30 protein-coding genes (2 of these 30 cut by a window edge) are annotated in these 57671 nt (G+C 34.4%); 17 read left to right on the top strand and 13 right to left on the bottom strand.

The window, feature by feature from the left end; genetic code table 11:
* The 5 genes from HGP29_RS14290 to HGP29_RS14270 form a co-directional block, all read left to right on the top strand.
* Positions 1-571: the 3' portion of a PorP/SprF family type IX secretion system membrane protein gene (locus HGP29_RS14290; RefSeq protein WP_168883098.1), read on the top strand. The gene continues 494 nt to the left of window position 1, outside the view; only the last 571 of its 1065 coding nucleotides appear in the window; the start codon falls outside the window, past its left edge; the stop codon is at positions 569-571.
* Between the two features lie 209 nt (positions 572-780).
* Positions 781-17433, top strand: coding sequence for a PKD domain-containing protein (locus tag HGP29_RS14285; RefSeq protein ID WP_168883097.1), 16653 nt, complete (start codon positions 781-783; stop codon positions 17431-17433).
* Between the two features lie 235 nt (positions 17434-17668).
* On the top strand, positions 17669-18943 hold the full coding sequence (locus tag HGP29_RS14280) for an MFS transporter (RefSeq protein ID WP_168883096.1): 1275 nt from the start codon (positions 17669-17671) through the stop codon (positions 18941-18943).
* 380 nt (positions 18944-19323) lie between these two features.
* Positions 19324-20550: a DUF445 domain-containing protein gene (locus HGP29_RS14275; protein ID WP_168883095.1), complete on the top strand. Its 1227-nt coding sequence runs from the start codon at positions 19324-19326 to the stop codon at positions 20548-20550.
* A gap of 129 nt (positions 20551-20679) precedes the next feature.
* A complete protein-coding gene (locus HGP29_RS14270) occupies positions 20680-21384 on the top strand; it encodes an MORN repeat-containing protein (protein WP_168883094.1) in 705 nt (234 codons plus the stop codon).
* On the opposite strand, the gene HGP29_RS14265 is transcribed toward HGP29_RS14270, so the two are convergent.
* Positions 21374-22369, bottom strand: coding sequence for a zinc-binding dehydrogenase (locus tag HGP29_RS14265; RefSeq protein ID WP_168883093.1), 996 nt, complete (start codon positions 22367-22369; stop codon positions 21374-21376). The two genes, HGP29_RS14270 and HGP29_RS14265, sit on opposite strands and share 11 nt — an antisense overlap.
* A gap of 753 nt (positions 22370-23122) precedes the next feature.
* Between HGP29_RS14265 and HGP29_RS14260 the strand changes: the two genes are divergently transcribed.
* A complete protein-coding gene (locus tag HGP29_RS14260) occupies positions 23123-26410 on the top strand; it encodes an amidohydrolase family protein (RefSeq protein WP_168883092.1) in 3288 nt (1095 codons plus the stop codon).
* Between the two features lie 51 nt (positions 26411-26461).
* Here HGP29_RS14260 and HGP29_RS14255 read toward each other — a convergent pair whose 3' ends face one another.
* From HGP29_RS14255 to HGP29_RS14230, 6 genes are all read right to left on the bottom strand, one after another.
* Positions 26462-27469, bottom strand: a complete 1008-nt coding sequence (locus HGP29_RS14255) for a pirin family protein (RefSeq protein ID WP_168883091.1) — start codon at positions 27467-27469, stop codon at positions 26462-26464.
* Positions 27470-27586: 117 nt separating this feature from the next.
* Entirely contained in the window at positions 27587-27892 is a 306-nt protein-coding gene (locus tag HGP29_RS14250) for a hypothetical protein (protein WP_168883090.1), read from the bottom strand.
* 385 nt (positions 27893-28277) lie between these two features.
* Complete coding sequence (locus HGP29_RS14245) at positions 28278-28880, bottom strand: YdeI/OmpD-associated family protein (RefSeq protein WP_168883089.1); 603 nt, start codon at positions 28878-28880, stop codon at positions 28278-28280.
* A 265-nt stretch (positions 28881-29145) separates the two neighbouring features.
* Positions 29146-29673: a hypothetical protein gene (locus HGP29_RS14240; protein ID WP_168883088.1), complete on the bottom strand. Its 528-nt coding sequence runs from the start codon at positions 29671-29673 to the stop codon at positions 29146-29148.
* 135 nt (positions 29674-29808) lie between these two features.
* A complete protein-coding gene (gene purL / locus HGP29_RS14235; protein WP_168883087.1) occupies positions 29809-33489 on the bottom strand; it encodes a phosphoribosylformylglycinamidine synthase in 3681 nt (1226 codons plus the stop codon).
* Between the two features lie 204 nt (positions 33490-33693).
* On the bottom strand, positions 33694-34599 hold the full coding sequence (locus tag HGP29_RS14230) for a hypothetical protein (protein ID WP_168883086.1): 906 nt from the start codon (positions 34597-34599) through the stop codon (positions 33694-33696).
* Between the two features lie 212 nt (positions 34600-34811).
* Between HGP29_RS14230 and HGP29_RS14225 the strand changes: the two genes are divergently transcribed.
* Positions 34812-35447 (top strand): hypothetical protein, encoded by a 636-nt coding sequence (locus HGP29_RS14225; RefSeq protein ID WP_168883085.1) that lies wholly within the window; start codon positions 34812-34814, stop codon positions 35445-35447.
* A gap of 59 nt (positions 35448-35506) precedes the next feature.
* Here HGP29_RS14225 and sppA read toward each other — a convergent pair whose 3' ends face one another.
* The gene (gene sppA, locus HGP29_RS14220; protein WP_168883084.1) at positions 35507-37309 is read right to left on the bottom strand and encodes a signal peptide peptidase SppA; all 1803 of its coding nucleotides are present in this window, start codon (positions 37307-37309) and stop codon (positions 35507-35509) included.
* 183 nt (positions 37310-37492) lie between these two features.
* Between sppA and HGP29_RS14215 the strand changes: the two genes are divergently transcribed.
* The 4 genes from HGP29_RS14215 (at position 37493) to HGP29_RS14200 (ending at position 41036) form a co-directional block, all read left to right on the top strand.
* A complete protein-coding gene (locus tag HGP29_RS14215; RefSeq protein WP_168883083.1) occupies positions 37493-38431 on the top strand; it encodes a helix-turn-helix domain-containing protein in 939 nt (312 codons plus the stop codon).
* Positions 38432-38574: 143 nt separating this feature from the next.
* Positions 38575-39408, top strand: coding sequence for an XRE family transcriptional regulator (locus HGP29_RS14210; protein WP_168883082.1), 834 nt, complete (start codon positions 38575-38577; stop codon positions 39406-39408).
* A gap of 111 nt (positions 39409-39519) precedes the next feature.
* Positions 39520-40047, top strand: a complete 528-nt coding sequence (locus tag HGP29_RS14205) for a DUF4924 family protein (protein WP_168883081.1) — start codon at positions 39520-39522, stop codon at positions 40045-40047.
* A gap of 86 nt (positions 40048-40133) precedes the next feature.
* Entirely contained in the window at positions 40134-41036 is a 903-nt protein-coding gene (locus tag HGP29_RS14200) for an NUMOD4 motif-containing HNH endonuclease (RefSeq protein ID WP_168883080.1), read from the top strand.
* A gap of 42 nt (positions 41037-41078) precedes the next feature.
* Here the strand turns inward: HGP29_RS14200 and HGP29_RS14195 are convergent, their stop codons facing one another.
* Complete coding sequence (locus tag HGP29_RS14195; protein WP_168883079.1) at positions 41079-42251, bottom strand: homogentisate 1,2-dioxygenase; 1173 nt, start codon at positions 42249-42251, stop codon at positions 41079-41081.
* Positions 42252-42323: 72 nt separating this feature from the next.
* Entirely contained in the window at positions 42324-44555 is a 2232-nt protein-coding gene (locus HGP29_RS14190) for an amino acid permease (RefSeq protein ID WP_168883078.1), read from the bottom strand.
* A gap of 265 nt (positions 44556-44820) precedes the next feature.
* Between HGP29_RS14190 and HGP29_RS14185 the strand changes: the two genes are divergently transcribed.
* The 6 genes from HGP29_RS14185 (at position 44821) to HGP29_RS14160 (ending at position 55098) form a co-directional block, all read left to right on the top strand.
* A complete protein-coding gene (locus HGP29_RS14185) occupies positions 44821-46362 on the top strand; it encodes an AbgT family transporter (protein ID WP_168883077.1) in 1542 nt (513 codons plus the stop codon).
* A gap of 296 nt (positions 46363-46658) precedes the next feature.
* On the top strand, positions 46659-47573 hold the full coding sequence (locus HGP29_RS14180; RefSeq protein ID WP_168883076.1) for a DUF2911 domain-containing protein: 915 nt from the start codon (positions 46659-46661) through the stop codon (positions 47571-47573).
* Positions 47574-47691: 118 nt separating this feature from the next.
* Positions 47692-50193, top strand: a complete 2502-nt coding sequence (locus HGP29_RS14175) for a PIG-L family deacetylase (protein WP_168883075.1) — start codon at positions 47692-47694, stop codon at positions 50191-50193.
* 132 nt (positions 50194-50325) lie between these two features.
* Entirely contained in the window at positions 50326-52020 is a 1695-nt protein-coding gene (locus tag HGP29_RS14170; RefSeq protein ID WP_168883074.1) for a sodium:solute symporter, read from the top strand.
* Between the two features lie 130 nt (positions 52021-52150).
* Positions 52151-52633, top strand: coding sequence for a 6,7-dimethyl-8-ribityllumazine synthase (gene ribH, locus HGP29_RS14165; RefSeq protein WP_168883073.1), 483 nt, complete (start codon positions 52151-52153; stop codon positions 52631-52633).
* Positions 52634-52686: 53 nt separating this feature from the next.
* Positions 52687-55098 (top strand): efflux RND transporter permease subunit, encoded by a 2412-nt coding sequence (locus tag HGP29_RS14160; protein WP_168883072.1) that lies wholly within the window; start codon positions 52687-52689, stop codon positions 55096-55098.
* A gap of 77 nt (positions 55099-55175) precedes the next feature.
* On the opposite strand, the gene HGP29_RS14155 is transcribed toward HGP29_RS14160, so the two are convergent.
* The 3 genes in view from HGP29_RS14155 to mgtE are tightly spaced (at most 12 nt apart) and all read right to left on the bottom strand, a layout consistent with a single transcriptional unit that may run on beyond the window.
* Entirely contained in the window at positions 55176-55925 is a 750-nt protein-coding gene (locus tag HGP29_RS14155) for a YebC/PmpR family DNA-binding transcriptional regulator (RefSeq protein ID WP_168883071.1), read from the bottom strand.
* Between the two features lie 2 nt (positions 55926-55927).
* A complete protein-coding gene (thiL, locus tag HGP29_RS14150; RefSeq protein ID WP_168883070.1) occupies positions 55928-56959 on the bottom strand; it encodes a thiamine-phosphate kinase in 1032 nt (343 codons plus the stop codon).
* A gap of 12 nt (positions 56960-56971) precedes the next feature.
* On the bottom strand, positions 56972-57671 hold the 3' portion of the coding sequence (gene mgtE, locus HGP29_RS14145) for a magnesium transporter (RefSeq protein ID WP_168883069.1). It continues 647 nt past the right edge of the window; the window shows 700 of its 1347 coding nt (coding positions 648-1347); its start codon lies off the right edge, out of view; the stop codon is at positions 56972-56974.

Genomic DNA, 57671 nt, shown 5'->3' with positions numbered 1-57671 from the left:
TACCCAAGTAGGTTATGCAGATGTAAATACTGGAGCCATGTTGTATGGAGAAAAATATTGGGTTGGTTTGGGACTATATCATGTAAATACTCCTAATATTTCATTCATTGGAGAGCAAGCTTACCTGCCAGTAAGAGTATCTATTGAAGCTGGGTATATGATACCATTAGAATTTAAAGGGCATCATACACATATCCCCGATTACCATCGAAAATCATTTACATTCGCAATGCATTATCAATCTCAAGGTAAAAATGATCAACTGAGTTTAGGTATGTATTTCCATTACCAACCCCTATTAGTTGGTGTATGGTACAGAGGTTTACCATTAATAAAAGGAGCTGAAAAAGACAATGCAGTAAACCATGATGCTGTTGTTATTTTGACAGGTATAAAAGTCGGAAACCTTAATTTTGGATATAGTTATGATGTAACACTATCTGACTTACCTCAACAACATGCTAATTCTCACGAAATTAGTCTTCAATATACTTTTAATCTATACAAGGACTATAAAAAGAAACCAAAAAGAAAACCAATGGATTTACCTTGTCCATCTCCTTTATTATAAGAATAGTACAATTTTTTTATTCTCTTTCAAGATATTACTTACATCACTACAATGATCCTATTTGATTTTCATTAAATTAAATATGGATCATTATTGTATGAATACGTATAATTAAAATACACCCAAAGCGAATTATCTATAACCCAAGTTGCTTATAAGGAAAGACCTAACTTTCTTTTGATTACTGCTACTAGAACTACTTAACCCATATGACGAAAGCGTTATTACGATCATTACTGCTGATTCTAACTTTGACACTAACTCTTTTAGCCAATGCTCTTTTAGGGCAAACTATACATAGAGTCTATCAAGGTTCTACTGAGACAGATCCTAATACTGTTATCAGTGGATGTGGAGGTGTTGCTTTGCAATTTATTATTTCTCCTCAGCTCAATCATACATATTCGAATTATAATTGGGAGATTTATGATGGTGTTACTTACACTCCATTTTCAAATCTCGCTGAACCCTATCATCAATTCAATTCTACAGGTATTTATGGGGTTCGAGTCACATATGATGATACTTTTGGAGGGTCTACAAGTTCTGTAACAGCCACAATTCCAAATAATGCTATTGAGGTTTATAGTAGGCCGGACGGACAATTTTATGCAGATAAACGAAATATTTGTGTAGGTGAAGAAATTACTTTAGTAAATATTACTCCAGGAACCTTTTCATCATTAAATTTTTTAGTAGATAATCAATTATACCCTGTTGTTAATGATTCCGCAAAAGTTACAATCAATAATTCCGGTTCTTTTGATGTTGCACTAAGTGGTACAACTACTGATGGTTGTCAATTTATTGCAAATGAAGCTGGTTATATAACTGTTCAAGCTCCTTTTACATCTACTTTTACAACTTCTCAAACGATTAGCTGTGCTTCTACACAAACTATTACATTTACCGCTTCATCAATAGACACTGATGGTTTAAATGTGACCCCTACATATTTTTGGGATTGGGGTGATGGGACGTTTGATACTACGAATGTTGCTGCCATTCAACATACATTTGATAGCTCTGATGGGACTGATTTTACAGTTTCATTGAGTAGTGAAGCCAATAATTGTCCAGGTACTTCCACACAAACAGAAAATATCTACTTTAGAGATATCTCATCATTATATGGTACAGCATCTATTTCTGGTACCTGTAATACTCATGTAGTTAGTTACACTCCTGGAACAATAGATCCATTATTTTCTGGTCTTCAAGTATTATGGGACTGGGGAGATGGGAACACAGAGACAATTGCTATTGGAGATGTAGCAACGCATACTTACAGTAACCCAAACCCTAACCCAATTAATGTCAATATTTCGGCAACTATTCAGGGATTAACCGACAATAGTTGTCAATTTACAGATGTTCAAACCGTACCTATTTTACCACAAGCAGGGATCAGTATTGCTGCCAATAACACTGATTATTGTAGTGAAAATTTCAATGTAATCGTTAATGCCATCAATCTACAGAATGTAGCAAATTACTATTGGGTTATTGATGGTACCACAATTACGGGATTTAATCAATCTACTGATACACTTGCTGTTGCTGGTTATGGTTCTCACACCATTGAACTGTATTTTGACGCACAAACAGGAGACATCAATGATAATTGTGCTTTGAACAGTATTGATGTTTATTCCGCTCCATTAGATGTAAGAGTATCAGGTGCAAATTTTGCTTGCGAACCTTCAAGTGACTCGTTTGCCTCTTCGGTTACATGGGAAGATCGAAATACAAATACAGTAACGAACCCATTTAGTGTTGATACTGAAGAATGGATGGTGATTAATAAAACCTATGATGACACTACGTATTACAGTGTGAATCCACTCACTTTTACCAATTTATCTCATGGTGATTATGACATTTACCATAACATTACATTAGATCCAATTGGGGATAATAGTGCATGTACTTTTTCTTCACCGGCTTTTAATTACTTAGTGGGTGAAGTTTTTGATAATCCTACATTAAATTTTAGTCCATCTACAATTTGTATTGGTACAACTGTCAATTTTTCAACAACAACCCATGCAGATACTCTAGGATTGGGGCTGTCTGGAGAATTCCCTATTGTCTACCAATATCGTTATGCTAGTAATTTAAATTGGGTAACTGTTGGTAACACTGGTCTAGGTCAATTCTATTATGGCGATATTGTGGATAGTGCAAGAACAGCACTACCAGGTACTTTTACAGTAGAAATTAGAGCAGTAATCAATGGCTGTGCAGGTGATCCTACTGCAGAAACTATTACGATAAACCCTTCTGAAGCTGAACATGAAATCACTTTGGATGATTGTGCACCTACAACTTTGTCATTCATCAATAACTCATTAGGAACAGTAGATACAGACTATCAATGGACATTAACCATTGATCCACCGGGTAACGGAAATAGTGATGAAGTTACATGGACTTCTCAATCTACGAAAGATGAGAATTATAACTTCTTATCAGAAGCCACCTTCCCTACTTTTACTGGTTACCCTCAAGGTGAAATACCTGAAAGTTCTGTTGTAGATATTAGAATCACAGCAACAGAACCTGGCGTAGGTTGTTCAGATTTTGAAGACACTACCATTGTTATGCCGGGTCCATTACCCGTTTTATCACCTTCTCCATCTACCTCTTCAGGCACTTGTGTAAATAGCATTTTACAATTTGATGCCGGAGACGGGAATCTTGGCCAAGTGTACAATTGGACTTTCACAAATACAGCTGACAATAGTATTCAATTTAGCTTTAGCTCAAATAATAGCATCGTGAATACTACTTTTCCAACACCTGGTTCTTATATCGGTGTTGTTACTGTAACTACAGTTGGAGGTTGTACATTTAGTGAGAACTTAGGGCCAATACAAATTACAGGTGGTTCGGTAAATGTAACAGGACTTGCCGCAGCTTGTGTTGGGGACAACCTTACTTTTCAAGGGCAAAATTTAATGTACAGTCCCACTCAACCAGATTATGAATGGTTCGTAGATGGTGTCTCTCAAACATCAGGTACTGTACCTATTTCTGGAAACGTTCCTGATTTAACTGGTATCGTATTTTCATCTCCAAATAGTCCTCAAAATTTAGCACACACCATAACATTAGAATTATCAATAAATGGATGTTCTGCTTCATATACTCATGATATCACTGTAACTAAACCAGATTTCACATTCCCCCTTCCTCATGACAACTTTGTTGCTTTCGATTATGTCTGTGATGAAGTAATTACTGAGTTAACACTTGATCTTGATGATAATGAAGTCTATAATTTGAGCACAAGTACCATCAACCTATTTACAGGTGGCGTTGGTGTCGGTGCCGTAACTCCCAATTCGATTAATAATGACACTGTGAGGGTTTCTTTGCCTGCAGGTCCTTATAATTTAACCATTCAAGTGGTGGATGAAAATGGTTGTTCTGATGACCAAATTCTGTCATTTACGGTTCCTACTATGAGGGATTTAGCGGCAGACTTCACTCCCAACACATATAATTTGGTATGTCCTGGTTTTGTGAGTTTTACAGATTTAGCGGATGAAACTGCCGGAAATACTTCTAGAAGAGATGATTTAGATTTATCAGATAATCTCTATGATGTTGATATAGCTTTATGGGAATGGGACTTCGATAATGATGGTACCATAGATGCTACTACCAACTCTGGTAGTGTAACTCATTATTATAGTTCTCCTGGTTCTTATGATGCTGTACTAACTGTTACTGATAATCATGGTTGTCAAGATGTATCAAATACTGTAACTATTGTTGTTGGTGGTACTTCTGGTACATATGAAATATTAAAGAAAATTGGTTTCGAACCTGCTTCGACAACAATGGTGGCATTTCCTGTGGATGACCCTAACACAGATATCACCAATACCATATATAACTGGGCTTCTGGTGATGGACAACTAGGTACAGACAGTTCTCAAGTGTTTGTATATCCTTCAACAATTAGTAATGCTAATATGAGTACAATTACTCCTAGCCTTACTTTTGTAGATGAAAATGGGTGTTCCTATCCAGCTGATTATTCCGGTGATATGACCATTTTAAATTGTCCTGATATTTCTTCACCTGATGTAACTTTATGTACAGATGCTGGGGCATATACTTTAAATGTTGAAGACCTTTCTTGGAATGGATCTTTTAATGCTTCTGATACTATTGAAACATCAGAGTATATGTATTATTGGGAACTTCAGTATCGATGGTTTGTGGATGGTAATCCTATTACCCAAGCTAATGGAGGTCATGATTCTGAAGTCATTTTTAATCATGGTCCTATAGATACTGCTCCATTTACTATTGATCCTGATGATAGTGATGGAAAATTATATACCATTCAAGCAACTATAATTGCTAATTACATTGATAAAAATGATGCGTCTAACAATCAGCTGAATGTTAGTGAATGTGTGATGACCGATGACATCAGAGTCATTTATAATGCCACTCCTGTTGCAGCTTTTGTTAATGATGAAGTTTGTAATGGGTCAGCAACTACTTTGGATGCTAGAAATACTGACTTTGGAATATACAATGATGAGCAAATTGCCCAGTTTGAATGGGATATTGATAATGATGGAACATACGATATCACTACAACTGATAGTGTGACTACTTATACTTTTCCAAATCAAGGAGTTTACCCTGTTGCATTGAGAGTGACTTCAAATGATGGTTGCTTTAGTACAACAGCTAAAGACTCAGTGATAGTTAATGCAAACCCAACAGCTAACTTTACATACCAAAATAACTGTTTAAGTTATGGTGTATCATTTGATGATTTATCCACTATCACCCCTGTTACTGATGACGAAATAGTACGCTGGGATTGGGATTTTAATTCTAATGGTACCATTGACTTTGGCGGTACTGATACTTTGTTACATAGATTCCCAACAATTGATTTTACAACACAGTTGGATGGAAATGGCTCGCTGATTGGTTTTGATCAAGTCTTAACCACCACACTAACGGTTACTACAAACAAAGGGTGTACTCACACCTTCACTCCTACCGCAGATAGTACATTAGTGTATATATTCCAGGAACCTGATGCAGGCTTGTCTGCCCAACGATTAAATAACCCTGTTGCAAACGAGGTATGTCTTGGTCAGACTATGCAGTTTACAGATCAGTCCACAATTGATAATTCTAACTTAAATCCATTTATCACTGCAGGAGATTTACCTGCCAATGTCAATGATATTACGACTTGGCTTTGGGAGTTTGGTGATGGAAATATTTCAACGGTAGCAGATCCTCAACATGATTATGCCTCAACGGGAACATATACTGTCAAGTTAAGGGTAACTTCTGCAAGAGGTTGTACAGACATAGACAGCATCACAGTTTATGTTAGAGAAAATCCTGACCCTGAAATTGGACAAGATAGTATTATCGTAAATGATACAACTACAGTTCAACTGAGACCATTGGCAAATGACAGTACTAATTTTGCATATCTATGGACCAAATTATCTGGGCCTACTAATGGTAATATCACAGAATCAGCATTAAACATTCATAATGCAACGGTAGATGTTGATGAACCTGATTTCAATACTGGAGAATCAATTATTGATGTACGTTATCAACTGCAAGTTACAGATAACAACCACCCTACTGCATGTTCAACATTAGATACTGTAGATGTTCAAATACATAGAATGCCAGTGATTAACTTGGATACAACATTAGTAGATTGTGGAGTTACTGCAAGCTATCTTGCTAAACCTTTTGGTTCAGAAACTATTGCTGGGTTCACTTATACATGGAGCAATGCTTTTACAAATGGTGGTACCATAAATATTACAAACACATCATTACAAGACTTTACTGTTACACCAAATACCTTTGATAACGGAAGTTCAAGAATCCATACAAAGTTTTATATTGATGTTGTAAATACTATTGGTGGCGCTGATAGAGACAGTATTGAATTTTATTTCTACAGATCTCCAGATTTTTCTAGTTTAAGCTATAATTATCAAGAATGTAATACTCCTGCAAGAAATCTTTACGAGGTTAACTTCTCACCTTTTGGAAGCGAAGTCCTCCCTCATAATGAAGATTATGATTACACTTGGAGTATGTCTAACAATGCCATTGACCACAATATTGATCCAACATTTTTAACGGTTTTAGTGAACCAAGTGACTGCAAGTGATACTTCCCAAAACTTATCATTAGATATATTTGAAGATTACTTTGTTGATGATTCAGTCAATTTATGGTTTGATATTAATTTACATGTTGAGAACACACACAGTAATACATGTTTAAACGATACTACTTTTAGAGTTGAGATTGAAAGAAGACCAAGAGATTTTACATTAGTAGATACTAGGTTAGATTCATGTGGTTTATCGGTAACATTAAATCACCATACAGAGACACTTAACTTTAATTACAGATGGCAGTTAAGAAACCCTAGCCCGGGTTTTGGAGGTACGTTACCAACAGATACTAATGCTCAAATCAGAACAATCACTTTTACCGATGCTGACTTCGCTACGGGTGCACATGTATTTGAGGTAACCGCCAATAATCGAGTAAGAAAAATGGCTCTCGGTGGCGCTGATGCTATTCCTCATTGTGGGATCAATAGAGATTTACTTTTACGTTTTTATAGAACTCCAGATATTGTATTTACCGAAACAAAAGCTGGTGGTAATCCTTGTGCAAAAGATGCCGAGATTTCTTCAGGAAGTGAAATTATTCCTGGTTTTGATTACTCATGGACCCAAACATCAATAACTGGTGGAGTTTTAAATGAAGATGCATTAACTAATAAAGATATTAATGTTTCCGTTTCTTCATGGGATTTAAATTCTACTGTAATCACAGCAACTTATGAATTAAGGGTTGAAAATTCTGCGTCACCTACATGTTTCGATGTTGAATCTTATACCATTAATTTCTTTAGAACACCTGAAATCACATATAATCCAACGCCTCTAGCTTGTGAATTAAATGATACGATTACTGCTAACAGTGAAGCATTAAATGGAGCTACTTTTTATTGGAACGTCAACTCACTTACAGGGGGTAGTATAGATACTGTCAATATTGGAAATCAATACTTAATTGAAGTAGATACCTTCGCTACAGGATCACATCGATTAGACGCTCAATATCAACTTATCATAGACAACACCACATTAAGTTCATGTGATGATGATACTACATTTAATATCGCTTTCTTCCGTACACCAGAGATTACCTTCTCACAAACTCGTACTGACTCATGTGCAAGTACCAATACACTAAAACCATTTGGTAATGAAACTATATCCGGTTACAATTATCAATGGAGAGAACTATATGTTAATGGAGGTACTATCAATGCCAGTTCACTTACTGGCCAAGATTTAACTGTAGATGTAACATCATTTAATCAAGATACAGCTTTTGTTGTAGTAGCTTATGAACTTACTGTTCAAAATACTGATGCTACAGGTTGTTCGGACATTGATACAGTAGAATTCCAATTCTACAGAACTCCAAGCTTGAGTAATTATAGTCAATTGATGCCATTAAATTCTTGTGGATTAATGGGTGAAGTGTATCCGCTAGGAACTACAGAAGTGATAAATCATGGAGATGGTTTTGATTATTCTTGGACCTTTGATAGTGTTACTGGTGCAGGTGCAGATGGAGTTACTCTATCTAATGCTACATTAGATTCTATCTTAAGTAAGGCCAATGAGCAGAATTTCATGCTAGATATGCCGATTACAGAGTTTGCTTCTGGAAGTAACGAAATACAACTATCACTTGATTTACATATCGAACACTCTGATGCCAATGTTACTTGTCAAACAGATACGACAATTGTAATTTCTTACAAACGTCCTCCTGTAATTGCAATGCAGACCATTAAGTCTGATAGCTGTGCATATACCACAACATTACAGCCATTTGGTTTAGAGACGATAAATGGTTTTGATTACCAATGGTCAATCGCTAGTATTAGTGGGTATGATGGTAATGATGGCGATGTTTCAAACGATTTATCTGTTGGAAATTTATCTACAAACCAAGACCTAACCATTACAATAACAGATGATGACTTTATTGATAATGAGTCAAAAATTGTAATTGCTCTCGAACTCGATGTAGCTAATAACTTAGACCCTTCTAATACATCTTGTCAAGATATGGCGGTGGATACTTTGGTATTTTATAGAACTCCAATTATTGATGCTGGTTTTAGTTTTATCAAAGCTGCAAATTGTGATCATATTGGAACATCTGAACCATTTGCTACAAATATTAATGGCTTCTCTTATGTTTGGATGCCTGTAACTGTATCAGGAGGTAACGTTAACCATACATCATTATCAGATCGTCAGATTACAATTGATGTCGACTCTTTCAGTACTAATAGTTTACAAATCGATGGTCTTTACCGACTAAGAGTCTTTAATACTGAAGTGCCAAGCTGCTATGATGAAGAAGATATCAATTTTGAATTTTATCGAACACCTGAAATCACTTTCTCACAGCAAGTAGTGAATTGTGCCAGTATAGATTCTTCAATCACATTCTCTACCATGAATGAAGCATTTATAAATGCTGGAGAGTCATTCTCATGGCACCTTGATAACATAACAGGTGGTACCATTGACTCCACCAATAACAATAGTTCATTTATCGTTGATGTGAAAACATTCGATACAGATGCTGCTCAAATAGACCTTCAATATTCTGTATCAATTAGTAATTCTTCATCGCATACATGTGATGATGATACCACTTTCAATGTCACTTTCTATAGAGCTCCAGAAATTGAATTTTTATCTGCTAGAACAGATTCATGTTCACAAACAGAAATTATGGAAGCTTTCAATGGTGAAGCCATTCCATTATTTGATAGAACATGGAGACAAATTTCAGTATCAGGTGGTACTGTTATACAAAACAGTGCAAATAATGACGATATATTAAATGTCTCAGTTGATGCATTTGATCTTAATGCTGCAACGATAACTGTTCAGTACGAATTAACAGCTACGAATAGCTTGTCACCAACATGTTCTGATATAGATACTGTAGAATTTAACTTATATCGTTCACCTAATTTCACAGCTTATACCCAAACAGATCCATTAGGCCTATGCGGTGGAACATTCCATTCCTTCCCTTTGGGTAATACTGAAATTATTAATCATGGAGATGGTTTTGATTACACTTGGACACTAGATGCTTCATCTGTTTCCGGTGCCATTGATGGAACACTCATTTCATCTGTTTTGGACAGTATTACAGCACAAGAAAATATTCAAAACTTCGAGTTGACAATTCCTGATTCTGCTTATGCATTAGGTTCTAATATGATCTCATTTAATATGGATCTCAATGTACAGCATAGTAATTCAAACCTTATTTGTTCTTCAACAGATACAACTATATTATTCCAATTTTATAGATACCCAGATATTAGTATTGTAGAAGACAAATTAGATTCATGTGCTCTAACTTCAACACTCCAACCATTTGGCAGTGAAAGTATTGCTGGTTTTAATTATGCTTGGAACATCACGTCTATTAATGGGTATGACGGTAGTGATTATAGTGTAGGTGATACCTATAATACACAGAACACTACTTTTACGGTTACAGATGATGATTTTGTGAATAATGAATCACACATAGAAATCACTTTGCAGTTAACCGCTGTAAATACTTTGGCTACAGCAGACCCTACCTGTTCGAATACGGTAAATTATACCTTGAATTTCTATAGAACACCAGATATTGACACACCGTTCTTAAGCTCAAAACTAAATAATTGTGATTATAACGGAACAGCTGCTCCATTCCCGAATGATGTAAATGGCTATGTATATATTTGGACTTTAGATTCTATTAGAAATGGTGCTTTAAATGATAATGCATCTAGTATGCAAAGAGAACTGACCGTTTCTGTGGATAGTTTCAATACCTTAGAATCCATTATTCATGCATATTATAAATTAAGAGTGATAAATACTTTATCGAATCAGTGTTTTGATGAAGATACTATCAGTTTTAAATTCTATAGAACACCTGAAATGATGCTAACTAATATGACTGGTGCTTGTCAAAGTTCGATATTAGTAGAATCGCATAACGCAATGCTAAATGATGTTGATTTTGATTGGACTCAACTTTCACTTACAGGTGGTACAATTACTTCCACTCCAGCGGTATTGGATGGAAATAGATCCGTCACATTTAGTGTCAGTAGTTTTAACTCCGGTCAATCTCAAATTGATGCTTCATACAACATTACAATGCTCAATTCTGGTGAGTCGATGTGTGATGATGATACAACATTTATGTTCTCATTATTTAGAGAACCAGAAATCAATATCACCTACTCTAGAGCGAGTTCAGATAGTTGTGATGCTGCATTAACGTTATATCCATTTGCTAATGAAAATATTACTGGTTTTGCTAATACTTGGTCGCAAGTATCAATTAATGGTGGTAATGTAAACCATTCTTCATTAACAGATGAAAACCTAACAGTGACCGTTGATACTTTTGCACTGCATTCGACACGCATCGATACAAGGTATTTAATTGAAACTTTTAATGTTAATTCTCCAGCATGTGAAGATTCTATGAGTTTAGCCACTACATTTTACCGTCAGGCTAATTTCACTGCTTTTGTTGAAGAACGAACTGAAGATTGTGGATTAACTGTTGACTTCTATCCTTTAGGAAAACAAGAAAATATCCAACACAATGATGGTTTTGATTATAATTGGACATTAAATACCAGTGGTATTTCAGGTGCTGGTTCAGATGGCAATACTTTACCTCAGGCAGTGTTAGATAGTATTACAGCTCAAATAAATAGTCAAAATTTATCTATTACATTACCTATGGATGCATTTGCTCCAGGTAGTAATACCATTGAAATTCCATTTAATATTGAGATAAGCAATACGTACCAAAATTCATGTGTCAGTGATTTAGATACTACGATGATTTTCTATCGTCCTGCAACTATAAATATCGCTCAAAGCTTAGCGGGTTGTGGAATCGAAAATATCATTACTTCATATGGAAATGAAAATGTTGCTTCTTCATTTGATTTCACATGGACTATTAACCCTGTTGGTGGTACTATTTCCAATTCCTCATTAAACGGACAAGACTTAACATTAAATAATCCGGTATTTAACTCTGGAAGTGATACAATATTAGTTGATGTTACATTACAGGTAGAAAACAATGCACTGTCATTTACTCCTGGGGTGACATCTTGTGAAGCAGATACTGCATTCCGATTCTATTTCTATAGACAGCCTGTATTAAATCTAGCTCAAACAATTACGTCATGTGATACCCTTAATCTTCTTACTACATTCGGTAGTGAAGTAATTGCAGGTTACAACTACAATTGGGATAGTGTAAACGTTTTAGGCGGACAACTAAATATTGGTAGTGGATATTCTAAAACAACTCAGAACATCGAATTACTGAAATCATTATATGATTCGGGTAGTCACAGAATTGATGTTAGCTACACTGTTTCTGCATCAAATAGTGATACATTGGGTAATACGTTATGTACTGATACTGAAAATGTCTCTTTCTCTATTTTTAGAGTTCCTGATATTAACGTTGTTCAATCTCTTACTGCAGGAGATTGTGGCAATCAAAATGACATATCACTATTCGGAAATGAATTAATTTCAGGATATAATGTTATTTGGAGTGAAGTTTCTGTAAATGGAGGTAGTATTAATTTATCTTCAAATAGTAATCAGAATGTAACTTTTGATACTCCACAATTTGATCCTACCTCAAACCAAATTGATGTTACTTATACTGTTTCAGTAACAAACTCTGATTCCCCTACTTGTACAGATTCTGAGACCGTATCCTTTACGTTCTACAGAACCCCTGATCCTACAATCAGTACTATATCATCTGTATGTTCATCAAATAGTATCACTTTACAGACGGTAGAGAACTATGTTCCTCAATTTAATTATACATGGAACTTATTAAATATCACACCAGATCATAATCCAAATGCTGAGGGATTATCTGCTCCTATGGTAAGTCAAGTAAATAATACTTATGTATTAAATACCCCTATTGATCAGGAAGGATTTTTCCCAACTGGGGCTGCTATGATGACTTACCAATATGAAGTAATGGTAGAAAACTCGATTTCAACTTTATGTCAAGAAAGAGATACTATTGATGCTGTTTTCTATAGAAACCCAATTATCAGTGCTACTCAATCATTAGATAGTACTTTATGTCAACAAGTAAATGTTATTCGACCATTCAACACTGAAGTAATTCCAAATTTTGATTACACTTGGAACCAAGTAAGTGTAAGTGGTGGTACAATTGATACTACTCATATCAATAATGGACAAGACGTTTCTTTCTCTGTTGTATCATTTGATTCATTAAGTCATAGAATCGATGTTTCATATAGTGTTGATGTAAGTAATACGCTTAGTGGATGTTCGGATTCTGAAACATTTACGTTCACATTCTTCAGAACTCCATTAACTGATTTATCAATGCTTAACCTCTCTCCTGTTTGTAGAGGAACTTCCGTTTCTCTATTCCCTATGGAAGCAGAGAATACAGGTTACAATTATACTTGGAATAGAATTAGCATTTTATCAGATGATGGAACAGATTTATTATCTGCAGGTATTTATCCTTTAGAAAGTGGCTTAAATACCCATACTATCACTCTAGACCATAACCCAGCTTTCCCGAACTCTACAGTGAGGGTTACAGCAATATATGAGCTTCAAGTGATGAACATGGATAATGGCTGTACAACAACAGACCAAGTAACGGTTGTATTTGATAGAGAAGCAATGTTATCATTAACGGCTAATAATTTCAATGTCTGTGACGACATCAATTTGACACTACAAACTATTGAACCAAGAACAGATAATTATGATTTCAATTGGTCTATTGATACCATATTCACAGATAATAATGCTTCAATCACAACATTAAATAATATAGATACCTCAACTGCGGGTGCACTAACTATAGATGCTGATCCTTCAGATTTCCCTGATGGTGCTTCTTTAATTACTGCTACATTTAATGTTCAGACAGATAATCATTTAAATACAAATTGTACAGCTGACACTGCATACACATTAGAGTTTGCTCGTAAACCAATGATATCTTTTACAGATAATCATGCGGAATGTGCATTAGATACTGTGACTGTTAAACCATTTGGTAATGAAGTCATCAATGGCTACGATTATACTTGGAGTATTAGTTCTATAGATGGATTCAATGGCTCAAATGCTGATATTATCAATGGTCAAACCAATAATCAGAATTTCTCTTTACATTTTGAAGATGATGATTTTACAGTTGGGCGTTCTCAAATTGAAATCACACTTGATCTAAATGTCAATAATCCAAATGGTTCATCATGTGGAGATAATGCACAACATACATTGGTTTTCTTTAGAGTTCCACATATCAACTTTACTGCAACAAAAGCTAGTAATGATAGTTGTGCTAATCAGATTACGATTTCTCCTTTCTCAGAAACGATTTCAGATTATACATACCAATGGACGAAGATTTCAGAAACGAATGGTACTGTTGCCGAAGTTAATAGTACTGTAAGAGATCTTGTAGTCAATACACCAAACTTTAATCAAGGCGAAACTCAAATTGATGTATTGTATGAACTACAAGTCATTAATACCAACCCGAATGCAAGTTCACCTTGTATTACCACTGAACAAGTGGGTATTAGTTTCTTTAAAACACCTGTGGTTCCTACTCATTTATTAACATCTGCAATCGGTTGTGGAGTAAACGGAAGTCTGAAAGCACTCACTTTCCCTATTACAGATAGTCAAGTCAATAATTATGTATTTGATTGGACGATAAATAGTACTTCGGGTGGTACAATAGATACATTATCAACATATGATAGCTTACATATTGATCGTTTAACTTTCGATCATGGATCTGGTACTGTTTCAGTTGATGTAGATGTTATGGCAGGAAATGCCTATCAACCTTCAAGCTGTTTTACTACGAGAAATGAAACTTTAGAATTCTATAGAACTCCTGAAATCACTCTTAGCCCTGATCAAGCTGATCAATGTGAAACAGGTAATATTGTCATTACAACCGGAGAAGAATTAGTAAGCGATTTTGATTACAATTGGAGTTATTCGATTTCTGATGATTTAAGTTTAAACACTGGAACTGTTGATACAACTTCTAGTGGAAGTGGTGGGCATATGTTGACATTTAGTAACCCTACCTTCCCAACAGGGGCTTCATACATTGAAATTAGTGCGACTCTAAATACCTCACATAGAGTTGGTAGTTGTTCAGATACAGAAACTGTAACTATTCGTTTCCATAAACAGCCTACAGTTTCACTTATATCATCTCCGATTGTTTCTTGTGAGACCGGTTTTATTACTATTAACCCAACTCAAGCAGAAGTGAATAACTTTACTTATACATGGGAAAGAACACTTATTACAAGTGATGTAAGTGATAATACTGGGGCAAGTATTGTAGAAACTCCAAGTGGTTCAGGCTATCAAATGAGATTAATTGACCCTGAGTTCCCTAATGGTGCAGCACAAGTTACAGCGAGATATAAATTAACTATATCTAACCCAAGTAATCCATATTGTTTAACAGTTAGAGATTCAATTGATGTTACTTTCTTCAGAAGTCCTGATACTTCTTTAGGAGATGATGTTCAAGCTTCTTGTAATGCATCTCAAATTACAGTTAGTCCTACAAATGAAGAAAGTATAGACAACTTTAATTACACATGGAGAATTGATCAAGTAGATACAGATATTCAGACCTATGACTCTAGAGCAAATGTTAGTCTATCATCTATGTCTATCTATAATCCACAATTAATAGTTAATACTATACCTGCTGATGCATCATATGTTAGAGCATTTATTACGCTGGAAACAGAAAATTCATTTAATAACTGTGGTACTTCAACAGATCAAATGGGTGTTACTTTCTTAAGAACACCTACGGTAACTTTACCTCAAACAGGGCTACAAGGATGTGATACTCATGTGTACTCATTAGCTCCAAGTGAAGTACAATGGAGTGGTATGGATTATTCATGGTCACTGATAAATATTTCAGGAGGTAGTATTGCTACACAAAGTAATTTGGATACATACAATGCCACTTTTGCTAACCCTACTTTTAATTCTGGTAGTTATATGGTCACTGCTGATGTAGTTTTAACGGTCAATAATAAATTAGATGCTAGTTGTCGAAGTAGTGATACAACTACCATTCAGTTCTATAGAACACCTGTGGCCAATATTAATGTTCAAAACGGTTTTGGGTGTGAAGGTGAAACAGTGTATTTCTTAACAGATAATTCTATTGCACTTGAACCCGGAAGTATTTTTGAATGGGACTTTGACAATAATGGTAGTTATGAAATCCAGTCTTACGGAGACACAACACATATCTTTGGAAGTATAGGAACGCATACTGTTAATTTAAGAATTACTTCTCCTAGTGGTTGTGTTTCTAATATCGATTCACAAAATGTTGAGGTCTACGAAGTGCCTACACCTTCATTTACAACAAGTGACATCTGTATTGGAGATATAGCAGCATTTAATAATACAACTCCTCAATTATCATCATCAGGAGATAACCGTATTACTTCAATCAAATGGGATTTTGATTATGATGAAAATAGTGCCCCTGATTTCACCAATTCATCAACACATCCAACCTACCAATACCCGACCTCAGGAACATTTGCGGTATTAGTAGAAGTAACAAATGCAGGTGGTTGTTCTGCAACATTTATGGATAGTATCACAGTACATGCACTTCCTGTTATTACCATGGATGACGACATCTGGATTTGTCAAGATGCAGCTGCGACAATTACTCCACAAGTAGATGTACCTGTTACGTACAGTTGGAGTACGGGGCAAACAACTCAATCGATTGACATTGCTCCCTCTGAAGAAACAACATATACCTTAACTGTCACAAATGAATATGGTTGTGTTAATTCAAAAGCTGTGACTGTCCACATCGTACCTGATGTTGTTCAAGATTTTGTTCAAGAATCTTGTGAGACCGATCCTATTACATTTGACGGTCGAATTCCTGAATACCCAGGTGTAGTACAAACCTTCGAATGGAGTACGGGAGAAACTAGTGCAACAATTGATGTACTTGAAACAGGAACATATTCTCTAAGAACAATTGTAGAACATGAATCTGGTACAATCTGTGAATTTAATCATGAATATCAGGCAACATTCCACCCTAACCCAGGAAAAGTATTGGAAGATACTACCTTCTGTTTTGAGTTTGGTGATGTTCTTGATGTTGCTGCAATTGAAGGTGATAACTTCTCATATGAATGGAATACAGGTGAAACTTCAAGGGTTATTACAAAAGATAGATCTGGAGTCTTTACTGTTCTAGTTATTGATGAAACACATGCTACAAGATGTTCTACAATGGATACGATTCATGTCAATCAAATTTGTCCAGCTCGTATGAATGCACCTAACGCATTTACACCAAATGGAGATGGAAACAATGATGAATTTTTATTGGAGCCTGCTTATGCTGTAGATATTGATCTTCATATCTATAATAACTGGGGTGAATCTATTTTCCATAAAGAATATACGAATTCATTCGAAGCTGGTACTAGAGGTAATGGATGGAATGGTACGTATAAAGGCGCTCAAATGATGTCTGGTTCGTATACTTATACTATACGATATGTATCACAAAAAGATGGATCCGTCAACGAGAAGACAGGCCAAATCCTATTGATACGATAAATAAAAACACTTATGATATAAGAGAAAGAGTCCCTTAAAACGGACTCTTTTCTTTTCAAGTCATTTCCTACTTTATAAAAAATAAACCTATGTAGTTATTCAATTATTTTTTGTGTTAGTCTCAAACTAATAATTAGTTAATATCCATCTATAAATGGTTAAACAAGTATTACAATACAGATAATGAATTAATCATATTTGATTATCACATTTTTTTAATTGGCCATTTACAATTATGACAACACTTACTCAAACAGAAACGAAAAGTTCAATTCGAGCAATTCTATCTGTATTTTCTGCAGGAGCTTTCTTTTTCTACAGCTTCATTCAAATGACATTATTCAGTACAGAAGCAATGAAAGCCTATTTTATAGATAAGCTTTCTTTAGCATCAATTGCTGAATTCGGAAGTTTTGCAGGTGCATTTTTATATGGAACAGTACTCATGCTTATACCCATTGGGATCTTATTAGATAAAGTCTCCGTAAAGAAAGTAATTATGAGTACGGCATTATTAGCTGTGGTTTGTGTTATTGGTACTAGCTTATCTAATAATCAGACCTTATCCATGATTTTTCGTTTTCTATTAGGTATTGCACATTGTGCCGCATTTATGGCCCCATTCCGATTAGCCCCAAGATGGTTTCCATCATCTAAACTGGCCCTAGTTTCTGGATTACTAGTTACGTTTGCTGTTTTTGGTGGTTGGGTATCTGGCTCACCTGTTTTAATGATGTTAGAATATTACGGTGGAGACACTACTATGTATATTAATAGTGCCTTAGGCGTATTAGTATTACTATGTATTATATTTTTTGTACAAGACAGCCCTTCTGAGGAATCAAAAGATGTAAATACAGAAGACAGCTTATCTCTAATGAAAAGCCTTAAACTTGCTGCATCTAACTCTCAAAACTGGTTAGCTGGATTATATATTGGATTGCTAAATTTGTCAGTTCTACTCCTTGGTGCTGTTTGGGGAACTACCTATCTTAAATTTGTTAACCCTGAATTTTCAGAAGAAACTTACACAGGTATCATCGGGATGATATTTATAGGTACAATGGTAGGGTCTCCATTGTGTGGTTGGATTTCTGATCAATTAAAATCAAGAAAAATTGCTATGATTGGAGGAGCTTTTCTATCTCTATTGATCATGCTTTTAATAATGTTCCCTTTATCAAATGCTGCTGGATATTTCTATTTTACCTTCTTAGCTTTAGGAATCATAACTTCAGCACAGACCATTGGATACCCTGTTATAGGTGAATCTAATGATGATGAAGTATTAGGAACTGCGAATGGTTTATCTGCAGTAGTATTGATGGGTATTGGAGCAATAGGACAACCATTATTTGGCAGTTTAGTTGGGTATTTTGGAGGAAATGAAAATGCAAGTATGGATCAACTACAGACAGCATTCCAATCTGCAATTTGGGTGATGCCAATTGCATTCATTGGTGCAATTATATGTGGGGCCCTAATAAAAGAGACTTTCAGAAAAGTATAAGTTATAGATTTTTTATCATCTAAAAGCATAAGCCATTGTTGGTTTATGCTTTTTTTTATGGTTTCTATTTCTGCAGTAGTACTACACTTTATCGACTTTTATCTTAAAGTCGATATATATAACCAAATAACCAGATTATAAAAAGATGACGATCATCACCAGAGTATACTATAATGTAGTTCGATAAATAGTGATTAAAAATAACCCAAAAACGATTTTTTAATGTCGATAATTTTTTGCCCATATCGATAATGCTTTGTTGAGATGATGATAGTTTAAAGATGTAAAGATTTAGAAACAGCCCCAGCACATGCTAGGGCTGTTTTTTTTGGTTTTCATGTTTCAATAGTCATCTTCATAAAAATCATTATTTTTGTTTCATGAACTTTGATGTAACATTCAACGACATACTTCTTTATTTATCAATACCATTTATCAGTGGATTTGTGGGGTGGTTTACTAATGCAGCAGCCATCAAAATGATGTTCTATCCTATTGCATTTTGGGGGTTAAAACCTTTTGGTTGGCAGGGAATAATTCCTGCAAAATCAGAGTCCATTGCAAGTAGAGCTGTCGACCTGATCACTGAAAAATTATTAAAGATTGAAGAACAGTTTGCTTTGTTAGACCCAGATGTAGTCAATGAAGAAATGAAGGGGTCTATTACCAATGTATCAAGAAATACAGTTGATTTGGTAATGAGATCAGAAATACCTTCAATATGGGAAAATGTTCCTCAAACATTAAAAGTAACTATCTACGAAAGTATTGAAGAAAGAATCCCTGTAGTTACCGATAGAGTATTACATGATATAGGCCAGAATATCAGAGAAATGTTGGATTTAAAGAAACTAACAATTGATACTGTAAAACAACACCCCGATCTTTTAAATATCATCTTTATGAAATGTGGTAAAGATGAATTCAAGTTTATTGAAAGGTCCGGTTTATATTTCGGTTTTCTATTTGGTATGGTTCAAATGGTCATCGCTTACTTTTTTAACCCATGGTGGCTATTGCCTCTTTTTGGTATTCTTACAGGTTATTTAACAAATTGGTTAGCTTTAAAATTAATATTCGAACCCAAAGAACCTATATATTTTCTTGGTATGAAGTTTCAAGGCTTATTCCTTCAAAGACAAAAGACAGTTGCTGAAGAATATGCCTCCCTGATTACTAGTAGAATACTTACCATAGAACGAATTTTTAGATATACCCTCCAAAATACTGGTAAAGCAAAGCTTTCAGAAATTTTCAAATATAGAATCTCTGAATTAGTAGATGAGACCTATTCTGAAATCAATGATATCATTGGGAAAATAGTCGATGATAAAATCACTCAAAAGCACCTTAACATTATAAAGAATATTGCCCATTTTACATTTATGGCTGAATTTCATATTTGTATTAGAGATGCCTTCCCTTATGCTGAAAAAGTATTTAACCTAAAAAATAATATTCAGCAAAAAATTGAGGAATTGCCTTATGAAGATTTCGAAGGTTTACTTCGTCCTGCATTTCAAGAAGATGAATGGATACTAATTGTAGTTGGTGCAATACTAGGTGGCTGTGCTGGAATGTTTCAATTTATCATACTATTCCAATAACACCATTAAACTCTGATAATGAATTAGTTGCAATTGCAGAATAAATTCATATTATTTATTAAATAAATGCTAACAGAGTTAACTATTTCTGTCTTCTTATTGTATTTATGTTGAAGACAATCCAACAATATGAAATTAATATACACAACTTTCTTATTTCTAATCGTTTCACTTTCATTTAGCCAGGCACAATGTGTTTCTGGAGATTGTGAAAACGGGAAAGGCAAAATGGTTTATAAAAACAAAGATTTTTATGATGGAGAATGGGCCAATGGTTATCCAAATGGCCAAGGGATTTTTGTCTATGGAGAAAACGGTTCAAATAGCTATGAAGGCAATTTTTTAAACGGAAATTTCAACGGAAAAGGAAAACTCATCTGGGCCGATGGCTCTACATATTTAGGTCAGTTCAAGAACAATACTTTTAATGGTGAAGGCATTCTGTTATGGAAGAATGGTAACCGATATGAAGGTAATTTTGTAGATGACCAGATATACGGTAATGGTACACTCACTTATGCAAATGGTGATGAATATAGAGGTGAGTTTAAAGATGGCAAGCCCAACGGAAAAGGTACTTATTATTATAAAGACGGAAGAAAATATTCTGGAGAATTCAAAAAAGGAAAACAGAAAGGAATTGGTTCAATCAGTTACCCCAATGGTGATACCTTTAAAGGAGAATTTAAAAAAGGACTTAAAAATGGTAAAGGTGAGCTCATCACTCATAATAAAACCATTTATGGTTATTGGCTGAATGATGAGCTAAATAAAATATTTATTGAAAAGGCAGAAGGACACTCAAATGAGAATAAGGAAGTAATTATGCGTTAATCTTCAAAATTACTTTACCAACCACTTTCTTTTCTAATATCGCATTGAGCGTTTTCACCGCACCTTCAAAATTGACAATTTGAAGATGCGGTGTTTTTATTTGTCCATTTAGAATGGCTTTTGTTAGACCATTTGCTGCATCTATTATTGATTGCTCACCAATATTTCCAAATTCATGACCAGCACCTAAGGCTAATTGATGGAAAGTAAGGTTTTTCATAAATACATTATCATAGTTGATAGGTTTCACTGTATCCACAAGTTCTAACATCTGACCATTAAATCTTAAAGAATTGGCGGCTAAAATATCATTCCCAGCTCCAATGGTATCAAAAGCTTTTGATGCACCAATATCATTAGTGAGTTCTTGGACTCTACGAACAACATCTTCTGTTTTATAATCAATCACTTCGTCTGCTCCTAGACTTAATACATAATCATGATTTGCTGTAGATGCCACAGCAATCACTTTCTTTACATTAAATACATTTTTTGCAATCTGAATCGCATAAGACCCCACTCCTCCAGAACCGCCAATGATCAGTAATTCATCACGCTCATTAATTTGTAATTTTTCTACCAATGCCCTCCAAGCAGTCCAACCTGCGCATGGGGACGCTGCAGCATCTTCAATCAATAAACTCGTTGGCCTTTTGAATAATGTAGAAGGAGTATGAACAGCATATTCAGCTAAACCACCATGTGGTTTTATCATATTTCCATGATAAAATACTTCATCTCCAATATCAAAACCCATTACTTCACTCCCAACTTCATGTACTTTTCCTACCACATCAAGTCCAACGACCCATTCATCGTTCATTTGTTCACCTACCATACCTTTCCAAAATTGGACCTTAGCATCAACAGGATTGATTCCACAAGCTTCCACTTTAATTAAAATTTCATGTGGTTGAATGGTTGGAATATTAATCTCATTTATAGAGAATTGATTATTATCTGGATTGAACGTAACAGCTTTCATTGATAAAATAGGTTATGAATAAATTAACTAGAGACAATTTATATAAAGGTTTTAGAGAATAAAATGATACAGATTATTTTATAACACTATAAGTTTAATGAAAAAAACAGCCTTAATCTACTGACTAAGGCTGTTTCAATACTGTTTACATCTTTTAAACTATCATCATCTTAACAAAGCATTTTCGATACGGGCAAAAAATTATCGAAATAAAAAAAGTGTTTTTGGGTTATGTATAATCACTATTAAATTGAACTACACTATAGTATACTCTAGTGATCACCGTCATCTTTTTATAATCCGACTGTCTCATTTCACCAATCGATTATACTATAAAAATGTGATCGATTTTTTATCAAAAAAGAGTATTCTTAATCAAAGCACTGAATAAAGTAGGTATAAAAAAACAGCCTTAATCTACTGAACAAGGCTGTTTCAATACTGTTTACATCTTTAAACTATCATCATCATAACAAAGCATTTTCGATACGGGCAAAAAATTATCGAAATTAAAAAGTGTTTTTGGGTTATGTATAATCACTATTAATTGAACTACACTATTATATACTCTGATGACGGTCGTCATCTTTTTATGATCCGATCGCAAACTTTCATATTTCGTTTATTGAATGAATATTCATCTTTTTGTTATTATTTGATAATTATTTGAACCCTCTATTCTATTTTTTTTGAATCATATAGTAAAGTCAAGAAATTGCTTGATAACACATTCAATCATATAACTTCCAACAAATGATAAATAAACGTACCCTATTAATTGGTGTGTTTTTCCTATCGTCATTTTTAATTTCTTTCGGTCAAGAGGAAAAAGAAAATGATCAATGGGATGTAAACAAACCACCAAGAACAACATCGAAAGTTAATTTCAAGACAGATGAAGGCACATGGATGAACTTAGATGTTAGCCCTGATGGCCAAACTATTGTATTTGATTTACTAGGCGATATCTACACTATGCCTATTTCAGGTGGAAAAGCTCAAATTATAAGAAAAGGTTTAGCTTGGGAAGTGCAACCAAAATTTAGTCCTGATGGAAAGAAAATCGCCTTCACTTCAGATGCTGGTGGTGGTGATAATATTTGGGTGATGAATGTAGATGGTTCAGAGGCAAAGCAAATTACAAAAGAGTCTTTCCGATTATTAAATAACCCTACTTGGACAGAAGACAGCCAATATTTAGTTGCAAGAAAGCACTTTACATTTACGCGTTCATTAGGTGCTGGTGCCTTATATATGTATCATATTTCTGGTGGTGATGGTATAGAATTAGTTGCAAGAAAAAACGAACAACAAGATATTAACTCCCCTGAAATCTCTCCTGATGGTAAGAAACTTTACTATGTAGAGGATGTTTATCCTGGTGGTTTCTTCCAATACAATAAGGATCCAAACAATCAGATTTATATCATTAAATCATATGATAGAGTAACCGGAGAAACAGAAACTGTTGTAAGTGGTCCAGGTGGAGCGATTGGCCCTAAGGTATCTCACGACGGAAAGAAGATGTCGTTTATTCGTAGAGTTAGAACTAAATCTGTTTTATACATTCATGATTTTGAAACTAAAGCACAAAAACCACTTTTCGATCAATTAGAAAAAGATCAACAAGAAGCATGGGCTATTTTCGGTCCATCAACAAAATATGCATGGACTCCAGATGATAAATATATTGTTATATGGGGTAAAGGCGGTAAAATCTGGAAAGTGGATACTACGACTGGAGAAGGAGAAGTAATTCCTTTTGAAGTAGAGGTAGAACAAGAAATAACTCCTTCACTAAGATTTAAGCATGAAGTAGCTCCTGAGGAGTTCACAGCTAAAGCATTACGTAATGTAACCACCTCTACTGATGGTAAGACCATTTATTTCCATGCTGCCGGATATCTTTACTCTAAGAAGATGCCTAATGGTAAGCCAAAGCGTTTTACATCACAAGAAACTGCTTTTGAGTACGAGCCTAATATTTCTAAGGATGGATCTAAAATGGTTTACGTTACTTGGAATGATGAGGAAAAAGGCAAAATCCATGTTTACGATTTCAAATCAAAAGCAACAAATACTTTAGCCCTGCCAAAAGGTATTTATAGAAGACCTCAATTCTCTCCTGATAATAAAATGATCACTTTTGTAAAAGAAAGTGGTAACAATCAGCAAGGGTATGTTTATACCAATGAAGCTGGTGTTTATGTAGTTGCAATTAACGACTTGTCTACCATTAAAAGAGTTACTGAAAGTGGCGATTTCCCTCAGTTCAATGCAAAAGGGGATCGTATTTTCTACCAAACAGGTGGCTTCTTCTTCGGTGCTTTGAAAAAAGCATTTAAGAGTGTTGATCTAAATGGTCAAGATACGCGTACGCACTTCACTACAAAGTATACGAACCAATTTGTTCCGTCTCCTGATAACAAATGGATTGCGTTTACAGAATTGTTTAAAGTATATATCGCTCCTATGCCACTAGCAGGTAAACCAATTGATTTGTCTTCATCGACTAAAGCAGTTCCTGTAGCACAAGTAGCCAAAGATGCCGGATATAACATTCATTGGTCAGGTGATTCTAAAACTTTACACTGGTCATTAGGAAATGAGTACTTCTCTACTTCCCTACAAGAGTCTTTTGCTTTTGTAGATGGTGCTAAGAAAGAGTTGTCTGAGCCAAAAAGTGAAGGAATTAAGGTGGATTTAAAATTAGAATCGGCTAAGCCTAACACTACCATTGCTTTAACAAATGCAAGAATCATTACTGTTGATACTGATAATAAGGTAATCGAAAAAGGTACTGTTGTGATCAAAGAGAACAGAATCGTTGCAATTGGTGAAAACGTTACTGTTCCAAAAGAAGCCAAAGTGATTGATTGTAATGGTAAAACAATTATGCCTGGTATTGTTGATGCGCATGCCCATCTTGGTGCTTTCCGATTAGGAATGTCTGCTCAACAAAATTGGCCCTACTATGCAAACCTTGCTTATGGTGTAACTACCACTCATGACCCTTCTGCAAACTCTGAGATGGTGTTTAACCAATCGGAAATGGTAAGAACAGGTACCATGGTTGGTCCTCGTATTTATTCTACAGGTGTAATCCTTTATGGTGCCGATGGTGATTTCAAAGCCAATATCAATTCATTGGATGATGCCCGTTCTGCAATTAGAAGAACGAAAGCATGGGGTGCTATCTCCGTGAAATCATATAACCAACCAAGAAGAGAGCAACGTCAGCAAGTGATTAAAGCTGCTGAAGAAGAAGAGATCATGGTAGTTCCAGAAGGAGGCTCAACTTTCTATCATAACATGTCTATGATTTTAGATGGTCATACAGGTATCGAACATAACATTCCTGTCACTCCTGTATTTAATGATGTTCAGAAGTTATGGGCAGGAACGAAAGTTGGCTATACTCCTACGTTAATTGTAAACTATGGTGGTGTAAATGGTGAGTTTTACTGGTATCAGAATACAAAAGTTTGGGAGAAAGAACCTTTATTGACTTTCACTCCAAGAAGTATTATCGATAGCCGTTCTCGTCATAGAACAATGATTCCACAAGAGGAATATGAAATTGGATATATCGCAACTTCTAAGTCTGCTAAGGCTTTATCTGATAAAGGTGTAAAAGTAAACTTAGGTGCACATGGTCAAATTCAAGGTATCGGAGCTCATTGGGAATTATGGATGTTAGAGCAAGGTGGTATGTCTCCTATTGAAGCCATTAGATCAGCAACTTATAACGGTGCACATTATTTAGGACTAGATGGTGATGTAGGTTCATTAGAAGAAGGCAAGTTAGCCGACCTCATCATTCTTGATAAAAACCCATTGGAGAACATTAGAAACACAGAATCTATTGAGCATGTAATGATCAATGGTGTGTTATATGATTCTAAAACAATGAACGAAGTAATTGAAGGAAAGGAACGTAAAAAATTCTATTGGGAAATGGAAGGTTACAATCCTCAATTCGAGTGGCATGAACAAACACAGAACTTTACAGTTCCGAAATGTGGTTGTAGCTTGCATTAAAATACATTGTAAAAGAAAAAGCCTACTGTGTTTTGCAGTAGGCTTTTTTTTCTATTTCTCTTCTAAAGTACCATCGGCATGTAAAGCAAATCGTCCTTTATCTTTATCATGAACCATTTCTTGCTTATCCCAAGGCCATCCACCAAACTGAGTCTGTTGGTAATCATCAAATGCCTGTTGTAATTCTTCTCTTGTATTCATTACAAAAGGCCCATGTTGAGCAACAGGTTCTCCAATTGGTTTTCCTTGGAGTAACAATACATAGGTTTCTGAATTCCCTGCCTTAATAGATATACTTTCTGTCTCATCTACTTGAAAACAAGTATTTTCATGAACTAATTTATCCTCTACTTGAACGCTATCACCATTATAGAAATATAATACCCTATTGGTTCCTTTCTCCGTTGGAGCTAAGTTATATAGAGCATTAGGTGAAAGCTTTATTCTCCAAACTGCAACATTATTATTTAAATCTGCTGCCCAAGAATCAGGAGTTGGTGATAAAGGAGCGACAGATTTATATTGACCTGCTACAACTTTTATTTCAACAGTATTACCATCATTATCTTTTTCATTGATGATAGGTATCTCCTCATTCCAAAGCATTTTATAATGGGGATCCACCATTTTACTCTTTTTAGGGAGATTCAACCATATTTGAAATAACTCAAGCGGGTTGTCTTTATTAGTATTCAATAAAGGGAACATTTCAGAATGTTGAACCCCTTTACCTGCTGTCATCCATTGAACATCTCCATCACCAAATCTACCTGCTGAACCTAATGAATCTGAATGATCAGCCATTCCTTCATCAACAATGGTTATTGTTTCAAACCCTCTATGTGGATGATAAGGAAACCCAGGTATCTTCCTACCATGGTACATACTCCATCCATCTTTTCCAGAAAAGTCAGATCCAATATTTCTTCCATTTAATGGTACAGAAATACTCATATCATCATTCCCACTAGGAAAATAGTCTTTATGGTGTGCCGTAAATAAGAAAGGGTCTAAAGTTGGCCATTGTGGTCCTAAAGGTGCTGTTGATAATATTTTCATGATTTTTTTCTCTCCTTTTTTATTTGTTTAAACAAATGTAGTGAAAATATTTGTTTAAACAAACATTGTAGTAAAAAAAGAGACAGCAAAAGTACTGTCTCAGTTATATTATTTTATTTATGGAGAGCTCTCGACACTGTAAATAGTCATATAGATTGCTTTTCCTTTTTCTTCACGAAGTAATTTGTGATCTAAAGTCTCTACTTTAGGACTTTCAATCTTTTCTATAGTTTCGCTTTTCTTTGCTCTTTTTGTATTAGATCTTTTTTGATCTTTAAATAGAATAAATGGTAATAGAACAAATAAAATTGTACCTCCCATATATAAAAATGAGATAAATAAGTCTCTAAGAAGTTCTCCTAAGATAATATAACTCCCTACCCCAATAAAGACGATGATGTATAAAAATCTTCTTGTTTTCATGATGTGCTAAGTAAAAATTGTTGTTTGATTTTTTGTTCTTTCACATGGTTTAGAAATAAACTCCAAGTGTGCTTAAAGCCGATTTTCATGGCTTGTTTTTCTACATTAATCATCAGATTAAAATTTATAGTGAAACATTAATTGAATAAAAAAAAGTCCAACACTGATATATAGTATTGGACTTTCGAAAGTTGTATATAATGAAATTGTCATCCCCTACATATATCAGAAACCTGTCTCCTTGTCGGAAGAGACATGCATCTTTTTGTTGCGATATATTTAACTTGGAATAACATCTTGAATACTTTTATAATTTTGATTTATGCAAATCTATTTAACATATTTTTAAGAATGAATCTAAATTACTTTAAATGTGGAACTTATTTTATTTTTTGTATTTATCATTAAGCCCAATACCATTCTTTATCATAGGAATTATCTTTTCTATTCTTGATAGTTTAGTTGCCTCGCGTTTAGCAGTACTAATATATTCCCCATATTCTCTCTTTTTTGATAAGGTTAGAGATTTAAATGCAGTTTCCAACTCCTTATCATTTACAAAAGCATCTACAAGTTCATTGGGTAGAATTAGAGGTTTAGGTGTCCTATCGATCTTAACTTCTAAACCGTTTTGTTGATTACTAATTGCTTCATCAACATATTCTTTAATTAAGTTTAATTGGGTTATAAGCTCCTCCTTACTTTCAAAACGCCATTGTCTTAAGGCTTTAGTTTTATCTTCTTGAGCATTGATGAGAACATTCTCTTTATTCGCTAATAATGCCCCTTGATGAAACCACAAACCTACATAATTCTTAAAAGATGCTATACCGACCACATTCTTTTTATTAATCATATAAATAGGTGCTCCCCATTTTACACCTTCTTCTAATACTGTATTTAAAAGTAATTCTCTTAAAATGTTAAGTTCTTCCTTCCATTTATCAGTATGTAGAATATAGTCATCTACCGTTTCAAATTTTTTCATAATACTAATTTTTTGCGTTTGCTTATTGAATTGTATTCATAATCAATCTTAATATAAACGATCAATCATAAAATATAATGTTTATAATTAAACTAAAAGAGTGTAGATCCGTTTATTGATAAAAAGAAATATGTAAATGGGAGAAATTGTAATTCTATTCCTCATGTGGTATTTTCTAATCTTCAAGCACGAGGAAAAAGCGAAATAAAAAAGGTTAGCAGATTCTATTAATCCACTAACCTTTTTTTTTTATAAATATATTTTATCAGAATCTAAACCTGGCCATAAAAGCATAATCGCCACTACTAAAGTTAGATCCATGTGTTAACCACCATGTTGGTCTCCAATCAAACCCTATAGATAAAGGAATATCGAATGCGTACTGTATACCTAGATTTGCACCGATACCAAAATCGGTTGGATCACCAAATGATATCTTACCACCTGCACCTACGTATAATGCCAAACCATTAGTGTTTTCGATATTAAAGATCCAATCATAATAAACAGATAGATTAAACCTGTTTCCAAAGGTACCTGTAAAATGAACTCTGTTCTTAGCAAGATTAAGACAGAAGTCAATCCCTATATCATCCCAGAAACGAATACCAATCTCGAATTTTTGTCCACGCCCTTTACTTGCTGATACTGTTTTACCATTTTGTAAAACTGAGGAGTTTTCACTGAAAAGATAAGATTTATCTTTCGGGTCTTCGAGTTTATCCCAGGAATATGAATATCCATCTAAGATAAAAAAGAAAGAGAATAGTAGTGTAGCTAAGAATTTTCTCATAAATGAAATAGTTATAATACTAATTTTTAATTGGGTTATATTTCTTTTTTCAAGAAACTACATTATCAAATTAATGATATAAAAAAAATCTCCCTGATTTCTCAAGGAGATTTTATATAGATAATTAGAAAATTATTATTTCTTATTTTCTGCTACCCAATTTTTAGCATTAACAAATGCCTCTATCCAAGGTGAAACTTCGTCGTTTCTTTCTGGGTAGTGAGCCCAGTTCCAAGGGAAGATCGCTCTTTCTAAGTGAGGCATCATTACTAAATGACGTCCATCTTCTGAAGCCAATGCTGCAGTATTGAACGAAGATCCATTCGGATTAGCAGGATACGTCTCATAACCATACTTACCTACAATGTTGTATTGGTCCTCAGCATAAGGTAAGTCAAATTTACCTTCACCGTGAGCAATCCATACACCTAAACGAGTATTGGCTAAAGACTGTAACATTACAGAGTTATTCTCAGGAATAGTCATGTTCACAAAACCTGACTCAAACTTATGAGATTCATTATGTAACATCTTCGGAGCCTTATCATGACCTTTGGTTACTAGACCTAATTCGATCATCAACTGACATCCATTACATACACCTAATGACAATGTATCTTCTCTTGCGTAGAAGTTATCAAGTGCTTGCTTCGCTTTCTCATTGTACAAGAATGCACCAGCCCAACCCTTAGCTGAACCTAATACATCAGAGTTTGAGAATCCACCAACAAATACGATGAAGTTCACATCAGATAGATCTTCTCTTCCTGAGATTAAATCTGTCATATGTACATCTTTTACATCGAAACCTGCTAAGTGCATTGAGTAAGCCATTTCTCTATCGCCATTTACACCTTTCTCTCTGATGATAGCAGCCTTGATTCCTGTTCTATCTTTTCTATCAGCATCAATACCGTAATCAGAAAGCTTACCAGTGAAGTTCTCTGGGTAAGTGTAATGTAAAGGAGAAATTTTATATGAAGCAAAACGCTCATCAGCACATGTTTTACCAGATTGTTGTCTATCCAATAAGTGTGATGTTTTCATCCAAACATCTCTTAACTCTGCAGTATTGAAAGACAATTCAGCATCTTGATATTTAACAGTAGTGCTTTCACCTTCTACAGCTTCACCGATAACTGTGAAATTAACTCCGCTACCTTCTAATTCAGATAATGCAGCTTCGTCTTCAACTTGGAAGATCACAGAAGGAGTTTCTGAGAATAGAATGTTAGTTAAGCTCTCTTCAGAGACTGAAGAAATATCAACATTATAAGCAACATTCTGAGAAGGGAATGTCATCTCTAATAAAGCAGTGATTAGACCACCAGCTGAAACATCATGTCCGGAAACAATCTTACCTTCTTTAATTAAAGATTGGATTGCACCGAAACCTTTTGCAAAGTATTCAGGGTTTTGAACTGAAGATACTCTCTTACCTACTTTATTTAAAACTTGAGCAAGTGATGATCCACCTAAAGCGTAACCATCTTTTGCTAAATCTACGTAGACTAATTTCTTACCTACTTTAGCAACTGGCTCAACAACTTGTTTTAAATCTGAAACCTCACCAACCGTTGAGATAATTACTGTACCTGGAGAATAAACTTTTTCATCACCATACTTTTGAGTCATTGATAATGAATCTTTACCCGTAGGGATATTTACTCCTAAAGCAACAGCAAAATCAGAACAAGCTTCTACCGCTTTGTATAAACGAGCGTCTTCACCTTCATTTTTACAAGGCCACATCCAGTTAGCAGAAAGCGATACTGATGTTAAACCTCCTTCTAATGGAGCCCAAACCATGTTAGTTAATGATTCAGCAATTGCGTTCACTGAACCTGCAGCAGGATCAATCATTGCAGTTACAGGAGCATGTCCAATAGAAGTTGCGATACCTGATTTACCTCTGTAATCACAAGCCATCACTGAAACGTTGTTCAATGGTAACTGTAATTCACCAGCTGTTTGTTGTTTTGCTACTCTACCAGTTACAGAACGGTCTACTTTGTTTGTTAACCAATCCTTTGATGCAACTGCTTCAAGTTGTAAAACATCATTCAAATATTCATGAACTTTTGTTGCCTCAACTTGTACTTCAGAGAAGTTAGGAGCAACAGTGGTATCACGCATAATTGTTTTAGGCGCTTTTCCAAACATATAGTCCAAAGGCATATCGATTGGAGCCTCACCTGTTTTTGTATCTTTAAAAGTAAACTGCATGTCACCTGTTGTTTCTCCTACAACGTATAATGGAGAACGCTCACGTTCAGCAATTTTCTTTAAAGTATCAATATGTTTTTCGTTGATTACTAAGCCCATTCTTTCTTGAGACTCGTTACCAACGATTTCTTTCGCAGATAATGTAGGGTCACCTACAGGTAATTTTTCTAAATCAATTTGTGCACCTGTTTCTTCCACTAATTCTGATAAACAGTTTAAGTGTCCACCTGCACCATGATCGTGAATTAAGACGATTGGATTCTCTTCACCTTCTGACATCGCTCGAACCGCATTGTAAACACGCTTCTGCATTTCAGGGTTAGAACGTTGGATAGCGTTCAACTCAATTGAGTTAGAAAATTCACCAGTTGCTACAGATGATACGGCGCCACCGCCCATACCGATACGGTAGTTATCACCACCCATAACAACAACTTTATCACCTTTCTCTGGAGTATCTTTTAAGGCATCACGCTTTTTCGCATAACCAATACCCCCTGCCATCATTATTACTTTATCAAAACCATGCTTCTTATTGTCTTCCTCATGTTCGAAAGTCAATACTGAACCACAGATTAATGGCATACCGAATTTGTTGCCAAAGTCTGAAGCACCATTTGATGCTTTGATAAGAATTTCCATAGGTGTTTGGTACAACCATGGTCTTTCTTCCATCCCTTTCTCCCAGTTTCTGTTATCTTCTAGGCGAGAATAAGATGTCATATATACAGCAGTACCTGCTAAAGGCATTGAACCTTTACCACCTGCAACACGGTCACGAATCTCTCCACCTGATCCAGTTGCAGCACCATTAAATGGCTCTACAGTAGTTGGGAAGTTATGTGTTTCCGCTTTTAATGAAATTACTGATTCAAAATCTTTTGTTTCAAAGAAATCTGGTTTATCCTGAGTAACAGGAGCAAATTGTTCAGATACAGGTCCTTTAATAAAGGCAACATTATCTGAATATGCTGATACCAAATTATCTGGAGCTTCTTTAGAAGTCCTTTTGATCAATTTGAATAATGAAGTAGGTTTTTCTTCTCCATCAATTTCAAATATTCCATTAAAGATTTTGTGACGACAGTGCTCTGAGTTGACTTGAGCAAAACCATAAACCTCAGAATCAGTCAACTTACGATTTAGTTTCTCACTTACCTCGTTTAAGTAACTTACTTCATCATCACTAAGTGCCAATCCTTCTGCTTGGTTGTAAGCAGAGATATCTTCGATATGTTGGATTGGTTCTGGTTCTACATCGATAGTGTAGATAGAACTATCAAGACCTTCGTACAAAGCTTGTAACATTGGGTCGAAATCAGCAGATTTCTCAGATTCAACTTGAAGGAATTCTTCAATACGAATTAAACCTTCAATGCCCATGTTCTGAGTAATTTCCACGGCGTTTGTACTCCAAGGAGTCAACATTTCCTTACGTGGACCAATAAACCATCCTTCAATAGAAGTTTGATCTATTTGTTGTGCATTGCCGAATAACCAAGAAAGTTTATTAACATTTTCTTGTGAAAGCGCCTGACTGGCGTGAACTGCAAATACGTTGTCTGTATTGCCTCGAAAAAAGAGTACCATTTTGCGTAATTGATTTCAACAGCTTGATTATGCCCCCAAAAGTAAGGTTAATTTTACTATTTCTACATATTATTGTAAAAAACTACGTTAAAAATTAAGTTAATGTCACTAACTAAGATATTATGTATAAAAAAATGCATCCATTTTTTACTTAAATGAATGCATTTTTAATTCCTTTAATCTGATTAACGCCAAAATCAAACTCTAGTCCAAAACTATGTCCACTTTAGCTATAGCAATAGCTTTTTCAGACTCAAGAAATCTTATCAATTTAAAATGATCACTTTGAGGATCTTTTATATCTTCTAAGTACTGTAAAGTAAAATGCTCTGCATGAATAATATTACCTTCTACATCTTTCCACTTTACAAATACTCCGTTATTATCTTGTACTTCTTCCTTTATCTGTCCTTGTAAAACCAATGCCGATTTCTGTTCAAAGATCTTGATTACATTATCAGTTAGCTGAAAAAAGCTCTCATCATGATTACGATCAGAATAATAGCGGACATCAGGTTTAATTTCATTTTGAGTATTCTTCACCACCTCCGTAGAATATGGTATTGTTGTCACCACCATATCTGATAATGAAAGATAAGCTAATGCAGAAAAAATTATGGCCCCAAATGAACATGCAACAATAAGCGTCTTTAACGATTCCCTCTCTATGATCTTTCTTTGTCTTGCTTCCTTCTTTAAAGAACTTAATAACTGAAGAGCTTTATCGTCCAATGGGTTTACCTCTAAACACTTGTTCGCATATAATATAGCTGTATCTCTATCTGATTTCTTTTCATCTTCATAGTACTTGTTGGCATAACTTGAGGATAAAAGAAAAAGTGCCTTCGCATCAAACGGATTGATTGTTAACGCCTGATCTATTTCGAATATAGCATCATCCCAATTTTTATATTTATGATAACCTATTGCACGAGCAAGGTGTGCTGAAAATAAATCTTGCATTCTCACCCACTCTAAATCAGACAGTCCCATTTCTAAGGCTGTCTTTTTTAGGTCAGCTTGAGTAACAACATTATTGTGACTTTCTTTTATTTCGTATATTTTCTCGATGAATCTAGATAGATGATCTGTATGTGGCGTAGGTTTCATAGGAAGGTAGTAATTGGATCATAAAGTTCTTATTCCAATATAAGTATTGTAGTACTCTATTTAAACATATAACAAGAAACTTGCCTTTTCGTTTAAGGATATTCTTAGAAAAGTGAAATTTTTAAAAAGAATTCTCTTCTGTAACATTTTATCACCAATAATTAATTCATTTAGATTTACTTTTGTCAACATAAAATCAAAAAAATACAATAATGGATATCAGTCCTCTACAGGAGCTCCCCAAAAAAGCAGAAAAAATATTTAAGATTTGGAAAGAGAATGCAGCCTTCTATTTCCCTAAGCATGAGGTATTTCAAAACGATTTAAAAGACGAGATATTAACCGCCTTACAAAACAGTCTAAATGACTTAAATAGAAAAGGTTACAAGAAACATAGAGAGAATAAGACTTGGATAGTGGGTGTGTTTATGGAGATCTTCGCTACTCAGCTGAACAAGTATTGGTATAATATATATATCGTTTCTGATAATAAAGATTTCACCTCAATGCTCTGGTTAAAAGCAATGATGCTTCATTTAAGTACGCATCAAGATTCCATTATTGAGGTAAATAGAATTTATAAGCAACTATTAGACAACCATTACCCTTTTGATTCTGATGAAGCATTCTTGCTTTCTGAAAATAGTGAAAACGATTTCATCTCAGATTTAAATTATTCTTCCAATTGGGAAAAAGCCGAAAGTTATTTAGATCAACTTACACAACAAAAACTTTCAGACTCTATTCACAATCGAGGGCCTAGAATGATTACAACAGAAAAATTATATAAAATTTTTACGATTGAAGAAATTCATCAATTTATTGAACTCAACTTATATATTTTATAACAAAAAAACGCTCACAACTTCAATGTTATGAGCGTTTTTTTATTGAAATAAATTTATGATTAAGGCATTTCAAAACCTTCAATTACTTCGTAATATGGTTGTCTCGCTTGAACTCCTTTTAAAGATTCCAACCATGACATTGTCCCATCAACATATGAAGAATATTCTCCTAAAACCATTTCTTTAATCTTAGCTTCAGAACCAGTTTCAAGACTGCTTAGTAACTCTTGTAACATATCTTTCTCACCTGGTAAGTATTTGATTTTATAATTATCTTCTTCTAAGCCTGCCAATTCAGCTGCTACTTCAATCGCTTTTTGATAACCACCAAGTTCATCAACAAGTTTTACCTCATAGGCTTGAGAACCTGTCCATACTCTACCCTGAGCAACCTTTAATAAGGCATCAAGACTCATATTACGACCTTCAGCAGCTTTTGAAGTAAATACTTCATACCCCTCATTCACATTTTGTTGAATAATAGCTCTATCTTCTTTAGAGAAATCATCTAATAAAGATTGATAATTAGAGAATTTACCAGTGCTTACTGTATACGTCTTCAGCCCCAACTTCTTCGTCATTAGGTCAGATGGATTAAATGCTAAACCGAAGATACCGATAGAACCTGTGATAGTATTTGGATACGCGACAATTTTATCACAACCCATAGAAATATAATACCCACCAGAAGCAGCATATGTTGACATAGATGCAACAACAGGTTTTTTCTTTTTTAGATTCTGAACAGCTCTCCAAATCAAGTCTGAAGATAATGCACTACCACCTGGAGAGTTTACTCGTAATACCACAGCCGAAACGTCATCATCCTCAGCTAACTTATTTAATTCAGGAACTAAATCTTTGTTAGTAATTACATTCTCACTACCATCAGCCTTTCCATATTTGATTTCTCCCTCTGCAGAAAGTACCACAACTTTACCTTCCCCTTTTCTTCTAGATCTAGGGTCTAATGCGTCCTTATATTTTGAATAATTGATGAATGAAAGGTCAGAAGTTTCTTCGATTTCCAACATCTTGGCAATATCTTCCTTCACTTCATCAACATAAGCTAATTGATCTACTAGCTTAAACTTGACAGCATCTTCTGCATTTCTAACTTTCATTTCTGCAGAAATACTTCTTAATGTTTCGAGGTCAATGCCTCTTGAAGCTGATACTCCTACTAAGTAATGATCATACAAACCATTTAAATAAGATGAAATTTGCTCTCTGTTAGCATCACTCATTTTGTCTGTAATAAATGGCTCAACAGCACTTTTATATTTACCTACTCTAAATACTTCAGGCTTGATACCTATCTTTTCAAAGAAGTCTTTAAAATACATGATCTCAGATGAGAATCCATTAAGTTCTAGATTACCAATTGGGTTTAAGTATACTCTACTAGCCTCAGAAATTACATAATAACCTGTTTCTGAAATACCATCTGCATATGAATAAACAAATTTATCTGATGCCTTAAACTTTGATAAGGCTTCTCTGATTTCTACTGCCATTGGTAAAGACCCACCAAATGATCCACCTTTTAAGTAAATACCTGCAATGTTTTCATCATTAGTTGCTTTATCGATTATATCTAGAACATCATGCAAACCTCTAGCACCATTTGACGGGAAAAAGCTAGAGTTTAATGATTCAAATGGGTCTGTTTCCCCTATTTCTCTAATTGGTTTTGTGATATCCAATACTAAAATGGATTGAGCATCAATTTGGGCTGGCTCACTACTATTTGAAGAAGAGACTATCGCACCTACAATAAAAGCTCCAAGCATTGATAATAGAAACGATGATAAAAAAATACCGACGATAACAGCAAAGGTCGTCTTAATAAATCCTTTCATATTTTATTTAGAAGTTATAATATTTAGTTAAGAATAAAGATACATGATTATAAGTTGTATCACGAAAAAAATTGACAAAATATACACTTATTTTTTAAACATTTATTGTTTATTATTTTGTCATTATTAAAATAATTGACTACTATTGCGTACATATTTATCATTTAAATCATTTTATAGAAGATGACATATAATAACAATAACCTTAAATTACTGAGAGAGCACTTTAATCTAACACAGAATGATCTTGCAGAAGAGTTTAATAAAAAAGGGATGAAATGTAATCGCAGTAAAATCTTAAACTGGGAAGGCAAGTCCTCTCCTAACTTTTCAGATTTAAAAATTATTGTCGACTTCTTTAAAATTTCTTTAGATGATTTCTTATATATCAATTTAGAAGAGAAAAACTTAGAAAACAGATTGAGAAAAGAAGCTCCTAAACCTCAGTTTGATGTCCATATGGCAACTGTTGATCAAGAAGGAAATGATATAGTTACATTAGTTCCTCAAAAAGCTTCTGCTGGATATGCAACCAACTTCACAGATCCAGAGTTCTATAAATCACTACGAAAAATAGACATACCAGGATTTTCAGATTCCAAAAGCCATAGAGCTTTTGAAATTAAAGGAGACTCAATGCCTCCGATGAAAAGCAAAGACATTGTGATAGGTGAAAAATGCTTTGACAAAGAATCAATAAAATTAGGAGAGAAATACATTGTAACTACTAAGGCTGATGGATATGTTTTTAAAAATGTATACCGAGATGGTGATTATTTTATCTTAGAATCTGAAAACTCATCTTATGAACCCTATGAAGTGCATAAAGATGAAGTATTAGAATTTTGGAAATATAAAACATGTATTTTTTCTGATTTCCCCGAAATGGAAATTGGCAACACCCTCTTTTCAAGAAATCTTAAGTATTTGAGAGGTATCAAACACAAACTATCTTTAAAAGAGTTTTCAGAAAGATTAAATCAAGATGGAAAAGGCATAATAAGCGTTGAAGACCTTCGATCTTTTGAAATGGGTGTAGAACCGAAACAAAGTATCCTAATCAAGATCAGCGACTTCTTTAAAGTTAGTATTGATCAATTATTAACACAAAATGTAAGGTAGAAACACTTATTTTTTGCTAAAAAGCTTGACAATTATTGAAATACGAAAGAAAAATAATGATTTAAGACAAAATATTTGGCAATAAATGTTTAATATCATAAATTGACAAAAAAATTAGTATTCCTCGTATAAAATAATACCAAATGTCGAAAAACACCTCATTATTTGGCACCAACCTTAGATATTTAAGACAGAAGAAAAATGGAAAGTTAAGCCAAACAGAGCTTGGTGATAAGCTAAGTACGGAAGACGATTCAGTATCAAGAAGTGCAATTTCTTCCTATGAAGATGGTAGAGCTGAACCCAATTACAAACGTCTTGAGAAAATTTGTGAATTCTTTGAAGTAAGTATCGATAAGATATTAAAAGAAGATCTTACTAAAATCGACCCTCAAGAAATTGATGCTCACCAAAATATTAAAGAGCATGTCTCAGGCGATAACTTAAGAATTCTAACTATTACTACTGATGCCGAGGGTGAGGAAAATATTGAAATGGTTCCAGAAAGAGCAAGAGCAGGTTATGCAACTGGCTATTCTGACCTAAACTTCATTAAAAAATTAGATAAATATACATTACCGTTCTTACCAAAAGGAAAGACCTATAGAGCCTTTGAAATTAGCGGAGATTCTATGCCTCCTTTAGATGAAGGCACCATCATTATTGGTGAATTTATCGATGATTGGAATGCTATTAGAGACGGACAGGTATGCATTGTTACTACTCGTTCAGAAGGCTTTGTTTTAAAGAAGGTTTACAACAATGTAAGCTCAAACAACAGCTTTATTCTTAAATCTACTAACTTAAAATATTCTCCATACGAGGTAGAGATTCAAGATGTTAGAGAGATTTGGCGCTTAGTAGCACATATTTCTAAAGAATTCCCAGAGCAAGAGGCAGGGAATAGTTTCCAAGAAATGCAAGATGCTATTTGGAGATTGGATCAAGAAGTACTGAATTTAAAGCGTAAAAAATAAACGTTACTAAAAGATAATAAATGAGGGAATTGTTGTGTAATACAACTATTCCCTTTTATTTTGCTTAATAAATACGATATAATCATATCCTGTAAAATCAAACAAACCGTTATGCTAATAGCAGATCAAAAGAAAAAGCAAAATATATGTGAGTATATCATCTATATATATCAATCAGAAGAATTATTAAGAGCTTTCGATTTCAATTTTGAGGATATTAAAGAATATGTTATCAAGCATATCACTAAACTAGATGAACAACAACAGGAAGAAGTGATCAAATGGCATAAAGACTTATTAGATGTAATGACTAAAGAGGAAGTGCTTAAGGAAGGACATTGTTCTTGGGCACAAGATGAAGTTGATAATATCACTACACTTCATGAACAACTTTTAGCCAATGATAAGGAATATGCTAAAACTTATAAAAATGCTGAACCACATATAAACGAGAACCTTAAAATAGCTGATGGATTGATTACTAATCCTATACAAATTTGTATTAATGGAATATTTGGTTTATTATTACTAAGAACTAGAGGAAGAAAAGTTGATGATGCCACAAAACAGATTCTAGATACCTTTGGTGATGTATTATCATATTTAGCATACAAATACAAAGCTGTTTCAGAAGTCTAACAATCCTAATTATAATTCTACTCTAGTAGACTATATCTAATTTAATTACTACAGAAGAACACTAACCACTTTTAGAAATATCAATTATGAAAGAAACTTCGCCCGAAACAACGATAATCGAAGAAACATGGTTGGAACTGCCCTACACAGACAAAAAATACGAAATTAGTAATACTGGAAAAGTAAAATCATACGCTCGATCTCAAAAAGGTGAACTAATTAAGGGCAGAGACATTGGTGGAGGATATTTATCAATCGATTGCAAAGTTGATGGAAAGAAAAAATCTTTTTATGTACACAGATTGGTTGCTGAATTATTTTTAGAACAACCTAAAGAAGAAGGTCAAATTGTTATCCATAAGGATGGAAATAAATCAAATAACAATGTTGATAACTTAGAATGGTGTACGCTAAAAACTAGATTTGCCACTAAAAGAAAATACATTCCTGATTATTCAGAGAAGTTTGTAAAAAGCTGTAAAGCTTCCAAAAAAACCAAAGAGAAGCCACAAGATGGTCACGACTATTTCCAGTATAAAGGAAAATACCATAGAATCTCAGACAATGGATCTTGCTTATTCATTAGAGTAAATGAAGATGGTAAATGGAAATCACTTGCTATAGCTGAAATCATTTTAAGAGACTTAGGAAAATTAAAACCTTCCAATGCTCATAAGTTAGCTTACCGAGATTGGGACTATAAGAACTTGAATGATATTAACCTGTTCTGGGAAACTCAGGCAGACAAATCAACAAGACTTTTAGAACAAAGACCTTTACAATTAGATCGTATTCGAAAAATGGGTAAATCTCACAGAAAAGAGATTGCTCAGCGTAAAAAAGATCTAATCAAAAAATATCTTGAAGAAGGAAAAAGTATTGCCAAAATCAGTCGCTTGTTAGATATCGGATATACTCGATTGTATAACTATATTAATGAGAATGATTTATCAGCAATCACTCAATATTCTAAAAAAGAAGAAGTATAAAACAAAAGGAGATGCTCAACTTAATGAACATCTCCTTTTTTATTATGACTGCCATGAATATGGATATTCTTTATCGATATATGGTAGACAGTTCTCAGTCAGAAATAATGGAGCGAAAGTATCTATCATTACTGCATATTCTTTTGTCTCCTTCTTCCCTATACTTTTTTCTATAGTACCAGGATGTGGTCCATGAGGTATTCCCCCGGGATGCAGTGTAAACGCCCCTTGTGCAATCCCTTTTCTACTCATAAATTCTCCTTCAGTATAAAATAACACTTCATCGGAATCGATATTCGAATGGTTATAAGGTGCTGGAATACTCAACGGATGATAGTCAAATAATCTAGGCACAAAAGAACATATTACAAATGCTCCTCTTGCTTGGAAAGTTTGATGTACCGGTGGTGGCTGATGAATTCGCCCTGTTATTGGCTCAAAATCATAAATAGAAAAAGTATAAGGATATAAAAAGCCATCCCAACCAATTACATCTAATGGGTGACTTCCATAAACATAGTGATGCAACTGATTTCCTTTTTTAATCATCATTGAATAATCCCCATTCGATTTTTCTTTTAAATCTAATAGGTGGGTTGGCGGATGTAAATCTCTTTCACAGTATGGAGAATGTTCTAATAATTGCCCTACTTCATTCCTATACCTCCCAACAGTTTCTATAGGTGCTTTTGACTCAACAATAAGAAATTTTTGTTCTTTGGAAGAATCGAAATCAAATTGATAAATAGTTGTTCTAGGAATTACGATATAGTCTCCTTTCTTGTAAGGCAAAACGCCAAACTGTGAATGCAACTCACCTTCCCCCTCGTAAACATAAATAGCCTCATCACCATCTGCATTTTTGAAGAAATAATCCATCGTTAATTCTGTTGGATTACATAATGAAATGACACACTGACTATTGACCATTAAAGGTAATCTTGCATCGAGATAGTCAGAACCTGTCTTGCCAATTTCTGCAGTTTTCAAATGAGTCATTTTCAACCCATAATCCTCTAAAACTTTATATCCATATGGCTTAGATTCTTTTACTTCTTTGACATTAGTTGGAGATTCTTTATGATAGATATTTGAGTAAATACCAGAAAATCCTAAAGAACTAACCAACTCTTCATGGTATAGTTCACCGTTGTCCTTTCGGAATTGGGTGTGACGTTTAGGAGGTATTTTACCTAGTTTGTAATAGTAAGTCATGATAGTGTTTATAAGTATGTGTGTTTATTAAAATTCACCCAATAAGCACATGGCCTATTGGGTGAGAACAATTTAAGAAATATCTTTTCTTTTTGCAGTATGTATGAACAAAACATCACCAATATCATCGTATCCGTAGAATACTTGCTCATTGATTTTTTTCGCAGCCTCTAATCTCAATCCAATGATTGTAAGGTCTGCATCTTGTGATGTTTGATTAATGACAGTTTTAATATCAACGTTATCTGCCCTAGTTAAGAGCTTCACATTGTTCTTTGAAATTGGTAAACGTCCTGTTTTAATTAAATCAAGAATCTGTTCTCTTCTATCTTCAATTTCAGGTTCTGGGAAACATGCTAATAAAGTGATTTTTGCATTTGACCATTCTGGGTGCCCAATAATGATAAATGCTAGTAAAATCATCAGGTTGGCATTTTCTAAATCTTTAGGGGTTAACCAAATATGAATTTCAGTCTTATACCCAAAGTTTCTATCATCAGAACCGAGAACACAAATATCATTACCGGTTACTGACATTAACTTAAAGTTATCGATCAATTGTTGAAGTCCATCAGGATCCTTTTTAGAGAATTCAAACATCAACATATTATTATCTTTACCTGCTACTGACGGCAATTGGATTACTTGAGCAATTACTGAAGTCATTGATGGACTAATCATCGTATCCAAGTAAACTTTAGAATTGCTTGCGTCTGAAATTTTAATCAGCCTATGCAAATCTTTTTCAGCTAGACTATTGGTTTCTTTCGACAGATATCCATCTATTAAATGAATATAAGTAGCAAAGCCATATTTATGGGCAATCCATTTGACAAGATTAAAAGCAGCGAAACGCTTAAAAGTGTTTCTACTAACACAAACCACCGCAGGCCTCCAGTGATCCTCGACATCATCCTTCTCTGTCTTCTGAAGGAAAACTTGGAATTGTCTACTTAATTGGAATATTACACCTTGGAAAATAGCTTTTAACCCTTCTTTATTTGGGGTAAACCTTCTTACCATTTGATATAGAAGTGCCATAAAAATCAAAGCCATAAAAGTGTATGAAGCCGATATCTTAAACATCAAATACAAGCACATTAATGCTCCTACTAATGAGATAATAGGCTTTGATTTAAATACTGGTCTATATGCTGGATCTGAAGCGAAGTGTTCTAAGAAACTAATCAAACAAATAGCACCATAAGTCACCATAAAGAACATAGTGATAATCTGTGCCACTACATCAATATCACCTATTAATACAAATATCAATGTAATAACAGAGGTAATCATAGATGAGTTTATTGGCTCGTTTGATTCTTTATTTACCTGACCCAACCATTTATTAACACCGTGATTAGGCAACACTTTATCTTCAGCAATTGCTTGCAAAGTTCTAGGTGCAACCAATATAGAGCCTATTGCAGAGGAAAGTGCTGCTGCTGCTAAACCTATTGGTATCATTGGCCCCCATAAAGAGATATCTGTCATTATTAATGGATCTGCATCTAAGTCTTCTAAAGAAGCCGAAACGGATAGTTTATAAGCCACTAATAAATATACAATCATACCGAAAATACCAGCGAACATTGTTCCGATAGGAATTGACTTTTCCGGTGACTTCAAATCTCCTGATAACCCTACTCCTGCAGCAATACCCGTAAAGGCAGGGAAACATATGGCTAAAACTTTGAAAAAGCTATCACTCTCCTCTATATGCCCGTACCAATTTATCTTTTCTAAATTTTCTGCAAATTCTGTCGTTCCAATAAAGAAAGACAATAAGGACAGAAAAAGAATAGCAACAACTATATATAAGGTCTTCATACCTAAATCAGCCCCTTTGTACATCACTAAGGCAATTAAAGCGAAAGTACTTGGTATCGTAATCCATCTTAAATTTGGATCTACAATACCATATTGTTCCAACAATGGAAATAATGGACGGAACGCCTCAGCAAATGCAATGATATAAAACGCCGTACTAATTGCTTGAGATAAATACAGAGAAATACCAATAGACCCTCCAATGGTAATACCAAACGATCGAGAAATAATATAGTAGACTCCTCCTCCTTGTACTTTTTGATTGGTTGCAATCTCGGAAATTGCCATAGCTGTTGGTATAGTTACCAAATGACCAACCAAGACCATTGAGAAAGTGGATAGTAAACCTAAGTTTGCGACAGCATACCCAAATCTTAGGAATAAAATTGCCCCTAGAATTGTACTTATTGATGTAAAAAATACTGGAGCTGTTCCAAATCCTTGTTGTTGTCTTTTATCTAAAGATGAAGCCATATAATGCTTTTTAGTTCAATTTGTTATCTCAAATTAATAAAGTGATCCATAATTAATACAATTAATAGATACTTTTTTTAATCAACATCATCTAACACAATGATATAATAGATACAACTATTAGAAAATGAAATGGTTAATAAAGATCCTATTTCCCTTTTCTTTTTTATTGATAAAGTTCAATTGCAAGAATAAAACCATTAATTAAATTGCAACTTGAAATGAGTTATACTCATCACATACTAAATCACAACTATCTTATTTAATGGAAAATTCAGAACAAACACAGAATTCCAACTGGGTAAATAAATTCTTGAGTTATGTGGAAAGAATTGGTAATGCTTTACCTCACCCTGCCACATTATTTGCAGGTTTTGCCTTTGGTGTAGTTATCCTATCTTGGATATTTGGTCAGACAGGACTAAGTGTACAACATCCAGGGACAGGTGAAACAATCACTGTAGTTAACCTTATTTCCCAGGAAGGAATCTATTTAATGTTGACTAAGCTTGTAAAAAACTTTACCAACTTCGCACCTCTTGGCGTTGTACTTGTTGCAATGTTAGGTATTGGCATTGCTGAGGGAAGTGGCTTAATTGGCACTTTAATTAGAATATTAGTTTTAAAATCACCCAAAAAGATTATCACATTTGTTGTTGTCTTTGCTGGTGTTTTATCAAATACTGCAAGTGAAGTTGGGTATGTTTTATTGGTACCACTTTCCGCAGTAATATTTTTAGCTTTTGGCAAACATCCTATTGCAGGACTTGCCGCTGCGTTTGCTGGAGTATCTGGTGGGTATTCTGCCAACTTATTATTAGGTACAATTGATCCTCTACTACAAGGTATTTCGCAGGAAGCAGCACAAATTATCGATACGTCTTATTCTATTAATGCTGCATGTAATTATTATTTCATGTTTGTATCTACCTTCTTTATTGGTATTGCCGGTACAATAGTTACTGAAAAAATTGTAATTCCAAGGTTAGGAGAGTACAAAGGAGATGAAGTTGCTGAGGAAATGCATGACCTCACCAAAGAAGAAAGAAAAGGACTTATCTATGCAGGTATTGCTGCTTTTATATTATTTGCAGTCATTTTAATTGGCATTATTCCTTCTGAAGGATTTTTAAGAAGCATTGATGAACCTGAGAACATATTCAGGTCTGCGTTAATGAAAGGGATTGTTTCATGGATCTTTATTATTGCAGCTATTTGTGGTATTGCCTATGGTAAAGGTGCGGGGACTTTTAAAAATGATGCCGATGTAATGAAAGGCATGGGCGAGTCGATGAAAACGATGTCTTCTTACGTTGTATTAGTATTCTTTGCTGCTCAGTTTGTAGCCTATTTCAAATGGACAAACTTAGGTTTGATTTGTGCTGTTAAAGGTGCTGAATTTTTAGAGACAATTGGCTTAGATAAAATACCATTATTAATCTGTTTTATCTTTTTAGCAGCAATGATTAACCTAGTAATGGGTAGTGCTTCTGCAAAATGGACATTAATGGCTCCTGTGTTTATACCTATGTTTATGTTAGTCGGTATTTCTCCAGAATTAACACAAGTAGCTTACAGAATTGGTGATAGTGTCACTAACATTATCTCTCCAATGATGTCTTACTTTGCCTTAATTGTTGCATTTATTCAAAGATATGATAAGAATGCAGGAATCGGTACAGTGATCGCAACTATGCTTCCTTACTCCATTGCATTCTTAATTGTATGGGTGATTTTAATGGCTATTTGGTTGATCGTTGGTTTACCAATTGGGCCAGATTCACCACTTCATTACCTTCCGAATTAATTAATTTTTGTTAATATCACCCTAAAATGCTATTATTTATAAATATATTATTATGTTTGTAAAGCAATCACACGATTGCAATGAGAAATAGTTAGTTTTTGGGTTAGCAAAAAGGCTCCGATTTTCGGGGCCTTTTTGTATTTATAAGGTTTTTATCATTTCCCATAGCCATATCTGAAAAAACATTAATTGTTTAAACAATATTATATTAAAACTTGCCTTTATTGATTCATTTTTGTTAGATTCAAGCACTTTTTTGAGCATTCACTCAAATTTCAATTTAAATACTAATCATTATGTTGAAAAGATCAACACTATCCATTTTAACAGTGTTATTCTTCGCTGTTCAAAGCGTATTCGCACAACAACTTCCAGCTCCTTCCCCAGCAGCTTCAGTAAAACAAACAGTAGGTGTTACTGAAATTTCAATCGATTACTCTTCACCAGCAGTTAAAGGCCGTAAAGTATTTGGTGAGTTAGAACCATTTGGTAAAACTTGGAGAGCAGGTGCTAACGGACCAACTGCAATTACTTTCAGCTCTGACGTTAAGGTTAACGGAAAAGACGTTAAAGCAGGAACTTACAACATCTTCTTAACATTAGAAGAAAATGCAGAATGGACTTTCCACTTCAATGGTAAAGGGAAAAGCATTTTTGCATACAACAAAGATGGTAAGCAAGATCAAGCTGCAATTGATGCAGATGACGTAGCAACTTTTAAAAGTAAGCCACAAGCTGCTCCTATGAAAGAGCGTTTAGCTTATTTAATTGAGTCTGTAACTGATACAGAAGGTAAAGTTACTTTATGGTGGGACAAAACAATGGTAAGCTTTACTGTTGAAGTACCAACTCAATCATTATCTGAAGCAAACATTGAAAAAGCTGTGAAGGAAGCACAAGGTGCATGGAGAACTTACCAAAACGCATCAAACTTCTATGCTTCTTCTAATCCAGAAAAAGCTTTAGAATTAATTGATGAGTCGATTAAGGTTCGTCCAGATTACTTCTGGAACCTATGGACAAAGTCTCAACTTCTTGCTAAACAAGAGAAGTATGATGAAGCATTAACTGTTATCATCAGTGCAAGAGCAGCAGGTGAAGCGAAACCTGATGGAGCTTACAACTACTTCAAAGGAAGTATTCAAAAAAATATCGATGCATGGTTACCAAATGCATCTAAAAAATGGAAAAAAGCAAACAAGGATATTTAATCTTTATTGCTAAAAACCAACTTTTATTACCCTTATATCCTAACTTTTTGGATATAAGGGTAATCTATTAATTAACGTATTCGGAACACAAATCTTGAACTTTCAACAACTTTAATAAATGAAATCCCTTCTCCTATCCTTTTTTATTTTCCTGCAATTACTCTCCTTGGGTCAAACACCAAAAGATCATCAAGAAAATGTATCATCTATTATACAAGACATCAATCATTTAGATCAATTAGGTAGTGTAATGTACTTTGCTGCTCATCCAGACGATGAGAACCAAAGGGTCATTGCTTACTTTGCAAGATCTAGAGGTTATGAAACAGCTTATACTGCTTTAACTAGAGGAGATGGTGGACAAAATCTTATTGGTACAGAAATAAGAGAAGAATTAGGTATGCTTCGTTCACAAGAACTGATAGAAGCCAGAAAAGTAGATGGAGGAAATCAACTATTCAGTAGAGCAAACGACTTTGGATATTCTAAAAACCCTGAAGAAACTTTATCTGTTTGGGACAAAGACCAAGTTCTTGCAGATGCCGTTTGGAATATCAGAAAATTCCGACCAGATATTATCATCACCAGGTTCTCCCCAAACAGAGGAGGAAGAACTCATGGTCACCATACCACATCAGCTATCATTGCTGCAGAGGCATTTAAAATAGCTGGAGACTCCACAGTTTATCCAGAACAATTAAAATATGTTGATCCTTGGCAACCTAAAAGAATTATGTGGAATACAAATTCATGGTTTTTTAGAGGAAAAGGAGAATCATTTGATGCATCAAAATTTGTCAGCCTAGAAACAGGAACATATATCCCAGTTCTTGGAAAGTCTGTAGGAGAAATAGCTATGGCTGCCCGTTCAAAACATAGATGTCAAGGGTTTGGTGCTGCACTTCAAAGAGGTGAAAATCTTGAATATTTTGAATTATTAGATGGAGCTTCAATGTCTGAAGACCCAATGGAAGATATTGACACTTCATGGGCAAGAGTTGAGAATAGTTCTAAGGTTGCTGAATTAATCAAAAAGCTACAATCAACTTTTAATGCTTCGAAAGCTGAAGATGCAATCCCTCAATTAATTGCTATCAAAAAAGAATTATCAAAATTAAATCAGAAAGATTATTGGGTCATCAAAAAATCTAATATTATTGATGATTTAATATTAAGATGTTCAGGACTTTTCCTTGAAGTACTTACAGAAGATGCCTTAATTGCACAAGGTGATTCATTAAAAGTTACTTTGAATTCTATATACAGAGCGGGACAAAATATTTCTTTAGCAAACATCCAATTAGGTAACCTTGTTGAAAAGGAAATGTCTACAAGACTGGAAATCAATAAAATAAACAAACAATCCTTTACTGTCAAGGTCCCTAATGATTTTCCGATCTCACAACCTTATTGGTTGGTAGAAAAGCCAACAAAAGGAATGTATATCGTCAATGATCAAAAGTTAAGAGGAACTCCAGAAAATTCTCCATCATTACCTGTAATCGTTTCTTTAAACATTAATGGTGTTAATATTTCGAAGACACTTAATATCTGGCAAAAAAAGGTTAACCCAGCAAGAGGTGAAGTATATATTCCTTTAGCAGTTGTCCCACCTGTTTCTATCGAAATAGATCAAAGTGTTATGATTTTCAGTGATAATACACCTAAAAAAGTAAATGCTGTAATTACTTCGAACACAAAAAACATAAAAGGAACATTAAATTTCACTACTCCTAAAGGCTGGAATGTACAGCCAGCTTCAAGTGATTTCAACTTACAAAATAAAGGAGACAAGTTAGAGGTTTTAGTTTCTATTACACCTAGTAAAAAAGATAGTGAAGGCACTTTCAAAGCTATTGCTAATATTGATAACAACACTTACGATCTAGGTTTAAACACTATAGATTATGAGCATATTTTCAGACAATACATTTTTAAGCCTGCAGAAGCAAAGGTAATTAAACTTGATATTCAAAGAGGAGATGTAGATGTAGTGGGTTATCTAATGGGAGCTGGTGATGTTGTCCCTCAGTCTTTGGAGGCTGCAGGATACACTGTTGAAATAATTAATCCAGAGAATGTAAAATTAGAGGAAATCAAAAAATTTGATGCGATTGTAGTTGGCATCAGAGCCTATAATGTTTTAGAGAACATGCGATACATTCAACCTGTATTGATGGACTATGTTCAGCAAGGTGGAAATGTTATCGTACAATACAATACATCATTTAGACTAAAAGTTGATCAAGTGGGTCCTTACGAAGGTTTTAAACTTTCGAGAGATCGAATTACAGTAGAAGAAAGTCCTGTAGAAATCCTTGCAAAGGGTAACCCAATTATGAGCTATCCTAATAAAATAACTAAAAAGGACTTTGATGGATGGGTACAAGAAAGAGGTTTGTACTACCCTAATGAATGGGGCACACAATATACGCCAATTTTAAGAATGAAGGACCCCAATCAAGATCCAGCAGACGGAGCTCTTTTGGTCGCAGATTACGGGCAAGGAGCATTCATTTACTCTGGTATTTCTTGGTTTAGAGAACTACCTGCAGGTGTTTCTGGTGCCTTTAGAATTTTTGCAAACATGTTAAACTACAAACCTGAAAATAAACAATAATTATGGATCAATCTGATAAAAAACCACCTATTGGCAAGTCCTGGAAACAGCTATATACAATTGTATTAGGCGAATTGGCAGGGTTAATTCTACTTTTTTATTGGTTTTCAAACGCTTTTAACTAGAAATTAAGTGAGTATTTTAGATTGGATCGTATTATCAGGTACGTTGGCGTTTATCGTTATCTACGGTATTTGGAAAACTCGTCAACAAAATGATATGAACAGTTACCTTCTTGGTAACAAAGAAGCCAAATGGTTTACAGTGGCCCTATCAATTATGGCTACTCAAGCTTCGGCTATTACATTTCTCTCAGCTCCTGGTCAAGCCTTTGTTGATGGAATGCGCTTTGTGCAATTCTATTTTGGCTTACCCTTAGCAATGGTTGTTCTATCCATCACAGTAGTTCCTATATATCATAAGATGAATGTGTATACCGCTTATGAATATTTGGAAAAACGCTTTGATTTAAAGACAAGAACCTTAACAGCAATATTATTCCTTACACAAAGAGGTTTAGCTGCTGGTTTTACCATATTTGCCCCTTCATTAATTCTTTCTTCTTTATTAGGTTGGGATATCAATCTCACCAATATTGGAATTGGTATTGTAGTAACTGCTTATACTGTAATTGGAGGGACAAAAGCGGTGAATCAGACACAAAAGCTACAAATGGCTGTTATATTCGTTGGAATGTTAATCGCCGGTATTTTAGTTGTGCAAATGTTACCAGAAGAAGTATCCTTCTCAAATGCATTACATATTGCTGGAGCTACAGGTAGATTAAATGCTATTGATTTTCAATTCGACCCCACTAGTAAATACAACGTTTGGTCTGGTTTAATTGGTGGATTCTTTCTAGCGATGTCTTACTTTGGAACTGACCAGTCACAAGTGCAACGTTATTTATCTGGAGCATCAATTGGACAAAGTCGAGTTGCGTTACTATTTAATGGTATGATTAAAGTACCAATGCAGTTCTTAATCCTGTTTATTGGTGCGATGGTATATGTCTTCTATTTCTTTAATCCATCTCCTATTCTATTCAATAAAGTTGCTTTAGAAGATGCACAAGCAAACGTGAGTAATTTTCAAAATCTTGAGAACAGCTATAACCAATCTGTTGATACAAGACAAGCTAAAGCTATTGAATATGCACAGGCTTTGAATGGAAATGGCACAAATATAGAAACTGCAAAATCAGCTTTAATTTCAGCCAATGATAACCTTGAAAGTCACAAAGAGCAAATCATTAAACAAATAGAGGCTGAAGCTCCAAATATCGACACAAATGACACCAACTATATCTTTTTAGGCTTTGTGATAAACTATCTCCCTACCGGATTGATTGGTCTACTTATCGCAGTGATCTTATCTGCAAGTATGTCTTCAACATCATCAGAAATCAATGCATTGGCATCGACTTCCATTATTGATATTTATAAAAGAATCTTGAAGCCAAATGCTAGTGATCAACATTACTTAACCGTATCAAAGTTAATTAGTATAGGTTGGGGGCTTTATGCCATATTGTTTGCCACTTTTGCTAATAAATTAGGGTCTCTTATAGAAGCAGTAAATATATTAGGCTCGTTAGTATATGGAGTTATTTTGGGAGTATTTATGATCGCATTCTTTTTCAAGAAAATTACTGCTCGACCAACATTTATAGCAGCAGTTATTTCGGAGGGAATTATCATCTATTTATTCTTTTTTACAGAAGTACCTTTCTTATGGTATAATGTAATTGGCTGTCTATCTGTTATTTCCTTTGGGTTATTATTTAATACGTTTTTGAAAAATAATAGTGTTGTAAAAACAGATTAAATACGTAACTTAATTAAAACTATACATTAATAGTTATTCAGAATATAAAAGATCATTTTTCGTTATTTTAAGCCCGAAAAATTAATAACTTTGTAAGCTTGTAAACAAAAAATTATAATTCATATTACAAATGGCAACGGCGTTAAAAAGTTTAAGTGAATACACTAAGAAGAAAAATATTGACATCTCAGAGAAGAAATTTGCAATAGTTGTTTCTGAGTACAATCCTAAAATCACTGAGTCATTACATGGCGCCGTAGTGGAAACACTATTAAAAGAAGGGGCAAAAGAAGAAAATATCTACAGAGAAGATGTACCAGGTGCTTTCGAATTAACTTTTGGAGCACAGTTAATGGCACAAATTGATGAAGTAGATGCAGTTATTTGCCTAGGTTGTGTAATTCAGGGAGAAACAAAGCACTTTGATTTTATCTGTGATGCTGTAGCACATGGTGTAACGAATGTTTCTCTTAAGTATAACAAGCCTGTTGTATTTGGTTTATTAACACCAAATACTGAGCAACAAGCTTATGATAGAGCTGGAGGAAAACATGGTAACAAAGGTGTAGAAGCTGCTGTTGCTGCTATTAAAATGCTTGGTTTTAATCAATAAGAAATAAATATCAAAAGTGAGATAGTATTATCTCACTTTTATGCTTTAAGAGTATGTGGAAAAAGATTGCTGATTTTATCCTTGGGAATAGAATACCTATTCTCATTTTTATTGGGATCACTACTGTTTTTATGGGCTATCAAGCCAAAGATGTTAAGTGGTCTTATCAATACATTAGAATTATCCCGGATGATGATCCGGACATGATTGCTTTTAATGAATTCCAATCGCGTTTTGGTGAAGATGCCTCTTCTTTTGTACTAGGTATCAAAGATCCAAAGCTTTATCAGTTGGAAAACTTTAATAAGTTCATGCAATTGGGTAAAGACATTAAAGATTTACATGGAATCACTAATGTTCTTTCTATGGCCAATGTTCCTAATTTAATTGCCAATAGAAAAGAACAAAAATTTGAGATTCATCCGTTCTTTAGTCACCCTCCATCAACTCAAGCAGAACTGGACAGTATCATTGGAAAAGAGAAAGAAGTAAAAGCTTTCGAACACCGCCTTATAAGTAAAGAAGGTGCTACAGCAATGGTCATCAATATGGATCCTGTTATTTTGAATTCAAAAAACAGAACTGCTGTAATGCTTAAACTAGAAGCAAGAGCACAAGAGTTTTCTGATGAAACAGGGATTAAACTATATTACGCAGGGATGCCTTATGTTAGGTCTATCATGGCTAACAATGTAAAAAAGGAAACAATGGTTTTCCTAGGTATTTCTATTGGTGTAGTAGCATTAGTTCTATTCTTATTCTTTAGATCATTCTCTCCAGTATTTTATCCATTGGTAGTCATTGGGGTCGTGATTGTTTGGATTATGGGTACACTAGCCCTCTTCAATTATGAGATCACTATCTTGACAGGACTTTTACCTCCTGTACTTGTCGTTATTGGTATTCCAAACTGTATTTATTTACTTAATAAATACCATCAAGAAATCGCCAATGGTCTAGACAAAAGAGATGCATTAGCTGTAATTATCAAAAAGATTGGTGTAGTAACACTTATCACAAATACTACAACAGCTATTGGTTTCATGGTATTGATTACAACGGGAATTAAAGCAATGCAAGAGTTTGGTATCGTTGCAGGTATCAACATTGCCATTACTTTTATACTAAGTATCACTTTTATTCCAATTGTGTTCTCTTACCTTCCTGCACCACAAGTAAGACATTTAAAGCACTTAGAATTTAAGCCTACAAATTGGTTAATCCACCAGTTAGAAGTTTTAGTTACTCATTACAGATCTGGTGTATATGTATTTACCAGTTTAATGGTAGCTGTTTCAATTTATGGGTCTTACCAAGTAACAGCGGAATCTTATATGGTAGACGACCTTCCAGAAGATTACCATGTAAAACAAGACCTTCGCTTTTTTGAAAATGAATTCAGTGGTGTAATGCCATTAGAAATTGAAATCGATACAAAAAAGAAAAGAGGATATATGAAAAAAGGATACTTAGGTAAAGTTGAAGAAATTGAAGACTTTATCGGTTCCTTACATGAAGTATCTCCTCCTATTTCAATTAATACATTTTTAAAAGCTGCGAACCAATCATTCCATGGTGGTGATTCATCTTTCTACAAACTTCCTTCTAGAAGTGAGATGTCATACATTATGAAATATGCTCGTAATAGTGCGGACGATCAAACATCCTCTTTAAGTGACGCAATGATTGATTCCACAGGTAGATTTATTCGAATCACAACTTCTATGGCTGACATCGGTTCCATTAAAATGGAAAACTTAGTAGACGATGTTATCCGACCTAAGTTAGCTGAAATCACAAAAGGGACTGGTCTTGAAGCTGTCGTAACAGGTTCTACACTAATATTCATTAAAGGAAATGATTTCCTTATTAAGAACTTAAAACAGAGTATGCTTATTGCTTTCTTTTTGATTGCAGTAATCATGGGTACATTGTTCGGTAACATTCGTATCATCATTATTTCATTGATACCAAATATTATTCCTCTACTATTCACTTTAGGGCTAATGGGCTTTTTAGGAATTCCATTAAAACCTAGTACAGCGATTGTATTCAGTATTGCTTTTGGTATTTCTGTAGATGACTCAATTCACTTTTTGGCAAAGTATAGACAAGAGATTGTCTTGCATAATTACAACATGAAGAAAGCTGTAATTATGGCCTTAAGAGAAACTGGAGCAAGTATGCTTTATACTTCAATTGTTCTATTCTGTGGATTTGCCATATTTATGGGATCAACTTTCGGGGCAACTCAAGCATTAGGTTTACTTACTTCTGTAACACTTATCGTAGCCATGTCTACAAACCTTACTTTACTACCATGCTTATTGTATACTTTTGATGTAAACAAACAAGCAATGCATCCTATCATTGACGGAATGGACACATTCTATTTTGAAGATGAAGATGAAGAAATTGATATCGACAGAATCAATGTAGGGAGTGAAAGTGAAGAAGAAGAGTAAACATTAGATATAGGTTAATAAAAAAGCAGTTGAAATCAATTTCAACTGCTTTTTTATTTTATTATAAAATTAAAACTCTAACCTAACATTTTCTCGGCTTGGGCATCTGTCAACTCAAGGTCATGGAATACTTGTTGAACATCATCATCATCTTCCAATCGATCTATAAGCTTCATCACTACCTCTAAAACCTCATCGTCTACCTCTTTCGTAGTATGAGGAATACGTTGTAAGTTAGCGCTCGTTACTTCTATGTTTAACTCTTCTAACTTCTTATTTACAGCGCCAAAGTCTTCCATCACAGAAGTTACTTGAACTTGCTGTTCATGAACCTCAATATCATCTGCTCCAGCATCAATTAACTCAAGCTCTAATTCTTCTTCGTCCATTCCTTCAGGAAGCTCAAAGTTGAAAACTCCTTTCCTATCAAAAAGAAACTCCAAAGAACCATTTTTAGCCAATGAGCCTTCAAGTTTAGCAAAGTAGCTTTTTACATTTTGAACAGTTCTTCTTGTATTATCAGTACTGCATTCAACATAGATTGCAATCCCTCCTTTCGAGTAGCCTTCATAAGTTAACTCCTCGAAAATGATATCATCACTCCCTTGGGTTTTCTTAATCGCTCTTTCTATGGTATCCTTAGGCATATTTGAACCTTTAGCATTTTGAATAGCTAAACGTAACCTAGGGTTCATTTCAGGATCAGGCCCTCCCTCTTTTGCTGCAACCGTAATCTCTCTACCTAACTTTGTGAAAAGTTTATTTCGTTTTGCATCTTGGGCGCCTTTTCTATGTTTAATATTGGCCCATTTACTATGTCCTGCCATTATTAAAAATGTTTGAATCCTTGAGCTGAAAGTGGAACAATTTGTTCTCCTACTGTAACCATTCTTGCACTATTTGGTTCTTCATCTACATAACCAATAAAATAGATATTTGGATTCTTCTCTACTTTCTTATAGTCATCTTGAGAAATGGTAAACAGTAGCTCATAATCTTCCCCTCCATTTAAACCTGGAGTTACTGAAGGGATATTAAATTCGTGAGCGGCATCAAAAGTTCTTTGATCAACAGGAATTTTCTGTTCATAAATAACGGCTCCTACATTTGATGCTTTACATAAATGTAGAATCTCCGAAGCAACACCATCTGAGACATCAATCATAGAGGTAGGTACAATTCCTAATTCTCTAAAATCATGAATAAAATCAGTTCTTGCTTCAGGTCTTAGCTGTCTTCCTACGATATACTCGTAGTCATCCAACTTAGGTTGCATATTAGGATCTGCTTCAAATACTTTCTTTTCTCTTAATAATACTTGTAACCCCATGTAAGCAGCACCTACATCTCCTGACATACAAATGATATCATCTTTTTTCGCACCACTTCTATATGCAATTTTGTCTTTTGCTACGCGTCCTGTTGCTGTAACAGAAATCACTAACCCAGATCTTGATGAAGTAGTATCTCCTCCGACTAGATCGACATTATAGTTTTTACAAGCTGCGTTGATACCTTGATAAATCATATCAATAGCTTCAACAGAAAAACGGTTAGTAACGGCAATACTTACTGTTACTTGCTCTGGTAACGCATTCATTGCTGCTATATCAGAAACATTTACTGCGATCGCTTTATACCCTAAATGCTGTAAAGGCATAAAACTCAGATCGAAATGAATACCTTCTAAAAGCATATCAGTAGAAACAACCATATAATCATCTCCACAATCTATAACTGCTGCATCATCTCCAATACCCTTTACAGTATTTGAGTGATGAATTTTTACATCTCTAGTAATATGATCAATAAGGCCAAATTCACCCATTTGATCAATCTCTGTTCTATTTTTATCTGACATTTTACAAAGGTATTAATGAAGCATCAATTTTGCTACCATAAAGTATACTCCAAGTCCAATCAAATCATTACAAGTGGTAATGAAAGGTCCTGAAGCTAAAGCGGGATTAATGCCAAACTTATTTAAAATGATTGGGGTAATTGTACCCATAAAGGAGGCAATCATGATAACACTAAATAAAGCAACAGACACAACTATTGCTAATTCATGGTTATCGGAGAATACCATATTAAAACCGTACACTAAGGAAGCTAATGTTAAACCATTCAATATTGCCACAATAAATACCCTTAAATAACGGTTCCATACAGAGCCTTGAAATCCTCCACTTGCCAATGTTTGTACTACAATTGTTGAAGACTGAATACCTACATTCCCTCCTGTTGCAGTAATTAATGGGATAAAGAAAGCCATAGCAGGTATACGACTTAATTCTGCTTCAAAACCTCCTAAGAAGTTAGCTCCCAATAATCCACCGGACATTCCTACTATAAGCCAAGGTAGACGAGCTTTTGCCATTTGCCAAAAACTATCTGTTTCTTCTACATCTTCCGATAGACCCGACATCGCTTGTTGATCTTTTTCAGCTTGTTCAGTGATAACATCAACAACATCATCAATGGTAATTCTACCTATTAATCGACCTTGTACATTAATAACAGGTATTACTTCTAAATCATAGTGTTGCATAATATCTGCAACTTCCTCTTCA

Origin of the sequence: Flammeovirga agarivorans, from assembly GCF_012641475.1 — a bacterium.
GTDB classification, from domain to species: domain Bacteria; phylum Bacteroidota; class Bacteroidia; order Cytophagales; family Flammeovirgaceae; genus Flammeovirga; species Flammeovirga agarivorans.
This window is presented reverse-complemented; position numbering and strand designations above follow the sequence as displayed.

Bases quoted from the DNA above. Each gene is read 5' to 3' on its own strand.
- HGP29_RS14260 (WP_168883092.1), top strand. From the start codon at position 23,123: ATGATAAATAAACGTACCCTATTAATTGGTGTGTTTTTCCTATCGTCA.
- HGP29_RS14160 (WP_168883072.1), top strand. From the start codon at position 52,687: ATGTGGAAAAAGATTGCTGATTTTATCCTTGGGAATAGAATACCTATT.
- HGP29_RS14185 (WP_168883077.1), top strand. From the start codon at position 44,821: ATGGAAAATTCAGAACAAACACAGAATTCCAACTGGGTAAATAAATTC.
- HGP29_RS14175 (WP_168883075.1), top strand. From the start codon at position 47,692: ATGAAATCCCTTCTCCTATCCTTTTTTATTTTCCTGCAATTACTCTCC.
- HGP29_RS14230 (WP_168883086.1), bottom strand. From the start codon at position 34,599: ATGAAACCTACGCCACATACAGATCATCTATCTAGATTCATCGAGAAA.
- HGP29_RS14270 (WP_168883094.1), top strand. From the start codon at position 20,680: ATGAAATTAATATACACAACTTTCTTATTTCTAATCGTTTCACTTTCA.
- sppA (WP_168883084.1), bottom strand. From the start codon at position 37,309: ATGAAAGGATTTATTAAGACGACCTTTGCTGTTATCGTCGGTATTTTT.
- HGP29_RS14285 (WP_168883097.1), top strand. From the start codon at position 781: ATGACGAAAGCGTTATTACGATCATTACTGCTGATTCTAACTTTGACA.
- HGP29_RS14200 (WP_168883080.1), top strand. From the start codon at position 40,134: ATGAAAGAAACTTCGCCCGAAACAACGATAATCGAAGAAACATGGTTG.
- HGP29_RS14245 (WP_168883089.1), bottom strand. From the start codon at position 28,880: ATGAAAAAATTTGAAACGGTAGATGACTATATTCTACATACTGATAAA.
- HGP29_RS14195 (WP_168883079.1), bottom strand. From the start codon at position 42,251: ATGACTTACTATTACAAACTAGGTAAAATACCTCCTAAACGTCACACC.
- HGP29_RS14210 (WP_168883082.1), top strand. From the start codon at position 38,575: ATGTCGAAAAACACCTCATTATTTGGCACCAACCTTAGATATTTAAGA.
- HGP29_RS14180 (WP_168883076.1), top strand. From the start codon at position 46,659: ATGTTGAAAAGATCAACACTATCCATTTTAACAGTGTTATTCTTCGCT.
- HGP29_RS14215 (WP_168883083.1), top strand. From the start codon at position 37,493: ATGACATATAATAACAATAACCTTAAATTACTGAGAGAGCACTTTAAT.
- HGP29_RS14240 (WP_168883088.1), bottom strand. From the start codon at position 29,673: ATGAGAAAATTCTTAGCTACACTACTATTCTCTTTCTTTTTTATCTTA.
- thiL (WP_168883070.1), bottom strand. From the start codon at position 56,959: ATGTCAGATAAAAATAGAACAGAGATTGATCAAATGGGTGAATTTGGC.
- HGP29_RS14255 (WP_168883091.1), bottom strand. From the start codon at position 27,469: ATGAAAATATTATCAACAGCACCTTTAGGACCACAATGGCCAACTTTA.
- HGP29_RS14205 (WP_168883081.1), top strand. From the start codon at position 39,520: ATGCTAATAGCAGATCAAAAGAAAAAGCAAAATATATGTGAGTATATC.
- HGP29_RS14265 (WP_168883093.1), bottom strand. From the start codon at position 22,369: ATGAAAGCTGTTACGTTCAATCCAGATAATAATCAATTCTCTATAAAT.
- HGP29_RS14190 (WP_168883078.1), bottom strand. From the start codon at position 44,555: ATGGCTTCATCTTTAGATAAAAGACAACAACAAGGATTTGGAACAGCT.
- HGP29_RS14225 (WP_168883085.1), top strand. From the start codon at position 34,812: ATGGATATCAGTCCTCTACAGGAGCTCCCCAAAAAAGCAGAAAAAATA.
- HGP29_RS14280 (WP_168883096.1), top strand. From the start codon at position 17,669: ATGACAACACTTACTCAAACAGAAACGAAAAGTTCAATTCGAGCAATT.
- ribH (WP_168883073.1), top strand. From the start codon at position 52,151: ATGGCAACGGCGTTAAAAAGTTTAAGTGAATACACTAAGAAGAAAAAT.
- HGP29_RS14155 (WP_168883071.1), bottom strand. From the start codon at position 55,925: ATGGCAGGACATAGTAAATGGGCCAATATTAAACATAGAAAAGGCGCC.
- HGP29_RS14250 (WP_168883090.1), bottom strand. From the start codon at position 27,892: ATGAAAACAAGAAGATTTTTATACATCATCGTCTTTATTGGGGTAGGG.
- purL (WP_168883087.1), bottom strand. From the start codon at position 33,489: ATGGTACTCTTTTTTCGAGGCAATACAGACAACGTATTTGCAGTTCAC.
- HGP29_RS14275 (WP_168883095.1), top strand. From the start codon at position 19,324: ATGAACTTTGATGTAACATTCAACGACATACTTCTTTATTTATCAATA.